Origin of the sequence: Stenotrophomonas sp. ASS1 (assembly GCF_004346925.1) — a bacterium.
GTDB classification, from domain to species: domain Bacteria; phylum Pseudomonadota; class Gammaproteobacteria; order Xanthomonadales; family Xanthomonadaceae; genus Stenotrophomonas; species Stenotrophomonas maltophilia_A.
Map to the genome: position 1 here is coordinate 1 of NZ_CP031167.1, position 56,913 is coordinate 56,913.

A 56,913-nucleotide genomic window follows, 5' to 3' on the forward strand; every position below is an offset into this window, starting at 1 on the left:
ATGGATGCTTGGTCCCGTAGTCTCGAGCGCCTCGAAGCGGAGTTCCCGCCGGAAGACGTTCATACCTGGTTGAAGCCGCTGCAGGCCGATCTGCGCGTGGACAGCCTGGTGCTGTATGCACCGAATGCCTTCATCGTCGACCAGGTCCGCGAGCTGTACCTGGCCCGGATCCGCGAACTGCTGGCCCATTTCGCCGGTTTCAGCGACGTTTTTCTTGAAATCGGCTCGCGCCCGCGTCCCGTGGAGGCGCAGAACGCGCCGGTTTCCACGCCGTCGGCGCATGTGTCCAGCGAACCGCAGGTGCCGTTTGCCGGCAACCTGGACAATCACTACACGTTCGCCAACTTCGTCGAAGGCCGCAGCAACCAGCTGGGCCTGGCCGCCGCCTTCCAGGCAGCGCAGAAGCCGGGCGACCGCGCGCACAACCCGCTGCTGCTGTACGGAGGCACCGGCCTGGGCAAGACCCACCTGATGTTCGCCGCCGGCAACGCCATGCGCCAGGCCAATCCGGGTGCGAAGGTGCTGTACCTGCGTTCGGAACAGTTCTTCAGCGCGATGATCCGGGCCCTGCAGGAAAAGACCATGGATCAGTTCAAGCGCCAGTTCCAGCAGGTGGACGCGCTGCTGATCGATGACATCCAGTTCTTCGCCGGCAAGGACCGCACCCAGGAAGAGTTCTTCCACACCTTCAACGCGTTGTTCGATGGCAAGCAGCAGATCATCCTGACCTGCGACCGCTATCCGCGCGAAGTCGAGGGCCTGGAAGCGCGCCTGAAATCGCGGCTTGCCTGGGGTCTGTCGGTCGCGATCGAACCGCCGGACTTCGAGACCCGCGCCGCGATCGTGCTGGCCAAGGCACGCGAACGCGGTGCCGAGATTCCCGATGATGTTGCGTTCCTGATCGCCAAGAAGATGCGCTCCAACGTGCGCGACCTCGAAGGTGCGCTCAATACCCTGACCGCCCGCGCCAATTTCACCGGCCGCGCGATCACCACCGAATTCGCCCAGGAAACCCTGCGCGACCTGCTGCGCGCCCAGCAGCAGGCGATCAGCATTCCCAACATCCAGAAAACCGTCGCCGACTACTACGGCCTGCAGATCAAGGATCTGCTGTCGAAGCGTCGGACCCGCTCGCTGGCCCGCCCGCGCCAGGTCGCCATGGCCCTGACCAAGGAACTGACCGAGCACAGCCTGCCCGAGATCGGCGATGCCTTTGCCGGTCGCGATCACACCACGGTGCTGCATGCCTGCCGCCAGATCCGGACCCTGATGGAAACCGACGGCAAGCTCCGCGAGGACTGGGACAAGCTGATCCGGAAGCTGAGCGAATGATGCACGGATGCCGATGAGGCGTCATCGCACAAAACGGTGCAGAATCCGGTAGCAAGCGCGGGACACGTTGTGGATAAAAATGGCGTTTGAAATGGCGCCAGATCTATCCACAGCTTTCCCCACCCCCTGGGGGTCGGTAATACAGAGGGTTTCGATGCCTGAAACTCTTTTATTTACAAAGACTTAGCATTGTTTTCCAGCGATTCTGTCTCTACCAGCACCACCAAGCTTTTGATTTATTCCACATTTTTTAAAGCATAGGGGCACGGAACCACATGCGTTTCACACTGCAGCGCGAAGCCTTTCTCAAGCCGTTGGCACAGGTCGTCAACGTGGTCGAACGCCGCCAGACCCTTCCGGTTCTGGCCAATTTCCTGGTCCAGGTGCAGAACGGCCAGCTGTCGCTGACCGGTACCGACCTGGAAGTGGAGATGGTGTCGCGGATCGCGGTTGAAGATGCCCAGGACGGCGAAACCACCATCCCCGCCCGCAAGCTGTTCGAGATCATCCGTGCTCTGCCCGACGGCAGCCGGATCACCGTCTCGCAGACCGGTGACAAGATCACCGTGCAGGCCGGCCGCAGCCGCTTCACCCTGGCCACCCTGCCCTCCAACGACTTCCCGTCGGTTGACGAAGTGGAAGCCACCGAGCGCGTGGCCATCGGCGAAGCGACCCTGAAGGAACTGATCGAGCGCACCGCGTTCGCGATGGCCCAGCAGGACGTGCGCTACTACCTCAACGGCCTGCTGTTCGATCTGCGCGGCGATGCGCTGCGTACCGTCGCCACCGACGGCCACCGCCTGGCGCTGTGTGAAACCGACCTGGCCAAGCCCAGTGGTTCCAAGCGCCAGATCATCGTGCCGCGCAAGGGCGTGACCGAACTGCAGCGCCTGCTGGAGAGCGGCGATCGCGAGATCGAGCTGGAAGTCGGCCGCAGCCACGTCCGCGTCAAGCGCGACGATGTCACCTTCACCTCGAAGCTGATCGACGGCCGTTTCCCGGATTACGAAGCGGTGATTCCGATCGGTGCCGACCGCGAAGTGAAGGTTGATCGCGAAGCACTGCGTGCCTCGCTGCAGCGTGCCGCAATCCTGTCCAACGAGAAGTACCGCGGCATCCGCGTGGAAGTCTCGCCGGGCAACCTGAAGATCAGCGCGCACAACCCGGAACAGGAAGAAGCCCAGGAAGAGATCGAAGCCGACACCACGGTCAGCGATCTGGCCATCGGCTTCAACGTGAACTACCTGCTGGACGCCCTTTCCGCCCTGCGCGACGAGGAAGTCATCATCCAGCTGCGCGACTCCAACTCCTCGGCGCTGGTGCGTGAATCCAGCAGCGAGAAGTCGCGCCATGTGGTGATGCCGCTGCGTCTCTGACAGCAGGCTGTTCCACGTGGAACCGAACGACGCCCGGGATCTTCCCGGGCGTTTTTTTTTGCAGGTTCCACGTGGAGCATCGCGATGGCCGGATCTCCTGGTATGGGTGAATGGCTTCCTTGAGATTGCTGGTTGCCGATTGATCCTGGCTGCCCTTCCGATGCAATCGGTGCTGAGCGATTGGAATCCAGGTTGTGAGCGTGAGCGCTGTCCAGCCGCTTTCGATCGAGTATGTCGTTCTGGGTCTTCAGACTGATGCACGTTCCCCGAACTTGCCGGAGGGGTGAAGCAGATCGTGGGTCGCAACGCTGCGGTTGCTTCATCTGCAGACGCCACTGTCCACAGGTCTCGTTGGGGTCGGATCTGGGCCGGCCTAGCTTCTAAATCTGGGTATAAATCTAAAGCATGGTGGTGATGGTAGGCCCAGATTTCGTGGAGAAATGCATTATCTATTTGATTTTGAAGAGATTTATGCACCTGAAACCCCCTGTATAGAGGCCCCTCAGGCTGGGGGGGAACCTGTGGATAGTTTCGCAGGTCGGGCAAAAGGGCTTTTTTATCCACAGTTTGCCCATACCTTGTGTATAAGTCATACAGACCTGCTGTGGACAGTGTGAAACGGCGGACTCGAATTCCTTGAAATCTGTGGAACCCTCCAGGGCATCGCATCGTAGATTTCAAGAAATCTGCGCGGTGTTCGCGCAAACCACCGTCGGGGCACCTGGCGATGCTCGCAGAATGAGGCTGAAATCGCTGAAATCTGAGGGCCGGTACCCTGTGCCGCCGCTCAGAATTCAAGGATTCCCGGGCGTATCCAGACCCAGGCGAGCCCACGTGAGGGAGCGCCACCACGTGGAACACGCGTAGGGTCGCCAGACGGAAGCTTCAGCACAGTGGCGATGTTTGGGGCGGCACGGCTGGCTTGACCGATGCAGTAAGCTGATGGATTCCCTGCCCCTCTACCGCCTTGTGCGGATGGTCTTTCGCGCCCCATGCAGATCCGCCGCCTCGCCTTGCATCAACTGCGTCGTTTCAGTGCGGTGGACCTGTCGCCCCAGCCGGGATTGAACCTGCTGACCGGCGACAACGGTGCTGGCAAGACCAGCGTGCTCGAAGCCCTGCACTTGATGGCCTATGGCCGCAGCTTCCGTGGCCGGGTGCGCGACGGTCTGGTACGCCAGGGCCAGGAAGCTCTGGAAATCTTCGTGGAATGGGACGAACAGCGTGCCCATCACCCGCCCCACCGCCGAAAAGCCGGCCTGCGCCACAGTGGTCAGGACTGGAAGGGGCGACTGGACGGCGAGGATGTCGCACAGCTGGGTAATCTCTGCGCAGCGCTGGCCGTGGTGACGTTCGAGCCCGGGAGCCATGCACTGGTCAGTGGTGGTGGTGAACCCCGCCGCCGCTTCCTCGATTGGGGCTTGTTCCACGTGGAACCGGATTTTCTGTCCCTGTGGCGTCGCTACTCCCGGGCGCTGAAGCAGCGCAATGCCCTGCTCAAGCAGGGCGGGCCGTCGCGGATGCTCGATACCTGGGATCACGAGCTGGCCGAGGCAGGAGAACCACTGACCAGCCGCCGCCAGCACTACCTGGAGCGTCTGCAGCAGCGCACGGTCGCCTTGGCCGCCAGCCTCGCTCCACAGCTCGGTATCCAGGGATTGGAGCTGAGCCCCGGTTGGCGGCGGCACGAGCTTCCCTTGGCCGATGCCCTGCTTCTGGCCCGGGAACGTGACCGGCAGGCCGGGTATACCTCGGTGGGCCCGCACCGCGCGGACTGGAGTGTGGATTTCCACAGCATTCCAGGTCGTGATGCGCTGTCCCGCGGCCAGGCCAAGCTGACGGCGTTGGCGTGCCTGTTGGCACAGGCGGAGGACTATGCGGAACAGCGAGGCGAATGGCCGGTGATCGCATTGGACGATCTGGCCTCGGAGCTGGATCGCACCCATCAGGCGCGGGTACTGGAGCGCCTGCTCAATGGGCCGGCACAGATCTTCATCACCGCCACCGAAACCCCGGCGGCGCTGCAGGAACTGACCCACATCGCCCGGTTCCACGTGGAACATGCACAGATCGTGGCTGTGCCATAGTGGGCACACCAGGGCCGCTCGACCCCGGCTGGTATAATTCGGGTTGGAATCCTTTCATTCTCGGCGCATCGCCCCAAGCGGTGCCCGACCTGCGGAGCCTACGGCAAGCGCAATGAGCGACGAACAGAACACCCCGGCAAACAACGGCAATTACGACGCCAACAGCATTACCGCCCTGGAAGGCCTGGAGGCTGTCCGCAAGCGTCCCGGCATGTACATCGGCGACGTGCATGACGGCACCGGTCTGCACCACATGGTGTTCGAGGTCGTCGACAACTCGATCGACGAAGCGTTGGCCGGCCACGCCGACCACGTTGCAGTGACGATCCACGCCGACGGCTCGGTCTCGGTGTCCGACAACGGCCGTGGTATTCCGACCGGCAAGCACGAGCAGATGAGCGCCAAGCTCGGTCGCGAAGTGTCTGCGGCCGAAGTGGTCATGACCGTCCTGCACGCAGGCGGCAAGTTCGACGACAACAGCTACAAGGTTTCGGGCGGCCTGCACGGCGTCGGCGTCAGCGTGGTCAACGCGCTGTCGCAGAAGCTGCTGGTGGACGTGTTCCAGAATGGCTCCCACTACCAGCAGGAATTCAGCAACGGCGCAGCCGTGACTGCGCTGGCCAAGCTGGAAGCCACCACCAAGCGCGGTACCACCGTGCGCTTCTGGCCGTCGACCGTCGCCTTCCACGACAACGTGGAATTCCACTACGACATCCTGGCCCGCCGCCTGCGCGAGCTGTCGTTCCTGAACTCCGGCGTCAAGATCGTCCTTGCCGACGAGCGTGGCGATGGCCGTCGCGATGACTTCCACTACGAAGGCGGCATCCGCAGCTTCGTGGAGCATCTGGCCCAGCTGAAGACCCCGCTGCACCCGAACGTCATTTCAGTCACCGGCGAGCACAACGGCATCGTCGTGGACGTGGCGCTGCAGTGGACCGACTCCTACCAGGAGACGATGTACTGCTTCACCAACAACATTCCGCAGAAGGACGGCGGTACCCACCTGGCCGGTTTCCGCGGTGCGCTGACCCGTGTGCTCAACAACTACATCGAGCAGAACGGCATCGCCAAGCAGGCCAAGATCAACCTGACCGGCGATGACATGCGCGAAGGCATGATCGCAGTGCTGTCGGTGAAGGTGCCGGACCCGAGCTTCTCCAGCCAGACCAAGGAAAAGCTGGTCAGCTCCGACGTGCGCCCGGCGGTGGAAAATGCCTTCGGTGCGCGCCTGGAAGAGTTCCTGCAGGAAAACCCGAACGAAGCCAAGGCGATCGCCGGCAAGATCGTCGATGCCGCACGTGCACGTGAAGCCGCGCGCAAGGCCCGCGACCTGACCCGCCGCAAGGGCGCGCTGGACATCGCGGGCCTGCCGGGCAAGCTGGCCGACTGCCAGGAAAAGGATCCGGCGCTGTCCGAACTGTTCATCGTCGAGGGTGACTCGGCAGGTGGTTCGGCCAAGCAGGGCCGCAACCGCAAGAACCAGGCGGTGCTGCCGCTGCGCGGCAAGATCCTCAACGTGGAACGCGCGCGTTTCGATCGCATGCTGTCCTCCGACCAGGTGGGTACGCTGATCACCGCGCTGGGCACCGGCATCGGCCGTGACGAGTACAACCCGGACAAGCTGCGTTACCACAAGATCATCATCATGACCGACGCCGACGTCGACGGCGCCCACATCCGCACCCTGCTGCTGACGTTCTTCTACCGTCAGATGCCGGAGCTGATCGAGCGCGGTTACGTCTACATCGGCCTGCCGCCGCTGTACAAGATCAAGCAGGGCAAGCAGGAGCTGTACCTGAAGGACGACCCGGCGCTGGACAGCTACCTGGCCAGCAGCGCAGTGGAAAACGCTGCACTGGTGCCGGCCACCGGCGAGCCCGGCATCGAAGGCCTGGCGCTGGAGAAGCTGCTGCTGGCCTACGCGGCGGCGCTGGATTCGATCGAGCGCAACGCACACCGCTACGACCGCAACCTGCTTGAAGCGCTGGTCGACTTCGTCCCGATGGACCTGGAAAGCCTGCGCGCTGCCGGCGAAGGCGAGGGCCTGGATGCACTGGCCAAGCGTCTCAACCAGGGCAGCCTGGGCAGCCCGCGTTTCACGCTGGAACTGCAGGACGCCAACGATGAGCGCCCGGCCGCTGTGCTGGTGACCCGTCGCCACATGGGCGAACAGCACATCCAGGTGCTGCCGATGTCGGCCTTCGAAAGCGGAGAACTGCGCGCGATCCACCAGGCATCGAAGCTGCTGCACGGTCTGGTCCGCGAAGGCGCGACCATTTCCCGCGGTGCCAAGTCGATCGAAGTCGACAGCTTTGCCAAGGCACAGAACTGGCTGCTCGAGGAGGCCAAGCGCGGCCGCCAGATCCAGCGATTCAAGGGTCTGGGTGAAATGAATCCGGAGCAGTTGTGGGACACTACGGTGAATCCGGAAACCCGTCGACTGCTGCAGGTGCGCATCGAAGATGCTGTCGCTGCCGACCAGATTTTCAGCACGCTGATGGGCGATGTCGTCGAACCGCGTCGCGACTTCATCGAAGACAACGCGCTGAAGGTCGCAAACCTGGATATCTGACACAATCGGGACACGGCCGGTGCGCGGGGAGGCGCGCCGGCCTTCGACTCTTGAACGCAGGTACCTGATGTCCGCATCCGCCCCGGTTTCCGCTCCGCCCCCGGTTCCGCCGGCTTCTGCCGCGCCGCGTGCCGTTTCGCCGTTGGCGGGGTTTTTCATCGACCTGGGTATCGCCGCTGTCACCCTGTTCGGCCTGAGCCTGATCAGCGGCCTGCTATGGGGCCTGTACCGTGGCGTGGTGGTTGGTTACGCGAACGCGCAGGCCGGCGCTGGCGCCCCCGACCCCAGTTCGGTAGCGGCATCACTGGGCCAGCCGGGCGCGCTTGCGCAGATTCTCATGGCGCTGTTTGCCACCGGCGGCGCCGCGCTGCTGCTGTACTTCTGGCGACGGCCGGCCAATGCCGCCGAGCGCCACGCGTCGCGCCAGGCGCTGCGCCGTCCCTCCACCTGGGGCTGGACCCTGCTGGTGGCGACCCTGATCGTGCTCGGCAGCAATGGCATCGCCTTCCTGGCCAAGCAGTTCGGCATCGAGCCGGTTCCCACCAATCTGGCGCTGATGCAGAGCGCGATCGCGCGCTTCCCGTTGTTCCTGGTGCTGTTCGCGGTGGTACTGGCACCGGCCTACGAGGAGCTGCTGTTCCGCCGCGTGCTGTTTGGCCGCCTGTGGAAGGCCGGGCGCCCGTGGCTGGGCGTGGTACTGAGCAGCCTTGCTTTCGCCCTGATCCATGAAATCCCTGGCACCAGTGCCAACGGCCCGGCCGAGATCGCGCAGCTGTGGCTGGTCTATGGCGGCATGGGTGCCGCGTTCTGCTGGTTGTACCAGCGCACCGGCACGCTCTGGGCCGCGATCACCGCGCACGCGCTGAACAACGGCGTGGCGCTTGCCGCGCTTGTGTTCTTCGGGGCAACGTAGCGCCGTGTCCGCTTGACGAAAGATTAAGCCGCTACGCTACACACTGCGCATATGAACACGGGGGTGGATCCATGAAACAACTGCTGCTGGCCCTTGTCATCACCACCCTGGTCAGCGCCTGCGCGACCACGACCTCTCCTACCGGCCGTCGGCAGATGGTGGGCGGGGTGTCGCAGGCGCAGCTGGACCAGCTCGGCGCACAGGCGTTCGCCGAAACCAAGCAGAAGGAAAAGATCAGCACCGACGGCCGCCAGAACGGTTACGTGCAGTGCGTGGTCAACGCCCTGGTCGCGCAGCTGCCGCCTCAATACCGTGGCGTACGGTGGGAGACGGCCGTGTTCGTCGACAAGGAGCCCAACGCCTTCGCCCTGCCCGGTGGCAAGGTCGGCGTGAACACCGGCATCTTCACCGTCGCCAAGAACCAGGATCAGCTGGCTGCCGTAATCGGCCATGAAATCGGCCACGTCATCGCCCGCCACCACGAAGAGCGCATCACCCGGCAGATGGGTGCGCAGACCGGGCTGGCCGTGCTCGGTGCGCTGGCCGGCGCGGCCTACGGAGAAGGCGCTGCCAGCACCGTCAACCAGCTCGGGGGCATGGGCGCGCAGACCGCCTTCCTGCTGCCCGGTTCACGGACCCAGGAAAGCGAGGCCGACGTGATCGGCCAGCGACTGATGGCCCAGGCCGGTTTCAACCCGGCGCAGGCGGTCGACCTGTGGCAGAACATGATGGCCGCCAGTGGCGGCCGCAGCCCGCAATGGCTGTCCACCCACCCCGATCCAGCCAACCGTATCCAGGAACTGCGACGCGATGCACCGGGACTGACGCCGGTCTATCAGCAGGCGCAGGCGGCCGGGCTGCGGCCAAAGTGCGGATGAGTGCGCAGTTCTATGCTGTATTGCAGCACATAAAACGATTTCTCACGCCATCTGTTTCTGATACGTTTGGCGGCTCAGATTTTTCTGACAGTCCGACTTTGCCGCTATCCGGCGGTTCGATCGAGGTGAACGATGATTTTCCGTAACCACAAAGCTGTGCTTTCCGTCCTCGTCGCGACCGCCCTGACCGGCGCCGTGGTCACCGATGCCTTCGCGCAGTCCTCGCGTTCCTCCGAGCGTGGCAACCGCGGCGGCAAGCAGGCCAAGGCCGAAGCGCTGTACCCGAACGCGACCCGCGAGGAGCCGACCGTCAAGGCATCGGCCAAGCTGGGCAGCAAGCTGCAGAAGATGATCGACAGCTACAACAAGGAAAAGTTCCCGGAGACGCGCACGCAGGCCGACGCGATCCTGGCTGACAGCGCCGCGAACGAGTACGACAAGTCGCTGGCCGCGCAGCTGGCCTCGCAGGCCGCCTACCAGACCGACGACACCCCGGCTGCCGTGGCCTACCTGAAGCAGGTCCTGCAGTTCAACGGCCTGGACAACAACGGGCACTTCCAGTCGATGCTGATGCTGGGCCAGCTGCAGCTGCAGGAAGACCAGACCGCCGAAGGCCTGGCGACCCTGGACAAGTACTTCGCCGAGAGCAAGTCGACCAAGCCGGAAGAGCTGATCGCCAAGGGCCAGGCGCTGTACCAGCTGGAGCGCTACCAGGAAGCGATCCCGGTGCTGAAGCAGGCCATCGCCGGCGCCACCGAACCGAAGGACAACTGGAACCAGCTGCTGATGGCGGCCCTCTCCGAAGCCGGCCAGTCCGGTGAAGCGGTGAAGGAAGCCGAGGCACTGGCCGCCAAGAACCCGAATGACAAGAAGGCCCAGCTGAACCTGGCCAGCATGTACATGCAGGCCGACCAGATGGACAAGGCGGCTGCGGTGATGGACAAGCTGCGCAGCAGCGGCCAGCTCACCGAAGAGCGCGAGTACAAGCAGCTGTACTCGATCTATGCCAACACCGAACACAAGGAAAAGGACGTCATCGCGGTCATCAACGAAGGGTTGCAGAAGGGCATCCTGAAGCCGGATTACCAGGTCTACCTGGCGCTGGCCCAGTCCTACTACTACTCCGACCAGGTGCCGCAGGCGATCGATGCGTGGCAGAAGGCTGCCCCGCTGTCCAAGGACGGTGAGACCTACCTGAACCTGGCACGCGTCCTGCATGCCGAAGGTCGCATCCCGGAGGCCAAGCAGGCCGCCCAGCAGGCGCTGGCGAAGGGTGTGAAGAACCAGGCTGATGCAAAAAAAATCATCAACCTGAAGTAAGTAGGAATAACGCCTGAATGCCTGCTCAGTTGATGCGCAGGCGCTCAGGATTGGTATAAGCTTGGAGGTTCCTGCGGTGTCATGCACCGCTGATCAGGGATTCCGCCCCCGGCATCCCGGCCCCACTATTGAGCTCTTGGCGCATGACGGAACAACTAGTCGTTCACCGGTACGAACAACCCGATGACAAGGGGCTGAGCTGGCCTCGCATCGTCGGCATCGCGTTTGTAATTGCCCTGCATCTGGCCGCGTTCATGATGCTCCTGATCCCCGCCGTGGCTCCCAAGGCCGTGGCTGAGAAGGAGCGCAACGTCATGGTGACCATCGTCGACGCGCCGCCGCCGCCCCCACCGCCGCCGCCGCCGCCGCCGCCGCAGGATACTCCGCCACCGCCGGTGAAGAATCTGTCGCCGCCGAAGCCGTCGCCGGTCCCGCCGCCGCCGCAGGCGCCGGTCGTGGACGTGCCGGAACCGCGTCCGAACGATATCGTCACCCCGCCGTCGCCGCCCGCGCCGCCGGCTCCGCCGACCTCGATCGAGGCCAGCGTGGATATCTCCTCGAAGGCCATGAATCCGCCGCGTTACCCGCCGGCAGCCTTCCGCGCGGGTATCCAGGGCGAAGTGATCCTGATCATTGATGTCGATGCCAACGGCAACGTCACCAATGTCACGGTGGAAAAGTCCAGCCGTAACCGCGACCTGGACCGTGCTGCGATGGAAGCAGCTCGCAAGTGGCGCTTCAACGCCGCTGAATCTGGCGGTAAGAAGGCGGCAGGTCGCGTTCGCGTCCCGGTCAACTTTGCGCTGAACTGATGCGTCCGGGTGGCCACCTGGCCACCCCCGCTCCCAGTTCGATTGTTTAGCTTAGCTACACCCTTTATCACCACACACAACAAAGGTAAGCGTCATGCTGCAGGAAATTTTCATCGCCGCTGCTGCCGGGGGCAATCCGTCCAACGCCCTGTCGCAGATGGGCTTCGAGCACCTGATCCACGAAATGACCACCAAGCCGGGTGATTTCGCGGTTTCCTGGGTCGTGCTGCTGACCCTGGTCATCATGTCGGCCATGTCCTGGTACTGGACCGTCATCAACATCTTCCGCGCCACCCGCCTGAAGAGCGCCGCTGATCGCGTCGTCAGCCTGTTCTGGGACACCCCGAACGCGCAGGACGCCATCCGTGCGATGGAAGAACAGCCGGCTTCCGAGCCGTTCTCGAAGATCGCCCTGGACGCTGCCCAGGCAGCTGCCCACCACCAGCGCGCTGAAGGCGGTGCTACCGGCGGCGTCGGTGAGAACCTGAGCCGTTCGGAGTTCGTCGACCGCGCTCTGCGTCAGGCGGTCACCCGCGAAAGCAACAAGCTGCAGTCGGGCATGACCCTGCTGGCCACCGTCGGTGCAACTGCTCCGTTCGTCGGTCTGCTGGGTACCGTGTGGGGCATCTACGGCGCGCTGATCAAGATCGGTGCCACCGGCTCCGCTTCGATCGACGCCGTTGCCGGCCCGGTGGGTGAAGCGCTGATCATGACCGCGATCGGTCTGTTCGTCGCGATCCCGGCCGTGTTCGCCTTCAACTTCTTCAGCAAGATCAACAGCGCGACCATCAGCAAGTTCGATACCTTCGCGCACGACCTGCACGACTTCTTCGCCACCGGCTCGCGCGTCCGCTAATTGCGGCGCGCGTCACCCAGCGACGAACGTAAGTAGTCACCAAGATCTAGACGGAGCCCGTTATGGCTTTCAGTAGTGGTAACAGCGGCGGCCCCATGGCCGACATCAACGTTACGCCCCTCGTGGACGTGATGCTGGTGCTGCTGATCATCTTCATCATCACGGCGCCCCTGATGTCCCACAAGGTCAAGGTGGATCTGCCGGAAGCCAACCTGATCCAGAAGCCGGAAGATGCTGAAAAGCGTTCCGGACCGATCACCCTGGCAGTCAAGGAAGACGGCTCGATCTACTGGAACGACGAAGAAATCAACAAGCAGACTCTCGAGTCGCGCTTGGCGACCGCCGCCCAGCAGACCCCGCAGCCGCCGCTGAACCTGCGTGGTGACCGCACCACCAAGATGCGCGTCATCAACGACCTGACCAAGGTCGCGCAGGAGCAGGGCATGCTGGACGTCGGCTTCGTCGCGACCAAAGAAAAGGGGCAATAAGCCATGGCATTCAGTAGTGGTGGTGGCAAGGGCCCCATGGCAGACATCAACGTCACGCCCCTCGTGGACGTGATGCTGGTTCTGCTGATCATCTTCATCGTGACCGCGCCGATCATGACGTACCCGATCGCCGTGGACCTGCCGCAGCGCGTGCTCAACCCACCGCCGCAGCTGGTCGAACCGCCGCCGCCGATCGAACTGAAGATCGACGCCAGCAACCAGGTCTCGTGGAACAACAGCCCGATCAATACCAGCGAGCTGCAGCAGCGGATGGAGCAGGAGGTCCAGCGTGACCCGACCAACCAGCCGGAGCTGCGCATCGACGCCAGCCCGGATTCCGAGTACGACGTGATGGCCAAGGTTCTGGCCGCCGCGAAGAATGCTCAGATGAAGAAGATCGGTTTTGTGCAGCAGTAAACGCTACACCGCAACACAACAGTCATGACGCGACTGCAGACGCCCCTGGAAACAGGGGCGTCTTTTTTTGTGCCTGCGGGGCCCGTCGGGGTCAGATCCCTTTCCCGCAGGAAAGGGATCTGACCCCATCAGGGAGCACGCGCCCGCTATGATCGGCGGATGCTCGCCCTCTTCGACTCCCTGCGCCATTGGCTCGACGGCATCGCCCACCTTGGCACGATCCTGGCGGTCGCCTATCTGCTGTACCTGTTCGCGCTGGCGGGCTGGATCATGCTGCAGAAGCGCGAGCCAGTGGCCACGCTGAGCTGGATCCTGTCACTGGCGCTGCTGCCCTATCTGGGCCTGTTCATCTACTACCTGCTGGGCCCGCAGAAGGTGAAGCGGCAGCGCCTGCGTCGTGGGCGTGCGCGCTCGGGCATGGAGCATTACAGCGACGTCTGCCCGCCCGATGCCGACTGCACTGAGCTGGCCAAGATCGCCCAGGCCACCACCGGGCTGGCGCCGAGCAGCGCCACCGAAGTCACCTGGCTGGTAGACGGCGCGGCAACCTACGCGGCCCTGCTGGACGCCATCGCGCAGAGCCGCGATCACGTCCACCTGGAGTACTACATCTTCAACCCCGACCACGCCGGCACCGCCCTGCGCGACGCGTTGGTGGAACGTGCGCGGGCCGGCGTGCAGGTGCGCCTGCTGCTCGACGCGGTAGGTTCGTCGGCCCTGCCCCGGCGCTTCCTGCAGCCGCTGCTCGACGCCGGTGGCGAAGCGATCTGGTTCCACCCACGGCAGCTGCTGAAGCCGTTCAAGCGCCCGTGGTTGAACCTGCGCACGCATCGCAAGCTGGTGATCATCGATGGCCGCCTCGCCTTCACCGGTGGCATCAACATCACCGACGACGAGGATGAAAGCCGCAGGGCGGATGCCTACCGCGACCTGCACATGCGCATCCGCGGCCACGTCGTGCGCAGCCTGCAGCTGGTGTTCGCCGAGGACTGGCTCTACGCCAGTGGACAGGATCCCTCGCGGATGGACATCGCGCGTCTGTGGCCAGCCGACATGCCGCTGCGCGGCGATGGTGCGATCAACGCCCAGGTGCTGGTCTCCGGCCCGGACTCGGGCTGGGAAACGATCCATCGCCTGCATGTGGCGGCGATCCAGGAAGCGCACGAGCGCGTCTGGCTGGTCACGCCCTACTTCGTGCCGGGCGAAGCGGCGCGGATGGCACTGACCTCGGCCGCGCTGGGCGGGCTGGACGTGCGCCTGCTGGTGCCGAAGATGAGCGATTCCTGGTTCGTCACCCAGGCCGCCCGCTCCTACTTCGACGAGCTGCTGCATGCCGGAGTGAAGATCTACGAGTACGGCCCGCGCATGCTGCATACCAAGGCCTTCATCGCCGATGACGACGTCTGCATTGTCGGCAGTGCCAACTTCGATCACCGCAGCTTCCGGCTGAACTTCGAGCTGTCGATGATGATCAGCGACCGTGACCGGGTGGCTGCGCTGGCCGAACTGCTGCAGGGCGAATTCGACCGTTCCACGCGGGTGCACGACCAGGCCGGTCGTTCGCTGTGGCTGCACCGCCTGCCCGAGGCCTTCGCCCGGCTGGCCTCGCCGCTGCTCTGACGCAGCGCTACACTGCGCCGATCATCCGGGGAGCCCGACTATGTACTGGTTGTACCTGCTGCTGGCGCTGGGCTGTTTCGCCTTCGCGCTGAAGACCCCCAGCCCCGGGCTGATGACCCTGTGCCTGCTGGCCGCCCTCGCCTTCCTGCTGGCCTGGGTACGCGGCCGCTATGTGGCCCGTTTCGGTGATCCACAGCGCGATCCGTCCACACTGGTCGATGCCGAAGAACTGCGCCGCCTGCGCGAACAGGCCCAGGCCCGCCGGGGTGATGACCCCAACGATCACGATCCATCCCCTCTTTCCAAGTAGTTTCGTTCCATGACCCAGCTCAGCGTCAACGTCAACAAGATCGCCGTCCTGCGCAATTCGCGCGGCGGTGCCGAACCGGACGTGGTACGCGCCGCCCAGGCCTGCCTGGATGCCGGCGCGCATGGCATCACCGTGCATCCGCGACCGGACCGCCGTCATATCACCGCCGAGGACGTGCTGGCCCTGTCCACGCTGACCCGTGCCCGTGGCGTCGAATTCAACATCGAAGGCAACCCGTTTGCACCGCCCCGCGAGGGCTACCCCGGCCTGCTGCCCTTGTGCGCGCAGACCCGCCCGGCGCAGGCCACCCTGGTACCGGATGGCGATGGGCAGATCACGTCCGACCACGGTTTCGACTTCGAGCGCGATGCCGAGCGGTTGCGCCCATTGATCACCGAACTGAAAGCGATGGGTTGCCGGGTCAGCCTGTTCGTCGATGCCGGCAACCCGTTGCTGGAGCAGGCGGCCGAAGTGGGTGCGGACCGCATCGAGCTGTATACCGGGCCCTATGCGGAGGCGCATGCGGCTGGTGATGCTGACGCGATGCTGGCGCTGTTCGCCACTGCCGCACGCCGTGCACAGGCCGTTGGCCTGGGCGTGAACGCCGGCCACGATCTGTCGCAGGACAACCTGCGCGATTTCCTGGCCAACGTGCCGGACGTGCTGGAGGTATCGATCGGCCACGCGCTGATCGGTGAGGCGCTGTACGACGGCCTGGATGCCACCGTGCGCGGGTACCTGGCGTTGCTCTGACCGCTCTCCTGTAGCGTTGAGCCATGCTCGACGCAGCACCGCGCTGAACCCTTCAGGCAGCCGTCGCAGCCATTGAGACGGCTGCGGCGTAACCTGCCGCAATGGGTATCGCGATCAAGGGCCGAGGTTCCACGTCCCACCTTGCCGGGCGCTTTGAAAGCACCGTCAGCGAGGCGGTGGACGACGGCTGGGCGGTCGATGAGAGCGAGGAATTCCTCGCCCCACGTCTGCGCACTGAAGTACGTGCCGAGACCGCACGCAGCATCATCAGCCGCAACACCTCACCGGACGTCGGCTTCAGCCAATCGGTGAATCCGTACCGCGGTTGTGAGCATGGCTGCTCCTACTGCTTCGCGCGCCCCTCGCACGCCTATCTGAACCTGTCGCCAGGCCTGGACTTCGAGACCAAGCTGTTCGCCAAGACCAATGCGCCGCAACTGCTGCGCAGGGAGCTGTCGAAGCCGGGCTACGTGCCGCAGCCGATCGCGCTGGGCATCAACACCGACGCGTATCAGCCGATCGAGCGCAAGTTCAAGCTGACCCGCCAACTGATCGAAGTGATGCTGGAGACCAAGCATCCTTTCTCGCTGATCACCAAGAACGCACTGGTCGAGCGCGATATCGACCTGCTTGCACCGCTGGCGGCGGAGAACCTGGTCAGCGTGCATTTCTCGGTTACCTCGCTGGACCCGCACCTCTCCGCGAAGCTGGAACCGCGCGCATCGGCGCCGCACGCACGGCTGCGCGCGATGAAGCGCCTGCATGACGCCGGCATTCCGGTGGGCGTGATGGTGGCGCCGGTGATTCCGTGGATCAACGACAGCGAACTGGAAGCGGTGCTGGAGGCCGCACACGACGCAGGTGCGAGCACCGCCGGTTATGTGCTGCTGCGCCTGCCTCTGGAAGTGGCGCCGCTGTTCCGCGAGTGGCTGGACACCCATCATCCAGATCGCGCCGCACATGTGATGAGTACCATCCAGCAGTTGCGCGGCGGCAAGGACTACGACAGCCAGTTCGGCACGCGCATGCGGGGCCAGGGCGTGTATGCCGATCTGTTGAACAACCGCTTCAAGCTGGCGCGAAAGCGTCTCGGCTTCAATGCGCAGAACAGCCATTGGCCGAAGCTGGATTGCAGCCGGTTCCAGAAGCCGCTGCCGCCGAAGAAGGATTCGCCACAGGGTTCGTTGTTCTGAGTAGAGTCGAGCTTGCTCGACTGGAGACGTAAAGGCAGTCGAGCAAGCTCGACTCTACCCCCCAAACAACTTCTGCGCACTCTGGAACAGGATCCAGCTGGTCGCGATGAACTTGTCCCCACCCTGCGGCCGATTGCCACGATGGGTGTGGGTGAACGCCGTCGGCGCAATCAGCAGGCTGCCGGTGCGCGGCGCGATCTTCCGCCCCTGGAACAGGAACTCGGTTTCGCCCTCTTCGAAGTCGTCGTTGAGGTACAGCGTCCACAGCACATGCCGGTGCAGGGTCTCGGCCTGCGCATCCTTCGGGTACAACTCGCAGTGCCAGTACGGGTAGCCGCCCTCGCCTGCCGCATACCACTGCAGGTTGATCGCGCCCGGGCGCAGGCAGGTGCGGGCCAGATCGGCCAGCTGCTGCTGCGGCATGTCGGGGAAGTCCTCGGCAGACAGGCGTCGCGGTTGGCCGTTGCTGTCCTGGACCTGCAACATCAGCGGCGCGATCAACGCCTGTGGATAACGGCGTAGATAAGTCAGCAGGCCATTGAATACCGCGATCTGCAGCTGCTGTTCGACATCCTGCCAGCCGTCCAGGCCACTGATGCGCAGATCCTTGCTGTGCTTGAGTTCCGGGAACACGCCACTGCCCACCGCACCGGGCTGCAGGCCACGCGTAGCGCGCAGGCGCTCAACGATGGCCGCGCAGACCTCGCTGGGGACGGCATTGTGGATGACTTCGATGAAATCGACCGGGCCCTGCTCGTGCATGCGTGCATTCCTTAGGCGGCAACGGCTTGATGGTGCCGTTTGCCGCCCTCGGTGTCACCCCACGGTCATGTCATCGAACTGCCATGACCGCTGTCAGGCGATAGGCCGTCAGCCCTGCGCGTCGTCGTGCGCGTGATGGTAGCGCACGGCTTCAGCCACTTCCTCGCGCGAACCCAGGAACACCGGCACGCGCTGGTGCAGCTGGTCGGGCTGGATGTCGAGGATGCGCTCGCGGCCGGTCCAGGCAGCGCCACCGGCCTGTTCGACCAGTAGGCCCATCGGGTTGGCTTCGTACATCAGGCGCAGCTTGCCGGCCTTGGACGGATCCTTCTTGTCCCACGGGTAGATGAAGATGCCGCCGCGGGTCAGGATGCGATGCACGTCGGCGACCATGCTGGCGATCCATCGCATGTTGAAGTTCTTGCCGCGCGCGCCTTCCTTGCCCGCCAGCAGATCACCGACATAGGCCTGCATCGGCGCTTCCCAGTGACGCTGGTTGGACATGTTGATGGCGAATTCCTGGGTGGCCGCCGGAATCTGCATGTTCTCGGTGGTCAGCACGAACTCGCCCTTCTCGCGGTCCAGGGTGAAGGCATGGGTACCGTGGCCGACGGTCAGCACCAGCTGGGTGCTGGGCCCGTAGATGCAGTAGCCGGCGGCAATCTGCTTGCTGCCCGGCTGCAGGAAGGCGTCATCGCCCGGCAGTTCGACGTTGGTCGGGCAGCGCAGCACCGAGAAGATGGTGCCAACGGAGACGTTGACGTCGATGTTGGAGCTGCCATCGAGGGGATCGAACAGCAGCAGGAAATCGCCGCGCGGATAGATATCCGGCACCGGCTGGCTGTGGTCCATTTCCTCCGAGGCGCAGGCGGCGAGGTGGCCGCCCCAGGCGTTGGCTTCGAGCAGGATCTCGTTGCTGATCACATCCAGCTTCTTCTGCGCTTCCCCCTGCACGTTGCCGGTACCGGCGTCGCCGAGCACGCCACCGAGGGCGCCCTTGCTGACGGCGATGGAGATGCTGGTGCAGGCGCGGGCGACGACCGCGATCAGCTGGCGCAGGTCGGCATTGATGCGGCCGGCGTGCTGTTCCTGGATCAGGAAGCGGGTCAACGAAGTACGGGACATGGTCGGGCAGGTCTCGGCAGCGGGAAAACGCCTATTGTCGCCCGTATGGCGGGGCCGTGCGTGAGCGCGGGAAGGCGTAATCGTTTCCAGATGCGTTGCGCTGTCGGCGCACTCCTTCATGGAGGCGCAGGGCGAGGCACACCGTGACCAGGACACGCCGTAAACCCCCCTCCGGGGTCCGGCCCAGCCGCTGGCGGCAGGCCGTTCGGGCGCTTGCGAAGAAGTGCTTCGCAGGCAAAGCGCCCTCACCCATGGGGGCTCGATCGGCGCATCTATGCGCCTCACGGTCCTGGCCACGGTGTGCGTCGCCGCGCGCTTCAGGGTTCGCCGCGAGCGCGGTGGGATGGCAAGAGCAAGAGCAAAAAACAAAGGCGCCTTTCGGCGCCTTTGTCTTCAAACCACTGGAGCGTTGTTTCAGCCCTTGGCGACGGTGGCCACGGCCTTGGCGACGTATTCCAGGTTGTTCTGGTTCAGCGCGGCCACGCAGATGCGGCCGGTGCCGACGGCGTAGATGCCGAACTCGTCGCGCAGGCGCTCGACCTGCTCACGGCTCAGGCCGGAGTAGGAGAACATGCCGGCCTGCTCGTTGATGAAACCGAACTGCGGCGCGCCAGCGGCAGCCAGCTTCTCCACCAGGCCCTGGCGCAGGGCGTGGATGCGCTCGCGCATCTCGGTCAGCTCCTGCTCCCACATCGCACGCAGTTCCGGGTTGGTCAGCACGCCGGCCACCAGCGCGGCACCGTGGGTGGACGGGCTGGAGTAGATGGTGCGGATCACGCGCTTGACCTGCGATTGCACGGCCTTGGCGTCAGCGGCGGTCGGCGCCACCATCGACAGCGCACCCACGCGTTCGCCGTATAGCGAGAACGACTTGGAGTACGAGTTGGCGACGATGAAGCTGTCGATGCCGGCTTCGGCGATGATGCGCACGGCGGCGCCGTCCTGCTCGATGCCCTTGTCGAAGCCCTGGTAGGCCATGTCGATGAAGGGGAACAGCTGCTTGTCCTTCAGCAGCTGCGCGACCTGCTTCCACTGGGTGACCGTGAGGTCGGCACCGGTGGGGTTGTGGCAGCAGGCGTGCAGCAGCACCACGGTGCCGGCGTCCAGCTTGCCCAGGTCGGCCAGCATGCCGTCGAAATCGACGCCATGGGTGGCCGGGTCGAAGTAGGTGTAATCCAGCACGTCGAAACCGGCGGCGCTGAACACCGCACGGTGGTTTTCCCAGCTCGGGTTGCTCAGCGCAACGGTGGCGTGCGGCAGCAGCTTCTTCAGCACATCGGCGCCGACACGCAGCGCACCGCTGCCACCGACGGTCTGTGCGGTGGTGACGCGGCCGGCGGCCAGCAGCGGCGAGTCCTTGCCGAACACCAGCTCACGCGTCGCCTGCGTGTACGCCGGCAGGCCATCGATCGGCAGGTAGCCGCGCGGTTTGGCCTCGTTGGCGAGCTGCTGCTCGATCTGCTTGACGGCGCGCAGCAGCGGAATGCGGCCGCTCTCGTCGTAGTAGATGCCCACACCCAGGTTGACCTTGGTCGGGCGGCTGTCGGCGTTGTACGCCTCGGTCAGGCCCAGGATCGGGTCGCCTGGGACCAGTTCCACGTTTGCAAAGAAGGACACGGCGGTACTCGTTCGGTAGACGGAAAGGGGGAGGAATTGCGCCACGCGGTCTGCGGCTTTTCGGCCGGAAACAGCCCATCGTAACAAAGCCTGCCGGGGCTGGCCGCCGCCATCGTCATCCGCAGCCCCGTACCATGGCGTGCGTTGCCGCCCGATCCATCAACCTGAATCATGAATCCCGCCGCACGACGCCACTGCCTGCCGTTGTCCGCCCTGCTGCTGTCGCCACTGGCGGCCATGGCCGAGCCTGCGCCCACCGCCCTGCCTGCCGTGCAGGTGCAGGCGGCGCGGGTGCCGGGCATCGACCCGTTCGCGCTGCCGGCCAGCCAGGACACGGTCTGGATCGACGCCGGCCGGGCCGGCAACAGCGTGCAGTTGTCCGAGGCACTGGCCGGGGTGCCGGGACTGCTGGCGCGCGATCGGCAGAACTTCGCCCAGGATACGCAGCTGTCGATCCGTGGCTTCGGCGCGCGCTCGACCTTTGGGGTGCGCGGGGTGCGGGTGTTGATCGACGGGGTGCCGGCGACCATGCCTGATGGCCAGGGCCAGCTGTCGCATGCCAGCCTGTTGGGCGCCGAACGTATCGAGGTGCTGCGCGGGCCATTCTCGGCGCTGTACGGCAATTCCTCCGGCGGCGTGCTGCAGGTCTGGAGCGCGCAGGGCCAGGCCGGCGACCCGTGGCGGCTGCGCGTGAGCGCCGGCGCCGACAGCACGCTCAGTGTCGGCGCGCAGCTGAAGGGTGCCGGCCAAGCGCTGGACTACAACATCGCCGCCAATCACTTCCGCACCGAAGGATGGCGGGACCATAGCCGGGCGCGCCGTGAATCGCTCAACGCACGCATTGGTGGTGATCTGGGCGATGGACGGCTCGAGCTGCTGCTCAACGCGCTCGATGCCCCCGATGCGCAGGATCCGCTGGGCCTGAGCCGTTCCCAGGTGGCGGCCGATCCGCGCCAGGCCACGGCAGTGGCTCACCAGTACAACACCCGCAAATCGGTGCGCCAGCAGCAGGCTGGGTTGCGTTGGACCCGGGAAACGGGAGCGCAGCGCTGGCAATTGATGGGCTATGCCGGCCAGCGCGCGGTACGCCAGTACCTGCCGATTCCGCCGGCACCCCAGACCAACAGCCCGCTGCATGCCGGCGGCGTGATCGATCTGCAGGGCGGCTATGGCGGGCTGGACGCGCGCTGGGGCTGGCACGGTGATCTGGCCGGGCGACCGCTGGACCTGGTAGCCGGGCTCAGCGCCGACCGTCAGCGCCAGCACCGCACCGGCTACGAGAACTTCATCGGCAGCGCCCTGGGCGTGCGTGGGCGGCTGCGTCGTGACCAGATCGACGTCGTGCAGAACGTGGATCAGTTCGCCCAGGCCTGGTGGCAATGGAGCCCGCGTTGGTCGCTGCTGGCCGGGCTGCGCCACAGCGCCGTGCGATTCGAATCGAATGACCGCTACATCACCGGGCGCAATCCGGACGACAGCGGCCACCGTCGCTATCAGGCAACCACGCCGGTGGCAGGTGTCAGCTTCGAGGCCAGCCCGCAGTGGCGGCTGCACGCCGCCGTGGGCCGGGGCTTTGAGACGCCTACCTTCAATGAGCTGGGGTATCGCGCCGACGGCCAGGCGGGATTGGCACTGGATCTGGCGGCCGCGCGCAGCCGCAATCTGGAGATAGGCAGCAAATGGCACGCACAGGACGGAACCCAGCTTGATATCAGCCTGTTCCGCGCAGATGCCAACGATGAGCTGGCAGTTGCGAGCAACTCTGGTGGGCGCAGCACCTATCGCAACATCGGCCGCACCCGCCGCCAGGGTGTGGAACTGCAGTACCGACAGCCGCTGGCCGAGCAGTTGGAACTGCAGCTGGCATGGACATGGCTGCAGGCGCAGGTGCGCTCGCCGTACCTGACCTCGAACAGCGTGGTCGCCGCGGGCAGCCGCCTGCCTGGTGTGCCGCAGCAGCAGGCCTTCGCCAGGCTGCAGTGGACCCCTGCCGACTGGCAGTGGGCGCTGGAGGCCTCCGCCAGCAGCGATACCGTGGTCAACGACGTGGCCACCGAGCGTGCGCCCGGCTTTGCCCTGCTGCATCTGGAAGCCGGCCGTCGCTGGACGCTGCTGGGTGGCGAGCTGCGCGCCTTCGCCCGGCTGGAGAATGTGCTGGACCAGGCCTACATCGGCTCGGTGATCGTCAACGATGGCAATGGCCGCTTCTACGAGCCGGGACCGGGACGGCGGGCCAACATCGGCCTGCAATGGTCGTGGCGTTGAAGGGGTAGTGCCGGCCGCTGGCCGGCATCGCGCCGTGCAGGACGTCAGGAGGTTGCCGGCCAGCGGCCGGCACTACCGGTCAGTCGGGGGCCCTGGCCAGAATCGCGCTGTGCAGGACGTCAGGGGGTTGCCGGCCAGCGGCCGGCACTACCGTCAGTCGGGGGCCTTGGCCGGTACGAACGGCGAGGTCGGGTCGCTGGCCGGGAAGGTCTCCTCCAGCGCCTCATCCTGGTTGTCGCTGGCGCGCTGCTTGCGCTCACGCCGCTTGAGCGGGCTTTCCTGGCCGCCACGATGGCGGTCGCCGCCGTCCTTGCGGTCCAGCGCGGCCTGTTCAGACTCGTGCTTCACCGGCAGGTGGTCGTCACCGTGCTCGGCGTCGAAGAACGGTGCGCCGGTGCCGCGGTAGTCGGCGTTGTCGGCATCGCGCTTGCCGCGCTGCTCGCCGGGAATGGGCGGGTGGTTTTCCCGCAGCGGGTCTCGTGAGGTCTCTCGGCTCATGGTCTGGTACCTGCACTCGGGGGCTCCCACTACACCGCCCTGCAGGTAAAGCCGCTGCGAACCTGGCGTCATGAACATCTCGCTCACCCCCCGGTAACGGGACCGCGCGTATTCCTGCCCACCCGCCCCCGCTGCAGGAGCCGGCCATGCCCCGTCTTGAACGACCCGCACCGTCCGTGTTCAACGCCCTGCTTGATCCGCTCGGCCAGCGCACCGCGCAGCGCCGCACGCGTCGCCACGAGGATCCGCAGGCGGTGGCGCAGGACTACCTGCAGTACATGCTGAGCGATTACGAAGAGCGCCGTGGCCACAGCCACCGCAACTGGCGCGACCTCTGCCCGGTCTACGCCTTCGCGCTGACCACGCATGCCGCCGACTGGCCGCGCGGTGATGCCGCCGATACCTGCGAGGAACTGGCCGAGCATTGGGAGCAGATGCGCGGGCAGTCGCGGTTGAGCTGGTCGCAGGCGAGGCCGGTGGTGGAGGACGCCTGGCGCGCACTGGACCATATTCCGGCGGCGGCGGTGAAGCCGTTGCTGCAGTAGTGCCGGCCGCTGGCCGGCAACCCCAGGAAACTTCAGGCCGCGAGCTCTGCCGGCCAGCAGCCGGCACTACCGCATCTGCGTAGAACCCACGTGCACGGTATCGACACGGGTGGTTTACACCGCCCATCCGAAGCTGGATGCCCTGCCCCGCCAAAGGTACGCCCATGGCCCGCCCGATCTGGACCGGCACGCTGTCGTTTGGCCTGCTCAACGTGCCGGTGTCGCTGATGTCCGGCGAACGCAAGGTCGACCTGCAGTTCCGCATGCTCGACTCCCGCGACCGCAAGCCGATCCGTTTCGAACGGGTCAACGCCGACACCGGCGAGGAGGTGCCCTGGAAGGACATCGTCAAAGCCTATGAGTACGACAAGGGCAGTTATGTCGTGCTGGAGGAAGGTGATATCCGTTCGGCGGCGCCGGAAAGCCACGAAGCGGTGGAGGTGGAATCGTTCGTGGATGCGGCGCAGATCGACCCACGCTACTACGAGAAACCGTATCTGCTGGTGCCTGGCAAGAAGGCCGAAAAGGGCTATGTGCTGTTGCGCGAAACGCTGCGCAGTACCGGCAAGGTGGGCATCGCGCGGGTGGTGGTGCGCACGCGCGAATACCTGTGCGCGGTGATGCCGCATGAGGACGCGCTGGTGTTGATGATCCTGCGCTATCCGCAGGAGCTGGTGGATCCCGAGGACTACAAGCTGCCCACCGGAAAACTGTCCGACTATCGCATCACCAGCAAGGAAACGGCGATGGCCGAACAGCTGATCGAGTCGATGGCCGGCGACTGGGATCCGTCGCAGTACCACGATGAATTCCGCGAGCGCCTGCAGCAGGTGTTGAACAAGCGCATCAAATCCAAGGGCGGCACCACCCGGGTGGACGATGAGCCGGCACCGCGCGAGGACGCCAGTACCAATGTGGTCGACTTCATGGCGCTGCTGCAGAAGAGCCTGGATGCGAACAAGCGAACGCCAGCGAAGAAGGCCGCAACGCGCAAAGCAGCCGCCAAGTCGCCAGTGAAGAAGGCCGCCAAAAAGGCCGTAAAGAAGACCACGCGGCGCAAGGCAGGTTGAACCATGTCGCTGCACCAGTACCGGCGCAAGCGCAGACTGGGTGGTGGCGCCGGGCAGACGCCGGAGCCTGACGACACGCCCGCACGCGGCGATCCGAAGCGGCGGCCGACCTTCGTCATCCAGCTGCATCACGCAAGCTCGCGTCACTATGACTTCCGCCTGGAAATGGACGGCGTACTGAAGAGCTGGGCCGTGCCCAAGGGGCCTTCGCTGCGCGTCGGTGAGAAGCGGCTGGCCGTGGAGGTGGAAGATCACCCGTTGTCCTACGCCGGTTTCGAAGGAGACATTCCTGAAGGCCACTATGGCGCTGGCCACGTGGATGTCTTCGATCACGGCACCTGGGCCTGTGAAGGTGATCCACTGCAGGCGCTGGCGGCTGGAAAGATCGACTTCGTGCTGCACGGGCAACGCCTGGCCGGTGGCTGGAAGCTGGTGCGTACGGCAATGAAAGGGCGTCAGGTGCAGTGGCTGCTGATCAAGCGCGACGACGGCGAAGCGCGCGACGCGGAGGCGGATGACCTGCTGACGGCACCCACGCCGAAACGAGCATCTGCGGCGAAGAAGCGTTCCACAGCGAAGGCGGCGCGTGCTGCACCCGTCGCACGCACGACCACGCGCAAGGCCGATGCGCGTTGGCATGCACGCGCGCTGCAACTGCACGGCGCACGTGATACGCCCTATCCCCTTGGGTTCAAACCGCAGTTGACCGATCATCGCGACAGTGCCCCCGACGGCGAGCGCTGGCTGCACGAGATCAAGTGGGACGGCTATCGTCTGCTGGCCGATCTGCACAATGGCGAGGTGAAACTCCGCTCGCGCAACGGCCTGGACTGGACGGCCGATTTTCCCGAGGTCGCGCAGGCCGTGCTGGCGCTGCCGGTGCGCGATGCGCGCCTGGATGGCGAGCTGGTGGTTCTGGACAAGGAAGGACGCAGCGATTTCGCAGCACTGCAGCGCGTGATCGATGGAAGCTCGAAGCAACCATTGCGTTACATCGTGTTCGATCTTCCGGATGTGGCCGGCGTGGACATCAGTCGTGCGCCGTTGCTGGAACGCAAGGCGCTGCTGAAGGATCTCATCGGGCCGGCGCCCGGCACACTGGCCTTCAGCGAACACGTGGTCGACCATGGGCCGCAGGTGTTCGATGCCAGCGGCGAGGCGGGCTTCGAAGGCATCGTGAGCAAGCAGGTGGATGCGCCGTACGTAAACACCCGCGCGCGCAGCTGGGTGAAGGTGAAGCACGAAGACACCGACGAGTTCGTGATCGTCGGCTATACGGCACCCAAGGGTTCCCGGGTGGGATTCGGCTCGCTGCTTCTGGCCGCGCCGGACAAGGCCGGGCTGCGCTATGTGGGCCGCGTGGGTACCGGCTTCGACGACGAGCGCCTGCGCGCGCTGCTCAAGGCACTGCAGCCTTTGGCAGTGAAGACGTCGGTGCTGCAGCTGCCGGCGCATGTGCCGTTCCGCGCCGCCAGCGTAAGCTGGGTGAAACCGGTGACGGTCGCGGAGGTGGCGTTCCGTGGCTGGGGCAAGGAAGGCCTGCTGCGCCAGGCCAGTTTCAAGCGGTTGCGCAGCGACAAGCAGAAGGAGGACCTGGGAATGAGCACCGCAGATGCCGAAGCCGGAGGTGAGGTCCAGATCACCCATCCTGAGCGGGTGGTGTTTCCAAAGCAGAAACTGAGCAAGGGCGACGTGGCCGACTACTACCAGCGCATGGCGCGCTGGATCCTGCCTGAAATCACCGGGCGTCCGCTGTCACTGCTGCGCTGCCCGGACGGCGTCGGCAAGGCCTGCTTCTTCCAGAAGCACCATGGCCCCGGCCTGGGCGATGCGGTACATGCGGTGCCCCTGCAGCAGAAAAGCGGCCGCGAGGACTACGTTTACATCGACGATGCAAGAGGACTGCTGCAGCTGGTGCAGATGAACACCCTGGAACTGCATCCCTGGGGGGCGACCGTGGCTGACCCCGAGCATCCGGATCGACTGGTGTTCGATCTCGACCCTGGTGACGGCGTCAGCTGGGCACAGGTGAAAGCCGGTGCACGCGATGTGCGTGACCGCCTGCAGCAGGTGGGTCTGGAGAGCTTCGTACGCCTGTCTGGCGGCAAGGGGGTGCACGTGGTGGTGCCACTGCAGCCCAAGGCTGGCTGGGACGAAGCCAAGGCATTCTGCGAGGCGTTCGCACAGGCGATGGCGGAGCAGGCGCCGGACCGCTACGTGGCGACGATGAGCAAGGCGAAGCGCAATGGCGTCATCTTCATCGACTGGCTGCGCAACACCCGAGGCGCCACCAGCGTGTGCTCGTGGTCGCTGCGTGCACGCGATTCTGGCGGCGTGGCGGTGCCGCTGCGCTGGGAAGAACTGGCGCGGGTGAGCGCGGCCGACGCGTTTCCGATGGCCAAGGCGCTGGCGCGTGCCAAGCGGCTGAAGGGTGACCCATGGCAAGGCATCGCGCGATTGAAGCAGACGCTGCCGTCGCTGAAGCGGTAGTGCCGGCCGCTGGCCGGCACCTGTAGGATGGGCGAGGTTGCCGGCCAGCGGCCGGCACTACCTGGATGCGCTCAGCGCGGATCGCGCGACGCGCGGCGGCCGAACCACCAGCCGGCCAGCAGCTGCAACGGCAGCGATGCCAGCAGCGAAATGACGAACCAGAGCGGGAAATCCGCGCCTGCGGTCCACATCGCGTAACCGCATCCGAGTGCGATCAACGACCAGATCGAAAAACCATGCGAACGCGGCCACCACGGTGCGTAGTAGGTGGCGAAGGAAATGCCAGCGACGCCGCCGAGCACGCTGAAGGCCAGGTCCCACCCCAGCTGCACGCTGTTGTTGTCCGGCGACATGCCCAGCAACGGGGGCAGCCAGCTGGCGACGCTGCTGACCAGCGCAAGCGACAGCACGCCGCCGATCAGGGCGACGAGGGACAGGAACAGGGTCTTGAGCAGGCCGGGCATGCGCGCATTGTACGGCTGTCACAGAGTGCCCGGGTTGCCGGCCAGCGGGCGGCACTACCGAACCGACTGGGGTTTGCCGGCCAACGGCCGGCACTACCGGGGATAGGCATGGCCGCCGCGTCCGTGGGAGAGGGGGACGGAGCGACGGCGGCCATGCACAGGCGGTCAGGCGGCGAAGTCGAGCACCACGCGGCCTTCGATGGTGCCCGCGTGCATGCGCGCGAACACGTCGTTGATGTTTTCCAGGCGGTCGGTGCTGACCGTGGCCGCGACCTTGCCTTCGGCGGCGAACTGCAGCGACTCCTGCAGGTCCAGCCGGGTGCCGACGATCGAGCCACGCACGGTGATGCCGTTGAGCACCATGCCGAAGATGTCCAGCGGGAAATTGCCGGGTGGCAGGCCATTGAGCGAGACGGTGCCGCCACGGCGGACCATGCCCAGTGCCTGCTCGAACGCCTTCGGCGAAACCGCGGTGACCAGCGCACCGTGCGCGCCACCGATTTCCTTCTTCAGGAAGGCGGCGGGGTCGGTGGTGAGCGCGTTGACAGTGATCTGCGCGCCGAGCTGCCGGGCCAATGCCAGCTTGCTGTCGTCCACATCCACCGCAGCCACGTTCAGGCCCATCGCGCGGGCGTACTGCACCGCCATGTGGCCCAGGCCACCGATGCCGGAAATCGCCACCCAGTCACCGGGCTTGGTGTCGGTGACTTTCAGGCCCTTGTAGACGGTCACGCCGGCGCACAGCACCGGCGCGATCTCGACGAAGCCCACGTCCTTCGGAAGCAGGCCGACATAGTTGGCATCAGCCACTGCGTACTCGGCGAAGCCGCCGTTGACCGAGTAACCGGTGTTGCGCTGTGTCTCGCACAGCGTTTCCCAGCCACCCAGGCAGTGTTCGCAATGGCCACACGCCGAGTACAACCAGGGGATGCCGACCCTGTCGCCTTCCTTGACGTGCCCTACCCCGCCTCCCACGGCCACGATGTGCCCCACGCCCTCGTGGCCGGGGATGAACGGCGGGTTCGGTTTCACCGGCCAGTCGCCCTCGGCGGCGTGCAGGTCGGTGTGGCAGACGCCACAGGCCTCGATCTTGACCAGTACTTCGCCCGCCCCCGGGCGCGGTACCTGGACTTCCTCGATCACCAGTGGCTTGCCGAACTCACGCACCACGGCGGCCTTCATGGTCGAATTCATGTTCGGATCTCCGTAGTGCGCTTGCCCACAGAATGACGCCGGCTCGAGGCCGGCGCTTTGATCACGATCAAACCTTTGACGATTCGTGCAGCGGTTCAGCCGGCCAGTACCGAGGCCTCGCGGGCCAGACGCTCGATCGCATCCCAGTCGCGGGTCTGCAGCAGCGCCGGGGTGGTCAGCCACGAGCCGCCCACGCACAGCACGTTGGGCAGGTGCAGGAACTGCGGCGCGGTCTGCGCGCTGATGCCGCCGGTCGGGCAGAAGCGCACATCGGCGAACGGGCCGTGCCAGGCCGCCAGCAGCGCAGCGCCACCGGCCTGCACCGCCGGGAAGAACTTGAAGGTGTCGTGGCCGTGCTCCAGGCCCAGGATCAGGTCGGAGGCAGTGGCGGCACCGGGCAGGTATGGCAGGTCGGCATCACGCGCGGCGGCATACAGCGTCGGGGTGGCACCGGGGGACACCGCGAAACGCGCACCGGCCTGCTTGGCTGCCTGCATCTGCGCGGCGTTGAGCACGGTGCCGGCACCGATTACCGCATCGGGCACGGCCTCGACCATCGCCTTGATCGCATCCAGCGCCTGCGGCGTGCGCAGCGTCACTTCGATCACCGGCAGGCCACCGCGGAACAGCGCCTGGGCCACTTCGACCGCTTCATTCACATCTTCGGGGGTGTACACCGGAATCACCGGTGCCAGCTTCAACAGCGCGCGCAGGCGCGGATCAGCGCTGGACATCGTCTTGCTCCTTGCCCGACCGGGCATCGCGGATCGCCGCCGGGTCCGGCAGCGCAGCGGCGCATGATGCCACGTGGCTCACGACGGTGCTGGTGGTGCCCCGCCCTGCCCCCGGCTCAGGCCGGGTCGGCCTGCAATGCCTGGATGCGGCGTTGGTACCAGTCACCACCGAGCGGATCGAACACCGCAGAGCGCTCCATCTGCGCCTCGTACACGTGTACCGAGATCGCCAGCGCTTCGTTGCTGGCGTTGCGCAGGGTGTGGTACTCGTGCGGCGGAATCAGGCTGCCGGCACTGCCGCAGCCCCCGCGCAGCACGGCGTGGCGGCGGAAGCGGCAGCGCTCACCGTTGCGCTCCAGCAGTTCATAGCGGGTGATCTCCAGCTCGCCTGACCACACTCCCTCCACACACCACATGGCATCGTGGTCGTGCAGCGGCGTGCCCTGCCCTGGGCCCCAGCTCATGGCAATCACGCTGTAGCCGTGTTCGCGGCTGTGGTACAGCGGGCGTCGCGCGTAATGATCACTGACCGGACGGTGTACGCACTCGGGCAATTCGATGCGGCTGTCCGCGATGGCTTCCTGCAGCGCCAGCTGCAGGTCGGCAGTGATGCGCTCGGCATCACCGGAGGTCATCGCCGCGTCGACCGCAGCGATCAACCTGTCGCGGCCACGGAACACCGGAAACGGAGAAGTCTGCAGGTCCATGCCCCGACTGTAGCGGAGCCTGGTTAAGGGAATGTTGGCGTTCGCGCGCGTCGCGCCCGCATTCAAGGTGAACACGCGCGGAAGAACGGTTCAGATGGACATCAAGTAGAGCGATCACAATGGAACCTCGCGCAGCAGAAGCGGTCGAACACGACGCGATCCATCTTCGCTGCGACATTCCGCAACTTCGCGCCCCACGGGCGCAAGGCTAGAATTCTCCGACTTACCTGGTTCTATACATGTCAGTGCGAATTATTAGCGATGCCGCGTTGCCGGCATCCAAGGGCAAGGCTGCCACGATCAACGACATCGCACGACTGTCGGGAGTTTCCAAGAAAACGGTTTCAAGAATCATCAACAACTCGCCGCTGGTGCGCAAAGACACCCGCGACAAGGTCGAGGCGTTGATGCGCGAGGTCGGTTACGTGCCCGACCCCCTGGCGCGCGGCCTCGCGTTCCGCCGCTCCTTCCTGATCGGCCTGGTGTATGACGACCCGGGCGCCCAATGCATCGTCGACCTGCAGCACGGCGCGTTGGAAGCGCTGCGCGGCACCGGCTATGAACTGGTCGTGCATCCCTGCGACAGCCTGGCTCCGGACTGTGCGTACGGCGTGCGGCGCTTCGTGCAGCAGCAGAAGCTGCATGGCGTGATCCTGGGCCCGCGTGCCTCCGAGTCAGCTGCGTTGACGGAGATGCTCGACGGCATTGAATGCCGCTACGTCCGCATCAACGCGCATGTGTCGGATGACGAGGCACAGGCCGTGGTCACCCATGATCGCGACGGTGCAGCCGCGGCAGCGGGCTACCTGCTCTCGCTCGGCCACCGCGATATCGCGGTGATTGCCGGTCCGGGTGACCGCCGTACCGCACGCGAGCGCACTCATGGCTTCCTCGACCGGCTGGCGCAGGTGGGCCTGACCCTGCCGGGTGAACGCGTGCTGGAAGCGGGCGATACGTTCGAGTCGGGCGTGCATGCCGCCGAACGGCTGCTGATGGGCGGACAGCGGCCCAGTGCGATCTTTGCCGGCAACGACGAAATGGCTGCCGGCGTGTACCAGGTGGCGTTGCGTGCGGGCATCGCGGTGCCGCAGCAGTTGTCGATCGTCAGCTACGACGACAGCCCGCTGGCGTCGCGGCTGTGGCCGCCGCTGACCTCGGTGCGCCGCCATGTGTCCGACATCGGGCGCATGGCGGCGGCGATGCTGGTGCAGGCCGACGTGCCGGATGCGCCGACCGCAACCAGCGTGCACCCGCAGCTGATGGTGCGCGGTTCCTGCCGGGCCGTGGACGCCTGATCGCCCTGCCCTCGCCTGCACTGCCGTGACGGTGCAGGCAGGCAGCAACGAAAACGGCGCATCCAGGTGCGCCGTTTTCAGTACGAAGCGGTGTGTGCCGTTCGCCTACACGTCGCCGCCGTCGGCCCAGCCTTCGCCGGTGCCCTTCTGGAACACGCGGTCATCGCCCTGCACATCGCCCGCCGGCAGATGCGCCTGATCAGACAGCGCCGCGTAGATCGGGGTGAAGTCCGGCGAGGTCGCCTGCATCAGCTGTTCGAAACTGTCGATGACGAAGTAGGTCTTCTGGAAGGTGTCGATGCGGTACTTGGTACGCATGATCCGCTGCAGGTCGAAGCCGATGCGGTTGGGCGCAGCCGACTCCAGCGAGTACAGCGATTCGCCCTTCGACGACACGATGCCGGCGCCGTAGATGCGCAGGCCGTCGGGCGTATCGATCAGGCCGAACTCCACCGTGTACCAGTACAGGCGGGTCAGGTTCTGCAGTGCATCCGGGCCGATCGCGTGGGCTTTGACGCCGCCACGGCCGTACGCCTCCATGTAGTCGGCGAACACCGGGTTCATCAGCAGCGGCACATGGCCGAACAGATCGTGGAACAGGTCCGGTTCGGCGATGTAATCGATCTGGTCCGGGCGACGGATCCACCAGGTCACCGGGAAACGGCGGTTGGCCAGGTGGTCGAAGAAATCCAGTTCCGGCAGCAGGCCTTCCACGCCGACCAGGGTCCAGCCGGTGGCCGCGCCCAGTACTTCGTTGAGCTGGGCGAAGCGCGGAATCATGTGCGCGTTCATGCCCATCTCGTCCTGTGCATCCAGGAATTCCTGGCAGGCGCGGCCGACCAGCAGTTCGCGCTGGCGCTGGTACAGCGTGCTCCAGGTGGCGTGGTCGTCGGCGCTGTAGGTGTCCCACGGCTGCTCGACGAGCGCGGTGGTATACACCGGCACGTAGCCCTTGTCGGTCTGCTGGTGTTCGACGCGGCGGGGCTGGGCGAGGTCCATGGGGCACTCCTTGACGGGATACCCACGATGCTAGGGCAGGGCGCGCGCAACAGGGTTGCAAAAGTTGCGCCGATTGGCCTTGTTGGCGCAATATCCTTGCGTACTCACCATGTTGCGGGGCAACAATGGCCGGAGAAGTCCAGTTCGATCGCACGGATATACGTCTGCTGGCTGAAATCCAGCGGGATGGGCGCGCCACCAACGCCGAGCTGGCGACACGGGTGAACCTCTCGCCCTCGGCCTGCCTGCGTCGCCTGCAGCGGTTGGAAAGCGAGGGCGTGATCGTCGGCTATGGCGCGCGGCTGGAACCGCGCCAGCTGCGCCTGGGCCTTCAGGCCTTCGTGCGCGTGCAGCTGGAAAAGCACGACCAGGCCGCCATCGGCCACTTCGTGGACAGCGTGCAGGGCTGGGATGAAGTGGTGGCCTGCCATGCACTGACCGGCGACATGGACTACCTGCTGCACGTCTACGTGCGCGACCTGGAGCACTTCTCGCACTTCCTGCTGGACCGGCTGCTCAATGCCGGCGGCGTGGCCGATGCCAATTCCAGCTTCGTGCTGCGCACGGTGAAGGGCTTCCAGGCATTGCCGCTTTCGCAGCTGGAATAAACGCGCCGCCGCGATTTGACGGCGCCGGGCGGGTAGCCGAGCATCTCCGCCCTGCGCGCGTCGCAGCGTTCCTTTCCGGTTCCACGCATGCCCGAACTCCAGCACCCGGTGCTTACCGCCACGTTCCTGCCGCTGCAGCGCAAGTCGCTGGCGCGCTACGTTGCCCATGGCACGCCACCGCAGACCGCAGTGGAGCAGGCCGGGCTGATGGCCGCGCAGCTATGCCGGACGCGCCTGCATCCGGCGGCCGAGATCGAGCGCCTGCTGCACGATGCCTGCGCGTTGTTTGCCGGCAACGAAGGCGCGGCTGCACAGCTGGCCGGGCCCGGTGGCGGTGGCCAACCGGAACTGGATGCCTGGCTGAGCGCATTGGCCGGCCACGGCGTGCTGCTGGCACCGGCGGAGATCCTGCAGGACGTCATCGCGCAGTCGCCACGGGAGTACCCGGGTCTGGCCCTGCAGCAGGCCTGTCAGGAAACCCTGGTCGAACATGAGATCCGCTTTCCCGCCACCTTTTCCAGTGACGATGACGAGGCCACGCAGGATGAGGTTGTCGCCGAGGATGCACGGTCGGTCGAACACCATGGCCTGTACACCTCCGAGCAGGCCCGCGTGCTGCGCGCCATCGCCGCCAACCCCGATGAGCTGATCGACCTCGATGGCTATGCCGGCACCGGCAAGGGCCACCTGGTGCTGGCGCTGATGGAGGCGCGGCCGGGCCGCTACACCTACGTGGCGCCCTCGCGTGGGCAGGTGGAAGCCTTCCGCGCCCGCGTGCCGACCAGCACTGCGGTGCGCCTGCTGACCCAGATCGAGTTCGCCAACCGCGTGGCCCAGCACGCCGCGCGCAGCGGCCAGACCGGTGGCTTCGTTGCCAGCTACCGGCGCAGCACCCGTACGCCGCGCGAGATTGCCGGCCGCATCGGCCTGCAGGGCATCGGTGGGCGCAGCCCGGAGCAGGTGCTGCTGACCGCGTTCGAGGCCATCAACCGCTGGTGCGCGTCGTCGGCCCCGGGCTTGGCGTTCCAGCATTTCGACCGTTCGGTGCCCGCTGCGATGCTCGATGTGTCGCCGTACATGGCGGCCGCCGAGCACGTCTGGCGCTGCATGTTCGACGCCGAGCTGCAGCGGGGCACGCTGCTGAGCCTCAGCCCGGCGCACATCGGCAAGTGGCTGGCGCTGCGCGGCGTCACCCCGCCGCAGGACATGGGCATGCTGCTGGTGGACGAGGCGCATGACCTGAGCCCGTCGTGGAAGCAGTTGCTGGCCGGCCATGCGCCTGGCGTGGTCAGCCTGGGTGACCCGCACCAGTGCCTGACCGGTACGTTGCCGCGCTGGGCCGCGTCGAAGGTGCTGGAAATGCACCAGTCGGTGCGCCAGGGCAACCAGGTCGAGGGCCTGGTCAACCAGACCCTGGCACTGGATGGACTGGGCCAGGAAAGTGGGCCGTTCGTCGGTGCCACCGACCGCGCCACCGGTGTGCTGCATTACCGCGACTGGGCGCAGGTGCCGAGCGAGGGCCTGCGCATCCATGGCAGCGTCGCCGATCTGGCCCTGGACGCGGCACAGCTGCACGCACTCGGGCTGCGGCCCTACCTGCATCCGGCATCGCTGCGTGCGCTGCGCGGCGTGCTGCAACGGCCACTGGATGCGTGGCGCCGGCGCCGCGACAGCGCATCGGACCAGGAATGGGAGCGCTTCCTGGCCACGCAGGCCGACGAAGGGCAGGGCGCGCTGGTCGAACTGTTTGCGTCTGCCGATCGGGTGCAGTCACTGCTGCAAGCGCTCGATGACCAGGACACGGCCGCTGAAGGGCGGGTGGCGCTGTGCCTGGCCGAACACGCGAAGAACCTGCAGTTCGACGTGGTCTCGCTGTCGCCCGGTTGCTTCAGTGCGGGGCAGGGCGGGCGCATCTGGCACAACCCGGTGCGCGCGGTCTATCTGGCGCTGACCCGTGCGCGACGCCAGCTGCACGTACCGGCCGATGGCATGGAACAGCTGCAGCACACGGCGACACTGCAGGAGCAGGCCCGCCAGATGCGCAGGCGCGAGCGGCAGCAGGCCAGCGGTTACCGGCCCGCGCGCTAGCACACGCGTCGCTGTCTGGCAGCGACACGCTGGCTCAGGTCAGCACTTGTCCTTGCGGCCCATCAGCTTGCCCAGGCGCGAGGCTTCCTCGCACTTCGGCGCGGCCACCGGTGCCGGTGCGGCTGCGGCGGCACGTGCGCGCTGCAGCTGCTGGATCTTCGCGCGGATCTGCGGCATGGCTGCCATCGCGGCCTTCTCGCCTTCCAGGATGGCGGTGCCACGCTGGCTGAAGTCGGCGGCGCCGATGTCCAGCACCTTCGGGCGGATGACGATGTCGGCGCGCGCCAGTTCCTGCTCGCCCAGGCGCTGGCCCATGATCGAGATGGACTGGTTGACGATGCCCAGCATGTCGGTCGGCGCCTTGCCGCTGGCCTTGCTGGAGATGTCCACGGCGATCACGAAGTCGGCGCCGAGCTGGCGCGCGGCATCCACCGGCACCGGGCTGACCACGCCGCCATCGATGTAGTTGCGACCGCCGATCTTCACCGGTTCGAACACGCCGGGAATGCTGCTGGACGCGCGCACCGCCTGGCCGACGTTGCCGCGCACGAAGATCGAGCGCTCGCCGGTCTCGAGCTGGGTGGCGACGGCGGCGAACGGCTTCTTCAGGCGCTCGGCAGGACGGTTGGCAACCTGCTCGTTGACGTAGTCCTGCAGCTTCTGGCCCTGCACCAGGCCGCCGGAGAACAGGCGCACGTCGCGGATGCTGGCTTCGTCCAGCGCGACCGCCTTGCTCTGCATCTGGAACGCGTCCATGCCGCTGGCGTACAGCGCACCGACCACGCTGCCGGCGCTGGTGCCGGACACCACGGCCGGTTCGAAGCCGTTGGCCTCCAGCATCTTGATCACGCCGATGTGCGCGAAGCCCTTGGCTGCGCCGCCACCGAGGGCGATGCCGATCTTCACCGGCTTGGCCTGCGGCACCACGGTGGGTGCCGGCGGCGGCGTGGGACGGACCGGATCGCCACCGCAGCCGGCCAGCAGGCCGATCAGGGCGACGGACAGCAGCATGCGGGGGCGGAACAGGCTCATCGGCAGTGCGCTCGCGGCGCCGGATTCAGGAAAGGGCGCCAGCATACCGAAGCCGTGGCGGGGCGGGCAGGGTAGGAAACATCGCCCATTCATAAAGGTAGTGCCGGCCCCTGGCCGGCAATCATTGGGAACCTGGCAACGGTTCATGAGGCTGCCGGCCAGCGGCCGGCACTCCCGGGACGCTCGTCAAGGTCCATGAGGCTGCCGGCCAGCGGCCGGCACTACCGGGATGCGCGCCAAGGTCCATGAGGCTGCCGGCCAGCGGCCGGCACGACCGGGGGCGGTCAGAACCGGTTGTCGCCGTCCAGCATCCGGCCCAGGCCGCCCAGCACCGAGCCTTCGCCGCGGTTCTGGCCACCGCCCTGCGGCGCGGCCATCCACATGCGGCCGGCCAGACGCGAGAACGGCAGCGACTGCAGCCAGACCTTGCCCGGACCGGTCAGCGTGGCCAGGAACACGCCTTCGCCGCCGAACAGCATGCTCTTGATGCCGGCCACCCGGCGCACGTCCATGTCTACGGTCGGGTGGTAGGCCACCACGCAGCCGGTATCCACATCCAGCCGCTCGCCCGCGGCCAGCTCGCGCTCCACCACGCAACCGCCGGCATGGATGAACACCCAGCCGTCGCCTTCCAGCTTCTGCATGATGAAACCTTCGCCGCCGAACAGGCCGGTCATGATCTTGCGCTGGAACTGCACGCCGATCTGCACGCCGCGCGCGCCGGCCAGGAAGCTGTCCTTCTGGCAGATCAGGCGGCCGCCATGCTGGTCCAGCTTCATTGCCAGCACGGTACCGGGGTAGGGCGCGGCGAAGGCGACCTTGCCCTTGCCGTGGCCGCTCTGGGTGTAGACGGTGGCGAACAGGCTCTCGCCGGTCAGCACGCGCTTGCCGGCGGCCATCACCTTGCCCATGAAGCCGCCGCCCTGGTCGCCGTTGGCGGCGCCGAACACCGTGTCCATCTGCACGGTGGCATCCTTGAACATCAATGCGCCGGCCTCGGCAATGGCGCTCTCGCCGGGGTCGAGCTCGATCTCCACGAACTGCATTTCATGGCCGACGATGCGGAATTCGATGTCGTCGGCGCGGCCGCTGGCCGCGGCGGGGACCGGCGGCGGGGTGTTCGGCATGCCCGGGGCCGCGGACTGCAGTTCGGGCACCTCGGCAATCGAGGTCCACCCGCTCATGCCCTGGCACCAGGCCAGGGCGCGCGGGTTGGCCTGCGCATAACGGCGCGCGGCCTCGTCATCAAGCGGGCCGATACGCTCGGCCTGGGCGGAGGCATGGAAGTACCACTGGGTCATCGCGGCGGCTCTGCAGGGCTGGAAAACCCCGAGTCTAGCGAGGGCGTGGGGGCCGGGGCGACGCGGCCATGAACGGCAGGCATTTGCGGGGCAGGTGCTGTATTGCAACAATTATCTGGTAGCGCCGTTTTACCACCCCTCCAAACACAGCCTACCGCCATGTCTCCGACCCGCACTTCCCGTGGCCGCCTTCCGGTCGCGCGCCCCCTCGTTGCCGCTCTTTCCGCCCTGTTGCCGCTGGTAGCAGCCGCCCAGGAAACTCCCGCTGCCAAGGATCCGGTTGCCCTTGATGCCCTGCAGGTGACCGCGCAGCGCCGCGTCGAGAACGCCAAGGACGTGCCGGTCGCGATCAGCGCGATCCAGGGCGAGAAGCTCGATGTGCTGGGTTCGGCGGGCGATGACATCCGCTTCCTGGCCGCGCGCGTGCCCAGCCTCAACATCGAGTCGTCCTACGGCCGTGCCTTCCCGCGCTTCTACATCCGTGGCCTGGGCAACACCGACTTCGACCTCAATGCGTCGCAGCCGGTGTCGCTGGTGTACGACGACGTGGTGCAGGAAAGCCCGCTGCTGAAGGGCTTCCCGCTGTTCGACCTGGCCAATGTGGAAGTGCTGCGCGGTCCGCAGGGCACGCTGTTCGGCCGCAACACCCCGGCCGGCGTGGTCAAGTTCGACTCGGCACGTCCGTCGCAGGATGCCGATGGTTACATCCGCGTCGGCTACGGCAGCTACAACAGCTGGAATGTGCAGGGCGCCTACGGCGGTCCGCTGACCGACCGCTGGTCGGCACGTGTCTCGGCCATCTACCAGCGCCGCGACGACTGGGTCGACAACACCCGCGCCGGTGCGCCCAACAGCGGTTTCGAAGGTTATGACGAAGCCGCCGGCCGCGTGCAGTTCCTGTACGAAGGCGACGACTTCGAAGCGCTGTTCAACCTGCACAAGCGCAAGCTCAACGGCACCGCCCGCCTGTTCCGTGCCAACATCATCCAGAAGGGTGGCAACGGCCTGGTCGAGAACTTCGATCGCGACAAGGTGGCCAACGATGGCGTCAACTTCTCCGACCTGGAAACCTGGGGCGGCAGCGCGCGCCTGCAGTGGAACCTCGGCTCGGTGACCCTGCACTCGATCACCGGTTATGAAACCGCCGAATCGCTCAATCGTGGTGACATCGACGGTGGCTACGGCGACGCATCGCTGGGCGCTGGCAACTATGGGCCGGGCTTCATCCCGTTCTCGTCGGAGTCGGCCGACGGCCTGCCGCACCATCGCCAGTGGACGCAGGAGTTCCGCGTCGAATCCAACGAATGGGGCCGCTTCGACTGGCAGGCCGGCGTCTTCTATTTCGACGAAGACGTGACCATCAACAACTTCAACTACAACTCGTTGAAGCCGGGCAACCCGCAGACCGGCCATGTGGTGCAGAACCAGCGCAACAAGGCATGGGCGGTGTTCGCCTCGGGTGACTTCGATGTCACCGACCGCTTCAAGCTGCGCGCCGGCGTGCGCTACACCCAGGACAAGAAGGACTTCAACGCCAGCGTGCTGCAGGCCGTCCTTCCGTTCGGCACCCCGGTCAGTGGCCCGTACCTGGCCAACACCGACGTCAACGACGTCAGCTGGGATGTCAGCGGCGTGTACAAGCTGACCGACAACGTGAATGCCTACGCCCGCGTGGCCAAGGGCTTCCGTGCGCCGTCGATCCAGGGCCGCCTGGCCTTCGCGCCGGGCCTGTCGCAGGCCGATTCGGAGAAGGTGATCTCGTACGAAGCCGGCATCAAGGCCGACCTGTTCGAGCGCCGTGCGCGCCTGGGCCTGAGCGTGTTCCGCTACAACGTTGACGGCCAGCAGTTGATCGCGGTGGGCGGCACCAACAACACCGCCACCCTGCTCAACGCTGACAAGACCATCGGCCAGGGCGTGGAGCTGGACCTGGAAGCCTATCTGGCCGACAACGTGCTGCTGACCTTCGGCAGCAGCTACAACGACACCGAGATCAAGGACAAGGATCTGGCGGTAGCGATCTGCGGCGGTGGCTGCACCATCAACGACCCGACCACCGTCATCAACGGTGGCACCTATGCGCTGGTGAATGGCAACCCGCTGCCGCAGGCGCCGAAGTGGATCCACAACGCGACCCTGCGCGTGGGCTTCCCGCTCAGCGATGGCAGCGAGCTGTATGCCTACACCGACTGGGCCTACCGCAGCGCGGTGAACTTCTTCATCTACGAGTCGCCGGAATTCCGCGGCCGTAGTTCGCTGGAAGGCGGCCTGCGCCTGGGCTACAACTGGGATTACGGCCAGTACGACGTGGCCGTGTTCGGCCGCAACCTGACCAACCAGACCCGCGTGGTCGGCGCGATCGACTTCAACAACCTGACCGGCTTCCTCAACGAGCCGCGTACCTGGGGCGTGGAGTTCACCGCGAAGTTCTGATGCGGTTGCTGCGTTGATGGAATGAAGAAGGGCCGGCGCAATGCCGGCCCTTCTGCTTTACACCCATCGGTAGTGCCGGCCGCTGGCCGGCAACAATTGAACCGCCAGGCGCTTACAGCGCGCTCTGCGGGCGCACCTTCAGCACCGCTTCCTCGGCCGCGCAGTCGCGGCTGGAGTGCAGGCCGGCCTTGCGCGCGGCAGCGATCTCCTTGCGTGCGGCCAGCAGGTCCTTGTTGAACGCGGCGTTGTCATGCAGGCGGGCCACGGCGGCGGCGCCCATGAAGCGGCCTTCCAGGATGTCGCTCTGCCAGTGCACGTTGCACACCAGGCGGCTCTCGCCGTAGTTGCGGCCGCGGGCCTGGATGGCATCGGCGCGATCCGGTGCGATCTCCGACAGGATCAGGGCCCAGGCCCAGCCGATCGAGGTGTGGCCGGACGGGTACGAGCCGTTCTTGCGCAGGCCTTCTTCGTCCTTCGGCGAGCAGGTCGGTTCACCATTGACCATGAACGGGCGCGGGCGCTGGTAGTGGTTCTTGGCGGCCTTGGTGGCGGCGCTGGCGTCGATCCGGCTGCGCTCCAGCAGGCGGTACAGCGCCGGGGTCTTCACCGCATCGACGTCGATGTCGGCGGCGCAGGAGAAGTGGTTGGCGCCTTCGGGGAAGCCGAGTTCCGCATCGACACCGGCCTGGGCGAAGCGCGGGCTGCCACGCAGCGCGCGGGCTTCACGGCTGACCTGTTCGTCGAGGGCGAGGGCGGCCGAACCGGCCACCGGCGGTGCTGGCACCAGGTCGAGGCTGGCCGGTACCGCGCTCTTGTCCAGATAGCCCACCGCCTTGGTGGTGATGTTGGCTTCGACGGCGGTCGGCTTGGCGGCGGTGGCGGCACAACCGGCCAGGGCCGCGATGACGGCAAGGCCGAGCAGCGGGCGGGCAGGGTGGGAAATCAGCGACATGGACAGGCTCCGGAGGAAAAACATCGCGCCATGATCGCAGCCCGTATACGACACCGCAGTGGCCATCGGTCATACGGCCAGATCCGGCATGGTCATCCCGGCGATATGAAAAGCGTCATCGAGTGACGTCAGTCTCCTGAATCCGGGCGCAGCGCACGGACTTTCACGCGGCCGCGCCGCGAGCATCGGCACAACGGCAAGCACCAGGGGCCGTCCAGTTCCAGCCGGGTCGGGGGGATCCGTTGACAGAGGGAGAGAAGCGATGCGTAGCACCGCAACAGGAAGTACCGTCCTGGCCCTGCTCCTCGGGCTGGCAGCCGCGCCGGCACAGGCGGCCGACGTGGTCGGCGTGGCCTTCGTGCATGGCACCGGCGCACAGACCAACGCCACCCAGGACTACTGGCAGCCGGCGATCATCGACACCGTGCGCCAAGGCCTGCCGAACAGCAGCAACTACGTCGTCATCAACTGTGACTTCACCCAGTACATGTGGAAGCCGGAAGCGGCCGGCTGCCTGGCCAATCAGCTGACCGGCTTCATCGACAGCCGTGGCATCACCCAGCTGGTGGTGATCACCCACTCCAACGGCGGCAACGTGATGCGCTGGATCCTGTCCAACCCGACCTATGACAGCCGCTATCCGAAGATCATCCGCACGGTGCGCAAGGTCAACGCGCTGGCACCGTCTTCGGCCGGTACGCCGTTGGCCGATGCGGTGCTCAACGGCAACACCTTTGAAACCTCGCTGGGCTGGCTGCTGGGCTACAAGAACGACGCCGTGCGCCAGCAGCAGGTGGCGAGCATGGCCACCTACAACGCGCAGAACCTCTACGGCACCGCTGGCCGCCCGGCGCTGCCCAAACCGTTCCGTGCGGTGGTGGGCAGCGATGTGGAATCGGCGGTATGGGACAGCAACAGCTACTGTGGTGGCTATGCCGCCAACGTCGGCCTGGAGTTCACCCAGAACTGGCTGTCGTCCTGCTCCGATGGCTTCCTGGAGTGCAGCAGCCAGAAGGCCGCCGGCACCACCTGGTTCACCGACAAGGCGCGTACCCAGGGTGCAGAACCGCTCAGCCACAACCAGAGCCGCCGCGAGTGCTTCGGCCTCGGCACCCTGCTGCGCAACGACCTGACCCAGTGAGGGAGACGACCATGACGACTCAATCCACCCTGCTGGCCGGCGCCACCCTGGTAGTGCTGTCCCTTTCCGCAGCGCAGGCCGCGCAGCCGCTGCAGGCCGCCCGTGCGGGCGATCAGGTGCCTGCCGCCCTGGTAGCCGCGCCGCTTCCCGCCGATGAGAGCGAACACGCGCCACTGGCCTTTGCCTGGGCGCTGGACCCCGCACAACCGCTGCAGGCGGCTACGCCGTATGCCTCGGTCAGCCGCAGCTACTGGCAGCAGGTTGATGGCACGCAGCTGCAACGCGGCCTGGACCTGCCACTGACGGCGCCGGATGCGGTGATCCAGCTGAGCCCGGCCGCAGGTGCCCGCGCGCTGCCGGCCAACACTTTGCAGGTGCGCGACCCGGCCGGCCGCAGCAGCGTGGCGCGCAGTGTCGATGCGCGCGCGCTGCAGGATGCCGGCATGCCGGTGAGCGATGGCAGCAGCATGCTGCGTACCGGCGCGACCAGTGCGGTCGGTGCGTACACGCTGCAGAGCGCGCAGGCCCAGGGTCGCTACGTGGTGCAGGTGCTGGAGCCGAACAGCCCGCTGCGCCTTGAGGTGCAGGCCAACCAGGCGCAGGTGCTGGCCGGCGGCAACGTGCAGCTGCAGGCACGCCTGCTGGAAGACGGCACCACCACCGCGCAGCTGGCATCGCGTCGTGGTGGGCTGGGCGGTGAAGCCCTGCTGGTCGCACCGGATGGCCGCAGCTGGCCGCAGCGGTTGCTGCGCACCACCGATGGCAGCCTGCGCGCGCAGGTGCGGATCCCGGCCGATGTCGGCAGCGTGCAGGGGCTGTGGGAATTGCAGGTGTTCGCCCAGGCCGACGGTGTGCTGCGCGATGGCAAGGTCGCCTTTGCGGTGGCACGGCCGACTGCCCGCTTCAGTGGACAGGCGGCACCGGATCCGGCCAGCCGCCAGGTGGCGCTGCCGCTGCAGGTGGCAGCGGCCGGACGCTATGAGGCGCGGGGCACGCTGTATGCCACCGCCCGCGATGGCCAGTTGAAGCCGGTCGCACAGGCACATGCGGCGGCGTGGTTCGATGGCCCGGGCGCAGGCCAGCTGGTGCTGCCGTTCGACCAGGCCGCATTGCCAGCCGGCTTCGGCGCACCGTACGAGCTGCGCGACCTGCAGCTGCAGGACCAGAGCCGGATGGCACCGATCGAGTCGCGCGCACTGGCGTTGCGGTTCTGAGCAAAGCGGTGGCGGGCCGGAACATCCGGCCCGCTGCCCCGCCTTCTGTAGAGCCGAGCCATGCTCGGCTGCTTCTGCTCGCGGCGAACGGCAGTCGAGCATGGCTCGACTCTACAGACGGTTACGGAGAGCGATGCATCTGTCTATCCCGCGTACGCGGTCAGCCGGCCTTCCTGCTCGACCACCGTGATCGCGCCGCCGAACACTGCCGACAACGGTTCGTTGCGCAGCAGTTCGGCACGTGTGCCGTCGGCCAGTACGCGGCCGTCGCGCAGCAGCACCACCCGTTCGATCTCGGGAATGATCTCTTCGATGTGGTGGGTCACCAGCACCAGGGTGATGCCCTGCTGCGCCAGCACCCGCATGGTCGCCACCAGCTGCTCGCGGGCGACCAGATCCAAGCCGGTGGAGGGCTCATCCAGCAGCAGTGCCTGCGGCCGGTTGACCAGCGCGCGGGCGATCAGCACGCGGCGGGTCTCGCCGGCGGACAGCTCGGCGTAGGCGCGCTCACGCAGCGACAGCGCGCCGGTCATCGCCAGTGTCTCGCCGACGCGTGCACGCATGTCGGCGGTCACCTCGCGAAAGGCCGGCACCACGTAGCTGGCGAAGAAGCCGGACAGCACCGCCTGTTCCACGGTCAGCCCCGGCATGTCGGCCAGGTTGCTGCTGAGGTCGCCGGTGACGATGCCCAGCTGCGAGCGCAGGCGATCCACCTGCCAGCGGTTCTGGCCCAGCACCTTCACCGCCACCGCGCCGTCGCCCTGGGCCAGCGGGTACAGCTCGCGGGTGATCAGCTTGATGAAGGTGGACTTGCCGCAGCCGTTGGGGCCGAGCAGTGCGGTGTGCTGGCCCTGCGCGATGCGCAGGCTGAGCCCGTGCAGCACCTTCACCTGGCCGCGTACCACGGTGGCGCGGTCCAGTTCGATCAAGGGGGGCTGCTCCGCCAGGGGCGGGGCGGCGGTCATGGCGCTGGCGCGTGGATCAAGGCTCGACAACTCAGGTCCCCAACTGTGAACGGTGCCTCGGATGGCGATGCAGAGCATCGCCGCAGGGATGCAGTTTGCAACGCAAGCGCCCATGATGTCTGCCATCCCCGCGTCGACCCGGAGAGCCGTCATGCCAGATGCCCTGATGTCCCTGTTGACCGGTGGTGTGCTCGGCCTGGGCTGGTGGGCCATGCTGGCGGTGCTGCTGGTCTTCACCCAGATCACCATCTTCTCGGTGACCCTGTACCTGCACCGCAGCCAGGCCCATCGTGGGGTCGATTTCCACCCGGCGCTGGCCCATGTGTTCCGCTTCTGGCTGTGGCTGACCACCTCGATGATCACCCGCGAGTGGGTGGCCATCCACCGCAAGCACCACGCCAAGGTGGAGACCGAGGACGACCCGCACAGCCCGGTCACCCGTGGCATCGGCAAGGTGTTCTGGCACGGCGTGGAGCTGTACCGCGAAGCGCGTGGCATGCGCGCGGACATCGAGCAGTACGGGCGCGGCACCCCGGATGATGCGATCGAGCGCCGCCTGTATACCCCGCATGCCACGTTGGGGCCGGTGCTGCTGTTCGCGATCAATACCGTGTTGTTTGGCCTGCCGGGCGTGGCCCTGTGGGCGATCCAGATGGCATGGATCCCGTTCTGGGCCGCGGGCGTGGTCAACGGCCTGGGGCACTGGTGGGGCTACCGCAACTACGAGTCCGCCGACACCTCCACCAATCTCACGCCGTGGGGGTTCTGGATCGGTGGCGAGGAGCTGCACAACAACCATCATGCCTTCCCCAGTTCGGCGCGCTTCGCGATGCGGCGCTGGGAGTTCGATATCGGCTGGAGTGCGATCCGCCTGCTGCAGGCGCTGCGCCTGGCCAAGGTGCTGCGGGTGGCGCCGGCCATGGACGTGCGCCCGAACATCGCGGTGCCCGATGCCGAAACCCTGAAGGCGCTGCTGTCGCACCGCTTCCAGGCGATGACCGATTACCAGCGCAATGTGTTCATGCCGGCCCTGCGCGAGGAAGCCGTGCAGGCCGGGGCCAAGCTGCGCCGCCTGCTGCCGCGCCGGCTGCGCCGTGGCCTGGTCAACGATGGCCGCTGGCTGAAGCCGGACAGTCGTGCCCAGCTCAGCGAATGGGTGGCGCAGCGCCCGCGCATCCGCACCCTGGTCGAGTACCGCGCGCGGCTGGCGGCGCTGCTCGAGGCCCGCGGCCACGATGCCGCCGAGCGCCTGCATCAGTTGCAGGCGTGGTGCCGTGAGGCCGAGGAAAGCGGGATCGCCGCGCTGCAGGCCTATGCCGCACGGTTGAAGGGCTACAGCCTGGTGGGCGCGTGAGGGCTGGGTACGGGGTTCTGCTGGCGGTGCTGCTGCCGGGCGTGGCGCTGGCCCAGGTCACCGACACCACCAGCTACCTGCAGCGGATGGACAGCGATGGCGACGGCAGGGTCAGCGAGGCCGAGTACGTGCAGTGGATGCTGTATGCCTTCGATCGCATGGACCGCAATGGCGATGGCGTGCTGAGCGCAGACGAGCTGCCCGGCGGCAAGGGCAGGGCGATCAGCCGCGAGCAGCAGCGGCAGGTGATCGTGCAGCGTTTCCACAAGCAGGATGCCAACGGTGATGGCGTCCTGGATGCCCGTGAACTGGCGGCACCGCCACGCTGAGCGGGCGTAGAATCGGTTCATGCCTGAACTGCCCGAAGTCGAAACCACCCGCCGCGGCCTGGCGCCGCACCTGCAGGGCCGCCGCGTGCACGGCGTGATCCTGCGCCGCGCCGACCTGCGCTGGCCGATTCCACCGGAGGTGGCCGAGCTGCTGCCGGGGCAGCGCATCGAGGACATCCGTCGGCGCGCCAAGTACCTGCTGCTGGACACCGCCATCGGCAGCGCGGTGCTGCACCTGGGCATGTCCGGCAGCCTGCGTGTGCTGCCCGGTGATACGCCGGTACGCGCCCACGACCACGTCGACATCAGCCTGGACAACGGCCGCCTGCTGCGCTTCAACGACCCGCGCCGCTTCGGCAGCCTGCTCTGGCAGCCCGCCGGTGAGGTCCATCCGCTGCTGCAGGGGCTGGGCCCGGAGCCGCTGGACGACGCGTTCGACGGCGACTACCTGTTCGCCCGCAGCCGTGGCCGCAGCGCGCCGGTGAAGACCTTCCTGATGGACCAGGCGGTGGTGGTGGGCGTGGGCAACATCTACGCCGCCGAGAGCCTGTTCAAGGCCGGCATCAGCCCGCTGCGCGAGGCCGGCAAGATCTCGCGCGGGCGCTATCAGCGGCTGGCCGACGCGGTGAAGGAAATCCTCGGCTACGCCATCACCCGTGGCGGCACCACGCTGCGCGATTTCATCAGCCCTGACGGCGCACCGGGCTATTTCGAACAGGAACTGCTGGTGTACGGCCGCGACGGGCTGCCCTGCCCGAACTGTGGTCGCGCGCTGAAGCACGCCACCATCGGCCAGCGCGCCAGCGTCTGGTGCAGCCATTGCCAGCGCTGAACCGGGCGGCCAGCGGCAGCTGAACGGGCAGGGTACGTCTCCGCTGCCCGTTAACGTTTGTCTGCCTATGATGGCCGACCTTCCCTCTGTGCCTGACGCGCCTGCATGCAACGACGCGACTTCATCCGCAATGCCTCCCTCGCCCTGGCTGCATTCGGCCTGCCGTCCCTGCCCGCGTGCGCGGCCAGCAAGAGCGGCCAGATGGGCCTGCGCCGCCTCGGCCAGCCGCAGCCGTTCGACTTCGCCACCCTGAAGGGCCAGGCGCGCGCGCTGGCACAGGCACCCTACAAGAGCCACAAGCGGGTGCTGCCGGGCCGCCTGGAAGGCCTGGACTGGGACCAGTACCAGTCGATCGGCTACCGCCAGGACCATGCGCTGTGGGCTGACCAGCCGGGCAAGTTCCAGGCCAAGTTCTTCCACCTGGGCCTGTACTTCCACTCGCCGGTGCGCATGTTCGACGTGGTCGACGGCAAGGCGCAGGAGCTGGCCTATGACGGCGCGGCGTTCAACTACGGCAAGAGCGGCATCAAGGACGGCGAGCTGCCGGCCGATCTGGGCTTCGCCGGCTTCCGCCTGAACACCCGCAAGGACACCGACCGCGACTTCGCGGCCTTCCTCGGCGCCAGCTACTTCCGCGCGGTCGGCAAGGAAGGCCAGTACGGCCAGTCCGCGCGCGGCCTGGCGATCGACACCGGCATGGGCAAGCCGGAGGAATTCCCGGACTTCATCGCCTACTACCTGGAGCAGCCGTCGGCCGATTCGGAGACGATCGTGGTCTACGGCCTGCTGGATTCGCCCAGCGTGGCCGGTGCCTACCGCTTCGCCATCACCAATGGTGATGTGCTGCTGATGGACATCGACAGCGCGCTGTACCCGCGCAAGGCGATCGAGCGGCTGGGCATCGCCCCGTGCACCAGCATGTACCAGGTGGGCGAGAACGACCGCCGCATGGCATGGGACTGGCGCCCGGAGATCCACGACACCGATGGCCTGTCGCTGTGGACCGGTGCCGGCGAATGGATCTGGCGACCGCTGCTGAATCCGCGCAACCTGCGCTTCAACATGTTCGTCGACCGCAACCCGCGTGGTTTCGGCCTGCTGCAGCGCGACCGCAACTTCGACCACTACCAGGACGACGGCGTGTTCTACGAGAAGCGCCCCTGCCTGTGGGTGGAGCCGAAGGGCGAATGGGGCGAGGGCTCGGTGCAGCTGGTGGAGATTCCCACCGTGGACGAGACCTTCGACAACATCGTGGCGTTCTGGAACCCGAAGGAAAAGCCGCAGCCGGGCCAGGAGCTGCTGGTCGGCTACCGCCTGTACTGGGGCGCCGAGCCGCCGGCACGGCCGCCGCTGGCGCACTGCGTGGCCAGCCGCACCGGCCTGGGTGGCGTGGTCGGCAAGAAGCGCGAGTATTTCAGCTGGCGCTTCGCGGTGGACTTCGAAGGCGGCGAACTGGCCAGGCTGATCGACAAGGGCGAGGTCGAGGCCGTGGTGGAAGCCAGCCGTGGCCGGGTCGAGATCGTGTCGGCGCGCCCGCTGCGCGAGATCAACGGCTACCGCGCGATGTTCGACCTGGTGCCGCCGGAAGGCAGCACCGAGCAGATCGACATCCGTCTGTTCCTGCGCAGTGGCGGCAAGACCCTCACCGAGACCTGGCTGTACCAGTACACCCCGCCGCCGGCAGGTGCGCCGGAGCGCACGCTGTACTGAATGGATGCGGCCCGGTGCCGGCTACATGCCGGCACCGTTGTTTCAAGGCTTGCTGTCGGTGGCGTGCGACTGGGTTGGCACACCCACTTCCACCGTGCCCCGGCGGATCTTCATCCAGGTTTCGTCCTGCCAGCGTTCGTACTGCTTCGGGTCCCAGTACTTCGGGTCGTAGAGGCGATCGGCCTTGATGGTGCGGGAGATTCCGCCGTCCATGTACACGATGTCGACGTTGTTGGACATCGAGCCGACGCGGCTGCCGGTCATCTCGCGGCGCCCCTTTCTGAGCACTTCGGCCATGCGTGGGCGCGCGACTTCGTCACCATACTCGGCGCGCAGCGCGCTTGCCTGCGCGCGCGCCGCATCATGCTGCTCCAGCGGCAGCGTGGCCCAGTACTCGTTGCGCAGCTCGACGAACAACGGATAGCCACGTTCGGCCGCCACCTCCATCCAGGCATAGGCCATGACCGGATTGCGCGGCTGCTCTACCCCGTACCAGTACATCTCGCCGAGGTAGCCCTGGGCAGGCTTGTCCGCATACCGCGCGGCCAGCCGGAAGTTGTCCATCGCGCCGTTGACATCGTTGCGACGCAGCGCGTTGACGCCCCATTGCCGGTACATCATGTCCGGGTGGCTGTCCATGAAACCGGCGCCGATCACCGCCGCATCGTCTTCACCTGACGGGCGCTCGGCCGCGGTGGCCAGCAGGGGCAGCAACAGCAGCGGCAGCAGCAGGAGGGCAGAGCGCATGTCGGACGTCCAGTTCGGCAGCAGGGGAGCCGCAGCCTAGGCGCGACAGCGCGTGCTTGTAAACCGCTGGAGGTCATGGCGCACCGGCGCGCCTGCTACAGCGGCAGCGGCGCCTGCGCCGGATCGATCCGCCCTTCACCGCGGGTGATCTTCTTGAACTCGGCGCGGCTGACCGACACGTAGCGGTCGTTGCCGCCGATCTCCACCTGCGGGCCGTCCTGCACCGCGTGGCCATGCTCGTCCACACGCACCGTCATCGTCGCCTTCTTGCCGCTGTGGCAGATGGTCTTGATCTCCTGCATCTCATCGGCCCAGGCCAGCAGGTACTGGCTGCCTTCGAACAGCTCGCCGCGGAAGTCGGTGCGCAGGCCGTAGCACAGCACCGGAATGCGCAGCTGGTCGACCACTTCGCTGAGCTGCCAGACCTGGGCGCGGGTCAGGAACTGCGCCTCGTCCACCAGCACGCAGCCCATCGGGCCGTTGGCTGCCAGATCCTGCTCGACCCAGCGCTGCAGGTCGGTATCGCGGTCGAAGGCCATGCCGTCCGCACGCAGGCCGATCCGCGAGGCGACCACGCCGGCGCCGGCACGATCGTCCAGGCGCGGGGTCAGGATCGCCACCCGCATGCCGCGCTCGCGGTAGTTGTGGGCGCTCTGCAGCAGGGTGGTGGTCTTGCCGGCGTTCATCGCCGAATAGTAGAAGTAGAGCTTGGCCATCGACGGATTGTACGCCGCAGCCCCGCTTCGCCGAAGCCGTTCAGCAACCCCACCGGCGGCCCGCTGTGGTCGTCACCCGGCCCCGCTACAATCCCCATCCCATGCACGGTCTCAATCCCCCCCAAGCCGCCGCCGTCCTGCACATCGAAGGTCCATTGCTGGTGCTCGCCGGCGCGGGCAGCGGCAAGACGCGTGTGATCGTGGAAAAGATCGCCCACCTGATCGGTTGCGGCCGCTATCCGGCGCGCCGCATCGCGGCGATCACCTTCACCAACAAGTCGGCCAAGGAAATGCGCGAGCGCGTGGCCAAGCGCCTGCGCGAGCAGGACGCCGACGAGGTGACCATCTGCACCTTCCATGCGCTGGGCCTGAAGTTCCTGCAGATCGAGCACGCGGCCGTTGGCCTGAAGCGGGGCTTCTCGATCTTCGATGCCGACGATGCCGCTGCGCAGATCAAGGACCTGATGTACGGGGCCAAGCCTGATGACATCGAGGACATGAAGAACCTGGTGTCGCGCGCGAAGAACGCCGGCCTGTCGCCCGAACAGGCGATGGCCGCCGCGCGCAGCAATCGCGAGAAGGAAGCGGCCAGCGTCTACGAGCGCTACCAGCTGCGCCTGACCGCGTTCAATGCGGTCGACTTCGATGATCTGATCCGTCTGCCGGTGCAGATCCTGGAAGAAAATCCGGAGATCGCGCTGGCCTGGCGCGAGCGCATCGGCTACCTGCTGGTGGACGAATGCCAGGACACCAACGACGCGCAGTACCGGCTGCTCAAGCAACTGGCCGGTGACAAGGGCAACTTCACCTGCGTGGGTGACGATGACCAGTCGATCTATGCCTGGCGCGGCGCCAATCCGGAAAACCTGCAGCAGATGGGGCGCGACTACCCTGCGCTGGAAATCATCAAGCTGGAGCAGAACTACCGCTGCTCCAACCGCGTGCTGCGCGCCGCCAATGCGCTGATCGCCAACAACCCGCATGAGCACCTGAAGAAGCTGTGGAGCGATCAGGCGGACGGTGAACGCATCCGCGTATGGGAATGCCGCAACAGCGAGCACGAAGCGGAAAAGGTCGCGGCCGAGATCGCCTTCGTGGCGCAGTCGCGCAACGTGCCGTGGAGTGATTTCTGCATCCTGTTCCGCGGCAACTTCCAGTCACGGCCGCTGGAAAAGGCGATGCAGCTGCTGCGCATCCCTTACCACCTGACCGGCGGCACCATGTTCCTGGAGCGCCAGGAAGTGAAGGACACCCTGGCCTGGTTGCGGCTGCTGGTGAATCCGGACGACGACACCGCGTTCATGCGTGCGGTGCAGTCGCCCAAGCGCGACGTCGGTGCCGGCACGCTGGCCAGGCTGGCCGAGCTGGCGCAGGAAAAGGACATGCCGATGGCACAGGCTGCCGAGGCGATCGGCGCCCTGCAGCAGCTGCCGCCTCGCGCCGCCAACAGCCTGGCCCGCTTCACCGACATCCTGCGCGACCTGCGCGCGCAGATGCGCCAGGTCACCTCGGGCGACATGATCCGCAAGGTCGCCAAGGAATCGGGCCTGCTCAGCGAACTGCGCCAGCAGGCCAAGGAAGAGGCAAGTTACCAGCGCCGTGCCAACAACATCGAGGAACTGGCGCAGTGGTTCGAGGGGGGCCCGCGCGGTGCCACTGCCGCCGACCTGGCCGGCCAGCTGGCGCTGCTGTCGCGCAGCGACAAGGACGAGGGCGGCAACCAGGTGCGCATGATGACCATGCACGCCTCCAAGGGCCTGGAATTCCCGTACGTGTTCATCGTGGGCTGCGAGGATGGCGTGCTGCCGCACCAGGTCAGCCTGGACGAGGGCAACCTGCAGGAAGAGCGGCGCCTGCTGTACGTGGGCATCACCCGCGCCAAGATCCAGTTGTGGATGAGTTACAGCAAGCTGACCCGCAAGTTCGGTGAGCACGTGCGGTTGAAGCCGAGCCGGTTCTTCGAGGAGATTCCGGCGGAGGAGATCCAGCGCGATGGTGCTGATCCGGTGGCCGATGCGGTGCGCAAGAAGGAACGGGCGAGTGCGGGGTTGGCGGCGATCGAGGCGTTGTTCGATTGATCGGCGAACGGCGCAGCCCCTCGTGGTTGGCGCCGTTCGCAATGCATTCGTGGGGGCCGGGCGGGTGGGCCGGTCGCGACACGCCGTAAACCCATCCATGGGGGCTCGGCCGCGGCTTGCTCGTGTGCGCTGTCCTGCGCACACGGCAAGACCGGGGTTGGGCGTCCTGCCCAACCCGCCCGAGGCATGCCTCGGGCCCATGCCGCGGACGGTCCCGCCCAGCCCACCCGCCCGGCCTCTGACAGTTTCCGTGCGCGCCAGCCACGGAAAAGAAAAAGAAAATCAAAAGCAACCGCCGGGGGTGAGGCAGAATCGGGGTTTCGGCTGGAGGTCTGCGCGTGCATCCAATTGAAAGTGAACGCCTGCGCCTGCGTGCGATTGAACCTGATCGCGATGCGGCGCCGATGCTGGCGCTGTTGAATGATCCGGGCTTCGTGCGCTTCATTGGTGACCGCAATGTGCGCAGTGAAGAGCAGGCGCGTGAGTACATCGCGCTGCGGGTGCTGCACAGCTATGCGTTGAATGGGTTCGGCATGTATGCCATCGAGCGGTTGTCCGATGGGGCGTGGCTGGGCAATGCCGGGCTGGTGCGCCGCGATGGCCTGCCGGGGCCGGACATCGGCTACGCGGTGCTGTCTGAATTCGCCGGGCAGGGTTATGCCGGTGAGGCGGCGCGGGCGGTGTTCGCGCATGCGCGCGCTGAGCTGGGCCTGCAGGATCTGTACGGCATCACCGATCTGGACAACGTGGTGTCCGGGAAGATCCTGCTGGGCCTGGGCATGCAGGAGCGCGGGGTGATCCAGTTGCCGGGCATCGAAACGCCCAGCCGGCTGTACGCCACCTTGGGTGCGGCTGACGTCGGGTAGTGCCGGCCGCTGGCCGGCACAGTAGCAGCTGACGGTGGATGCCGACCGTTGGTCGGCACGATTCAGATGCAGTGCCGACCAACGGTCGGCACCCACGGCGCTGTTTCAACCGCGCAGTTCGGCCAGCTGCGCCTGCAGCTCGGCCACGGCCGCTTCCAGCTGGGCCACGCGCTCGGCCAGGGCCGGATCGGCCGCGTCGCTGCCACCGCCGCTGCTGGCGTACCTGGCCGCAAGCGCCGCGCCATCCACTTCGCCGCACAGCAGGTGCATGTAGCGGTCTTCGCGCTGGCCGCTGGCGCGCGGCAACACCACCAGCAGCGCGCGCTGCTGCAGGCGCTCGATGGCGTGGCGGGCTTCGTTGGCGTCGGCAAAGCGGTGCAGGCGCTCGCTGCGCGTGACCAGTTCGCCCAGGGTCTGCGGCCCACGCAGCAGCAGCATCGCCAGCAGCACGGTCTGCTGCCGGGTCAGGTCCAGCGCGGCCTGCAGGCGGTGCTCGTAGCGGTCTGCGCGCGAGGAGAAGTGCTGGCGGGCCAGGCCCAGTGTCTCCAGTTGGCGCAGCGCGTGCTGCACGCTCCCGGCGTCGACGTTCATCACCGGCTCGCGGGCGGTCTTCTGGTTGGCGGCCGACTGGGCGGCGTTGACCGTCAGCGGGTAGGTGTCCGGGGTGGTCGCCTCCTTCTCCACCAGGCAGCCCAGCAGGCGGGCCTGCACGGCGTCGAGCAGGGGGACGTCGGGGGTCTGGGTGGAATCGGTCATGGCGGCCTCCGGAAGGGCAACGGGTCAACCGCCAAGCATAGCCGTCCCCGGGCCGGCTTTGCCGGTAAAATGCGCCGGTATATCTGATTGCCGGTGAATCCATGCGTCGTCCTGTTTCCCTGTCCCTGACCCTGCTCGCCACCGCGGCGCTGGGCCTGTCCGCCTGCAAGCGCGTGGATGCGCCTGCCGCCGAAGCCACTGCGCCGGAGGCCCCGGCCGCCGCTGCCAAGGCCGATGGCGCGCTCGATGCCACTGCCAACGACAACCTCAATGCGGTGCTGTGGATGCAGCGTGCGCAGGAGTACAAGGCGATCACCGAGCAGACCTACCGTGCCGCCGCCGACCACCTGGATGCCGCGCTGAAGGAAGCCCACTGGGATGCGCTGGTGCCGGAAGAACGCGGCAACGAGGCCAAGGGCCTGAAGCCGGCCGTGGTGCTGGACGTGGATGAGACCGTGCTGGACAACTCGCCCTACCAGGCGCGCCTGGTCCGCGACGGCAAGGAATACGACGAGCTGACCTGGGACCAGTGGGTGGCCGAAAAGAAGGCCAAGGCCATTCCGGGCGTGGTTGATTTCGCCAAGGCCGCCAACGCCAAGGGCGTGACCCTGCTGTACATCTCCAACCGTGCCGTGCACCTGAAGGACGCGACCCTGGCCAACCTGCGCGAGCAGGGCCTGCCGGTGGCCGATGACAGCGTGTTCCTGGGCCTGGGTACCGTGGTCGAAGGCTGCGAGCAGGCCGGCAGCGAGAAGAACTGCCGCCGCCGCCTGGCCGGGCAGAAGTACCGCGTGCTGATGCAGTTCGGCGACCAGCTGGGCGATTTCGTCGAAGTGACCGCCAACACCAACGACGGTCGTGACGCGCTGCTGCAGCAGTACCACGACTGGTTCGGCGAGCGCTGGTGGATGCTGCCGAACCCGACCTACGGCGGCTTCGAGCCGGCGCAGTTCAACAACGACTACAGCCAGTCGCGCCAGGCCCGTCACGACGCCAAGCGCGCTGCGCTGGACTACGCACCGTGAGCCGCGCGCCACTGCCGCTGCGCGATGACGAGCGCCTGATCTTCGCGCTGGACGTGCCTGACCGCGTGCAGGCGCTGGAGTGGGTCGACCGCCTCGGCGACAGCGTGGCGTTCTACAAGATCGGCATGGAACTGCTCGCCTCCGGCGAGTACTTCCAGGTGCTGGACGAGCTGGCCCGCCGCGACAAGCGCGTGTTCGTCGACCTGAAGTTCTTCGACATCCCGGCCACCGCCGCGGCGGTGATCAAGCGCCTGTCGCAGTGGCCGGTCAGCTACGCCACCATCCACGGCTGGCACCCGGCGATGATGGAAGCCTGCGCCGCCGCCAACAGCAGCGACATGCGCCTGCTGGCGGTGACCGTGCTGACCTCGATGGGCCGCCCGGACCTGGCGCAGATGGGCATCGACCGTGAGCCGGTGGACGTGGTGGTCGAGCGCGCGCTGGCCGCGCAGGCGGCCGGTATCGATGGCGTGATCGCCTCGGGCCAGGAAGCCGGCCCGATCCGCGCCGCTACCGGCGCCGGGTTCTCGATCGTCTGTCCGGGCATCCGCCCCGGCGGCCCGGTCGGCGATGACCAGAAGCGTACCGTTGGCGTGGCCCAGGCCTTTGCCGATGGCGCCGATGCCATCGTGGTCGGTCGCCCGATCCGCCTGGCCGCCGATCCGCAGGCCGCGGCCCGGGCCATCCAGCAGGAAATCGCGTCGGCGTTGGCTGCACGCTGAGATTCCGCTGTGCAGTCTGCAGGCCCGAACGCCATCCCGACCCGCGCGGGATGGCGTTTTTGCATCCGCCGAAGGACCGGTTGTGCCCGAATCGCCGCAAAACCTGCCGTAGATTTCATGGCCCCGGCGCAAGGCATCAGGCTACTCAATAAAATCAATGATTTATATGACACTACGTGAAGTGTTGCCTTAACTTGAGCGGCAGCGTAGGATCGCCGCCATCCGGTCCTCGGACCGGACATGTGCCACAACACTGTCCACCGGCCCTGCGCCGGCTTGAAGAGCCTGTGATCCTCGTGATCCCGGCTCTTTTTTTATTCCGATCAGTGACTTGCACAAGCAACTGCGGAAACCGTGACGTCCCGGCTTGCCGCTGTCACCTCGCAGGCCGCAAGATGCGGACCGGTCCGGGGAGTCCGAGTGCATGAGCGTGGCAGTGCGAGGAGGGTCTGCGCGTGGATGGGGGCTGGCAGTCATGCTGCTGGCCGTGGCCGCGTGCCGTGAACCGGCCAACGATCCGGCCAGGCCGGCAGCCGAACCAGTTGCGGCGGTGCAGGCGATGGCCCTGCGCCTGGCCGAGGACGATCTGGTCGGCTATGCAAAGCTGTCGGTTCCCCCCAGCCAGTACCAGCGCCTGCAGCAGGCCTGGGCCGAGGGCCATAGCCAGTGGCCGCTGACTGAACTGCCACTGGGCGACCAGCTGCTGCCGATGCTGGCCGCACTGCGCAAGCCCAATGCCGGTGCCGAACTGCAGCGCAGCTTCGATCGCCAGCTGGCTGGCCAGGCCAGCGCCGTACGCCAGGCCGCGCAGTCGATGGGCAACTTCGGCGTGCAGTACCTGCGCCACCAGAAGGGCTATACGCCCGGCCAGCAGGCCCATTACATCGCCCTGGTCGAAACCCTCGCCAGCTGGGCGCAGGGCGCGCCGATCAGTGACCGTGCGCGTGCACGCAGCACGATCGCCGCGCTGGTGGGCGCCGCCGGCAAGGTCGGCTTCGATGACGAGGCCGGCCTGCAGGCCGCGGGCATGGAAGGCAGCCTGCAGCAGCTGGCGCCGTTCATCCACACCCTCAAGGCGGTGCTGGGCAGCTACGGGTTGGGCGTGGATGACGCGCTGCGCAGCGTGCGCGGTGAACTGCTCTCGGTGGAAGGCGACAACGCGCTGGTGCGCCTGCACTACGACCTGGCGGGGCGTGAGATGACCCTGCAGCTGCCGCTGAGCCGCCGCGAGGGCCACTGGTACCTGACCCGCACCCTGGCTGACACCGACGCGCTGCTGCGCAAGGCCGACGCGGCCCGCGCCGCTGCGTCGCCGTCACCGGCTGAAGCCCCCGCCGAGGGTGGGGAAGCGG

The 56,913-nt window shown here is 66.6% G+C and carries 50 protein-coding genes (1 of these 50 only partly in view); 34 read left to right on the forward strand and 16 right to left on the reverse strand.

Going from position 1 to position 56,913, the window contains the following annotated elements; genetic code table 11:
• The 15 genes from dnaA (at position 1) to MG068_RS00075 (ending at position 16,927) form a co-directional block, all read left to right on the forward strand.
• Positions 1-1,332 carry a chromosomal replication initiator protein DnaA gene (dnaA, locus tag MG068_RS00005; RefSeq protein WP_005411730.1) on the forward strand — a complete coding sequence of 444 codons (1,332 nt, stop codon included), beginning with the start codon at positions 1-3 and terminating at the stop codon, positions 1,330-1,332.
• A gap of 275 nt (positions 1,333-1,607) precedes the next feature.
• Positions 1,608-2,708, forward strand: a complete 1,101-nt coding sequence (gene dnaN, locus MG068_RS00010; protein WP_005411731.1) for a DNA polymerase III subunit beta — start codon at positions 1,608-1,610, stop codon at positions 2,706-2,708.
• 992 nt (positions 2,709-3,700) lie between these two features.
• On the forward strand, positions 3,701-4,795 hold the full coding sequence (gene recF / locus MG068_RS00015) for a DNA replication/repair protein RecF (protein ID WP_032128507.1): 1,095 nt from the start codon (positions 3,701-3,703) through the stop codon (positions 4,793-4,795).
• A gap of 112 nt (positions 4,796-4,907) precedes the next feature.
• Entirely contained in the window at positions 4,908-7,367 is a 2,460-nt protein-coding gene (gene gyrB / locus MG068_RS00020; RefSeq protein WP_032128508.1) for a DNA topoisomerase (ATP-hydrolyzing) subunit B, read from the forward strand.
• Positions 7,368-7,434: 67 nt separating this feature from the next.
• Positions 7,435-8,280: a CPBP family intramembrane glutamic endopeptidase gene (locus MG068_RS00025; protein WP_107432540.1), complete on the forward strand. Its 846-nt coding sequence runs from the start codon at positions 7,435-7,437 to the stop codon at positions 8,278-8,280.
• Between the two features lie 71 nt (positions 8,281-8,351).
• The gene (locus MG068_RS00030) at positions 8,352-9,158 is read left to right on the forward strand and encodes a M48 family metallopeptidase (RefSeq protein ID WP_032128510.1); all 807 of its coding nucleotides are present in this window, start codon (positions 8,352-8,354) and stop codon (positions 9,156-9,158) included.
• A gap of 132 nt (positions 9,159-9,290) precedes the next feature.
• Positions 9,291-10,478, forward strand: coding sequence for a tetratricopeptide repeat protein (locus MG068_RS00035; protein ID WP_049420918.1), 1,188 nt, complete (start codon positions 9,291-9,293; stop codon positions 10,476-10,478).
• Positions 10,479-10,621: 143 nt separating this feature from the next.
• A complete protein-coding gene (locus MG068_RS00040) occupies positions 10,622-11,290 on the forward strand; it encodes an energy transducer TonB (RefSeq protein WP_049420917.1) in 669 nt (222 codons plus the stop codon).
• A gap of 94 nt (positions 11,291-11,384) precedes the next feature.
• Positions 11,385-12,146, forward strand: a complete 762-nt coding sequence (gene exbB / locus MG068_RS00045; protein WP_049420916.1) for a TonB-system energizer ExbB — start codon at positions 11,385-11,387, stop codon at positions 12,144-12,146.
• A 62-nt stretch (positions 12,147-12,208) separates the two neighbouring features.
• Positions 12,209-12,634 (forward strand): ExbD/TolR family protein, encoded by a 426-nt coding sequence (locus MG068_RS00050; RefSeq protein WP_005411739.1) that lies wholly within the window; start codon positions 12,209-12,211, stop codon positions 12,632-12,634.
• A gap of 3 nt (positions 12,635-12,637) precedes the next feature.
• Positions 12,638-13,051 (forward strand): ExbD/TolR family protein, encoded by a 414-nt coding sequence (locus MG068_RS00055; protein ID WP_005411740.1) that lies wholly within the window; start codon positions 12,638-12,640, stop codon positions 13,049-13,051.
• 159 nt (positions 13,052-13,210) lie between these two features.
• Complete coding sequence (gene cls, locus MG068_RS00060) at positions 13,211-14,671, forward strand: cardiolipin synthase (protein WP_049420915.1); 1,461 nt, start codon at positions 13,211-13,213, stop codon at positions 14,669-14,671.
• Between the two features lie 40 nt (positions 14,672-14,711).
• Entirely contained in the window at positions 14,712-14,981 is a 270-nt protein-coding gene (locus tag MG068_RS00065; protein ID WP_032129280.1) for a hypothetical protein, read from the forward strand.
• Between the two features lie 9 nt (positions 14,982-14,990).
• Complete coding sequence (locus MG068_RS00070) at positions 14,991-15,734, forward strand: pyridoxine 5'-phosphate synthase (protein ID WP_032129279.1); 744 nt, start codon at positions 14,991-14,993, stop codon at positions 15,732-15,734.
• Positions 15,735-15,835: 101 nt separating this feature from the next.
• Complete coding sequence (locus tag MG068_RS00075) at positions 15,836-16,927, forward strand: PA0069 family radical SAM protein (RefSeq protein WP_132808663.1); 1,092 nt, start codon at positions 15,836-15,838, stop codon at positions 16,925-16,927.
• Positions 16,928-16,981: 54 nt separating this feature from the next.
• On the opposite strand, the gene MG068_RS00080 is transcribed toward MG068_RS00075, so the two are convergent.
• From MG068_RS00080 to MG068_RS00090, 3 genes are all read right to left on the reverse strand, one after another.
• Positions 16,982-17,689, reverse strand: a complete 708-nt coding sequence (locus tag MG068_RS00080) for a 2OG-Fe(II) oxygenase (RefSeq protein ID WP_132808665.1) — start codon at positions 17,687-17,689, stop codon at positions 16,982-16,984.
• A gap of 108 nt (positions 17,690-17,797) precedes the next feature.
• The gene (locus MG068_RS00085) at positions 17,798-18,814 is read right to left on the reverse strand and encodes a class 1 fructose-bisphosphatase (RefSeq protein ID WP_014035428.1); all 1,017 of its coding nucleotides are present in this window, start codon (positions 18,812-18,814) and stop codon (positions 17,798-17,800) included.
• Positions 18,815-19,228: 414 nt separating this feature from the next.
• Positions 19,229-20,431 carry an amino acid aminotransferase gene (locus tag MG068_RS00090; protein WP_071228662.1) on the reverse strand — a complete coding sequence of 401 codons (1,203 nt, stop codon included), beginning with the start codon at positions 20,429-20,431 and terminating at the stop codon, positions 19,229-19,231.
• 171 nt (positions 20,432-20,602) lie between these two features.
• On the opposite strand from MG068_RS00090, the gene MG068_RS00095 reads away from it, so the two are divergent.
• Positions 20,603-22,696, forward strand: coding sequence for a TonB-dependent receptor family protein (locus MG068_RS00095; protein WP_132808667.1), 2,094 nt, complete (start codon positions 20,603-20,605; stop codon positions 22,694-22,696).
• Positions 22,697-22,849: 153 nt separating this feature from the next.
• Here MG068_RS00095 and MG068_RS00100 read toward each other — a convergent pair whose 3' ends face one another.
• Positions 22,850-23,194, reverse strand: coding sequence for a hypothetical protein (locus MG068_RS00100; protein WP_107432544.1), 345 nt, complete (start codon positions 23,192-23,194; stop codon positions 22,850-22,852).
• Between the two features lie 146 nt (positions 23,195-23,340).
• On the opposite strand from MG068_RS00100, the gene MG068_RS00105 reads away from it, so the two are divergent.
• From MG068_RS00105 to ligD, 3 genes are all read left to right on the forward strand, one after another.
• Positions 23,341-23,739 (forward strand): hypothetical protein, encoded by a 399-nt coding sequence (locus tag MG068_RS00105; protein WP_107432545.1) that lies wholly within the window; start codon positions 23,341-23,343, stop codon positions 23,737-23,739.
• 164 nt (positions 23,740-23,903) lie between these two features.
• Entirely contained in the window at positions 23,904-24,809 is a 906-nt protein-coding gene (gene ku, locus MG068_RS00110) for a non-homologous end joining protein Ku (protein WP_100467672.1), read from the forward strand.
• 3 nt (positions 24,810-24,812) lie between these two features.
• The gene (gene ligD / locus MG068_RS00115) at positions 24,813-27,299 is read left to right on the forward strand and encodes a DNA ligase D (protein ID WP_132808669.1); all 2,487 of its coding nucleotides are present in this window, start codon (positions 24,813-24,815) and stop codon (positions 27,297-27,299) included.
• Between the two features lie 71 nt (positions 27,300-27,370).
• Here the strand turns inward: ligD and MG068_RS00120 are convergent, their stop codons facing one another.
• The 4 genes from MG068_RS00120 to MG068_RS00135 form a co-directional block, all read right to left on the reverse strand.
• A complete protein-coding gene (locus MG068_RS00120) occupies positions 27,371-27,763 on the reverse strand; it encodes a hypothetical protein (protein WP_132808670.1) in 393 nt (130 codons plus the stop codon).
• Between the two features lie 165 nt (positions 27,764-27,928).
• Positions 27,929-28,957, reverse strand: a complete 1,029-nt coding sequence (gene adhP / locus MG068_RS00125; RefSeq protein ID WP_132808672.1) for an alcohol dehydrogenase AdhP — start codon at positions 28,955-28,957, stop codon at positions 27,929-27,931.
• Positions 28,958-29,052: 95 nt separating this feature from the next.
• On the reverse strand, positions 29,053-29,691 hold the full coding sequence (gene eda / locus MG068_RS00130) for a bifunctional 4-hydroxy-2-oxoglutarate aldolase/2-dehydro-3-deoxy-phosphogluconate aldolase (RefSeq protein WP_132808674.1): 639 nt from the start codon (positions 29,689-29,691) through the stop codon (positions 29,053-29,055).
• A gap of 116 nt (positions 29,692-29,807) precedes the next feature.
• Positions 29,808-30,398: a cysteine dioxygenase family protein gene (locus MG068_RS00135; protein WP_049399007.1), complete on the reverse strand. Its 591-nt coding sequence runs from the start codon at positions 30,396-30,398 to the stop codon at positions 29,808-29,810.
• Positions 30,399-30,637: 239 nt separating this feature from the next.
• Here MG068_RS00135 and MG068_RS00140 point away from each other — a divergent pair, with 239 nt between their 5' ends.
• Entirely contained in the window at positions 30,638-31,693 is a 1,056-nt protein-coding gene (locus MG068_RS00140; protein WP_032129266.1) for a LacI family DNA-binding transcriptional regulator, read from the forward strand.
• Between the two features lie 105 nt (positions 31,694-31,798).
• Here MG068_RS00140 and phhA read toward each other — a convergent pair whose 3' ends face one another.
• Positions 31,799-32,692, reverse strand: coding sequence for a phenylalanine 4-monooxygenase (gene phhA, locus MG068_RS00145; RefSeq protein WP_132808676.1), 894 nt, complete (start codon positions 32,690-32,692; stop codon positions 31,799-31,801).
• A 125-nt stretch (positions 32,693-32,817) separates the two neighbouring features.
• On the opposite strand from phhA, the gene MG068_RS00150 reads away from it, so the two are divergent.
• Both MG068_RS00150 and MG068_RS00155 read left to right on the forward strand, forming a co-directional pair.
• Entirely contained in the window at positions 32,818-33,300 is a 483-nt protein-coding gene (locus MG068_RS00150; protein WP_004153377.1) for an Lrp/AsnC family transcriptional regulator, read from the forward strand.
• A gap of 87 nt (positions 33,301-33,387) precedes the next feature.
• The gene (locus MG068_RS00155; protein ID WP_132808678.1) at positions 33,388-35,388 is read left to right on the forward strand and encodes a hypothetical protein; all 2,001 of its coding nucleotides are present in this window, start codon (positions 33,388-33,390) and stop codon (positions 35,386-35,388) included.
• A gap of 39 nt (positions 35,389-35,427) precedes the next feature.
• On the opposite strand, the gene MG068_RS00160 is transcribed toward MG068_RS00155, so the two are convergent.
• On the reverse strand, positions 35,428-36,420 hold the full coding sequence (locus MG068_RS00160; protein WP_049399033.1) for a patatin-like phospholipase family protein: 993 nt from the start codon (positions 36,418-36,420) through the stop codon (positions 35,428-35,430).
• A 284-nt stretch (positions 36,421-36,704) separates the two neighbouring features.
• A complete protein-coding gene (locus MG068_RS00165; RefSeq protein ID WP_032129262.1) occupies positions 36,705-37,721 on the reverse strand; it encodes a TIGR00266 family protein in 1,017 nt (338 codons plus the stop codon).
• Positions 37,722-37,880: 159 nt separating this feature from the next.
• Here MG068_RS00165 and MG068_RS00170 point away from each other — a divergent pair, with 159 nt between their 5' ends.
• Complete coding sequence (locus MG068_RS00170; protein WP_132808680.1) at positions 37,881-40,154, forward strand: TonB-dependent receptor; 2,274 nt, start codon at positions 37,881-37,883, stop codon at positions 40,152-40,154.
• Positions 40,155-40,266: 112 nt separating this feature from the next.
• On the opposite strand, the gene MG068_RS00175 is transcribed toward MG068_RS00170, so the two are convergent.
• The gene (locus MG068_RS00175) at positions 40,267-41,106 is read right to left on the reverse strand and encodes an acid phosphatase (protein WP_049399001.1); all 840 of its coding nucleotides are present in this window, start codon (positions 41,104-41,106) and stop codon (positions 40,267-40,269) included.
• Positions 41,107-41,368: 262 nt separating this feature from the next.
• Here MG068_RS00175 and MG068_RS00180 point away from each other — a divergent pair, with 262 nt between their 5' ends.
• Complete coding sequence (locus MG068_RS00180; RefSeq protein ID WP_049399000.1) at positions 41,369-42,247, forward strand: hypothetical protein; 879 nt, start codon at positions 41,369-41,371, stop codon at positions 42,245-42,247.
• An 11-nt stretch (positions 42,248-42,258) separates the two neighbouring features.
• Positions 42,259-43,461 carry a DUF4785 domain-containing protein gene (locus MG068_RS00185; RefSeq protein WP_132808682.1) on the forward strand — a complete coding sequence of 401 codons (1,203 nt, stop codon included), beginning with the start codon at positions 42,259-42,261 and terminating at the stop codon, positions 43,459-43,461.
• 143 nt (positions 43,462-43,604) lie between these two features.
• Here the strand turns inward: MG068_RS00185 and MG068_RS00190 are convergent, their stop codons facing one another.
• On the reverse strand, positions 43,605-44,426 hold the full coding sequence (locus tag MG068_RS00190; RefSeq protein WP_032128676.1) for an ABC transporter ATP-binding protein: 822 nt from the start codon (positions 44,424-44,426) through the stop codon (positions 43,605-43,607).
• Positions 44,427-44,577: 151 nt separating this feature from the next.
• Between MG068_RS00190 and MG068_RS00195 the strand changes: the two genes are divergently transcribed.
• The 4 genes from MG068_RS00195 to MG068_RS00210 all read left to right on the forward strand — a co-directional run bounded on the left by MG068_RS00195 (position 44,578) and on the right by MG068_RS00210 (position 48,651).
• Complete coding sequence (locus tag MG068_RS00195; protein WP_032128677.1) at positions 44,578-45,780, forward strand: DesA family fatty acid desaturase; 1,203 nt, start codon at positions 44,578-44,580, stop codon at positions 45,778-45,780.
• Complete coding sequence (locus tag MG068_RS00200; protein WP_032128678.1) at positions 45,777-46,109, forward strand: EF-hand domain-containing protein; 333 nt, start codon at positions 45,777-45,779, stop codon at positions 46,107-46,109. Before MG068_RS00195 ends, MG068_RS00200 begins: the two co-directional genes overlap by 4 nt.
• A gap of 19 nt (positions 46,110-46,128) precedes the next feature.
• Positions 46,129-46,941 (forward strand): bifunctional DNA-formamidopyrimidine glycosylase/DNA-(apurinic or apyrimidinic site) lyase, encoded by an 813-nt coding sequence (gene mutM / locus MG068_RS00205; protein ID WP_132808684.1) that lies wholly within the window; start codon positions 46,129-46,131, stop codon positions 46,939-46,941.
• Positions 46,942-47,046: 105 nt separating this feature from the next.
• The gene (locus tag MG068_RS00210; RefSeq protein ID WP_012509627.1) at positions 47,047-48,651 is read left to right on the forward strand and encodes an OpgD/OpgG family glucan biosynthesis protein; all 1,605 of its coding nucleotides are present in this window, start codon (positions 47,047-47,049) and stop codon (positions 48,649-48,651) included.
• Positions 48,652-48,693: 42 nt separating this feature from the next.
• On the opposite strand, the gene MG068_RS00215 is transcribed toward MG068_RS00210, so the two are convergent.
• Both MG068_RS00215 and MG068_RS00220 read right to left on the reverse strand, forming a co-directional pair.
• Positions 48,694-49,398, reverse strand: coding sequence for an SEL1-like repeat protein (locus MG068_RS00215; protein WP_032128680.1), 705 nt, complete (start codon positions 49,396-49,398; stop codon positions 48,694-48,696).
• A 95-nt stretch (positions 49,399-49,493) separates the two neighbouring features.
• Positions 49,494-50,114, reverse strand: coding sequence for a thymidine kinase (locus MG068_RS00220; protein WP_008264720.1), 621 nt, complete (start codon positions 50,112-50,114; stop codon positions 49,494-49,496).
• A 101-nt stretch (positions 50,115-50,215) separates the two neighbouring features.
• Between MG068_RS00220 and MG068_RS00225 the strand changes: the two genes are divergently transcribed.
• Together MG068_RS00225 and MG068_RS00230 are read left to right on the forward strand one after the other, a co-directional pair.
• Positions 50,216-52,192 (forward strand): UvrD-helicase domain-containing protein, encoded by a 1,977-nt coding sequence (locus MG068_RS00225; protein ID WP_132808686.1) that lies wholly within the window; start codon positions 50,216-50,218, stop codon positions 52,190-52,192.
• 338 nt (positions 52,193-52,530) lie between these two features.
• Positions 52,531-53,058: a GNAT family N-acetyltransferase gene (locus MG068_RS00230; RefSeq protein ID WP_049422378.1), complete on the forward strand. Its 528-nt coding sequence runs from the start codon at positions 52,531-52,533 to the stop codon at positions 53,056-53,058.
• Positions 53,059-53,163: 105 nt separating this feature from the next.
• Here the strand turns inward: MG068_RS00230 and MG068_RS00235 are convergent, their stop codons facing one another.
• A complete protein-coding gene (locus tag MG068_RS00235) occupies positions 53,164-53,814 on the reverse strand; it encodes a YceH family protein (protein ID WP_132808688.1) in 651 nt (216 codons plus the stop codon).
• A 101-nt stretch (positions 53,815-53,915) separates the two neighbouring features.
• Between MG068_RS00235 and MG068_RS00240 the strand changes: the two genes are divergently transcribed.
• The 3 genes from MG068_RS00240 to MG068_RS00250 all read left to right on the forward strand — a co-directional run.
• On the forward strand, positions 53,916-54,839 hold the full coding sequence (locus tag MG068_RS00240) for a 5'-nucleotidase, lipoprotein e(P4) family (protein ID WP_132808690.1): 924 nt from the start codon (positions 53,916-53,918) through the stop codon (positions 54,837-54,839).
• Entirely contained in the window at positions 54,836-55,561 is a 726-nt protein-coding gene (gene pyrF, locus MG068_RS00245) for an orotidine-5'-phosphate decarboxylase (protein WP_071228639.1), read from the forward strand. Before MG068_RS00240 ends, pyrF begins: the two co-directional genes overlap by 4 nt.
• 424 nt (positions 55,562-55,985) lie before the next feature.
• A protein-coding gene (locus MG068_RS00250) for a hypothetical protein (RefSeq protein WP_132808692.1) crosses the window boundary here: on the forward strand, positions 55,986-56,913 show its 5' portion. 23 nt of this gene lie beyond the right edge of the window; the window shows 928 of its 951 coding nt (coding positions 1-928); the start codon lies at positions 55,986-55,988; the stop codon falls past the right edge of the window.

Coding starts and splice junctions, on each gene's coding strand:
- dnaA (WP_005411730.1), top strand. CDS start 1: ATGGATGCTTGGTCCCGTAGTCTCGAGCGCCTCGAAGCGGAGTTCCCG.
- dnaN (WP_005411731.1), top strand. CDS start 1,608: ATGCGTTTCACACTGCAGCGCGAAGCCTTTCTCAAGCCGTTGGCACAG.
- recF (WP_032128507.1), top strand. CDS start 3,701: ATGCAGATCCGCCGCCTCGCCTTGCATCAACTGCGTCGTTTCAGTGCG.
- gyrB (WP_032128508.1), top strand. CDS start 4,908: ATGAGCGACGAACAGAACACCCCGGCAAACAACGGCAATTACGACGCC.
- MG068_RS00025 (WP_107432540.1), top strand. CDS start 7,435: ATGTCCGCATCCGCCCCGGTTTCCGCTCCGCCCCCGGTTCCGCCGGCT.
- MG068_RS00030 (WP_032128510.1), top strand. CDS start 8,352: ATGAAACAACTGCTGCTGGCCCTTGTCATCACCACCCTGGTCAGCGCC.
- MG068_RS00035 (WP_049420918.1), top strand. CDS start 9,291: ATGATTTTCCGTAACCACAAAGCTGTGCTTTCCGTCCTCGTCGCGACC.
- MG068_RS00040 (WP_049420917.1), top strand. CDS start 10,622: ATGACGGAACAACTAGTCGTTCACCGGTACGAACAACCCGATGACAAG.
- exbB (WP_049420916.1), top strand. CDS start 11,385: ATGCTGCAGGAAATTTTCATCGCCGCTGCTGCCGGGGGCAATCCGTCC.
- MG068_RS00050 (WP_005411739.1), top strand. CDS start 12,209: ATGGCTTTCAGTAGTGGTAACAGCGGCGGCCCCATGGCCGACATCAAC.
- MG068_RS00055 (WP_005411740.1), top strand. CDS start 12,638: ATGGCATTCAGTAGTGGTGGTGGCAAGGGCCCCATGGCAGACATCAAC.
- cls (WP_049420915.1), top strand. CDS start 13,211: ATGCTCGCCCTCTTCGACTCCCTGCGCCATTGGCTCGACGGCATCGCC.
- MG068_RS00065 (WP_032129280.1), top strand. CDS start 14,712: ATGTACTGGTTGTACCTGCTGCTGGCGCTGGGCTGTTTCGCCTTCGCG.
- MG068_RS00070 (WP_032129279.1), top strand. CDS start 14,991: ATGACCCAGCTCAGCGTCAACGTCAACAAGATCGCCGTCCTGCGCAAT.
- MG068_RS00075 (WP_132808663.1), top strand. CDS start 15,836: ATGGGTATCGCGATCAAGGGCCGAGGTTCCACGTCCCACCTTGCCGGG.
- MG068_RS00080 (WP_132808665.1), bottom strand. CDS start 17,689: ATGCACGAGCAGGGCCCGGTCGATTTCATCGAAGTCATCCACAATGCC.
- MG068_RS00085 (WP_014035428.1), bottom strand. CDS start 18,814: ATGTCCCGTACTTCGTTGACCCGCTTCCTGATCCAGGAACAGCACGCC.
- MG068_RS00095 (WP_132808667.1), top strand. CDS start 20,603: ATGAATCCCGCCGCACGACGCCACTGCCTGCCGTTGTCCGCCCTGCTG.
- MG068_RS00100 (WP_107432544.1), bottom strand. CDS start 23,194: ATGAGCCGAGAGACCTCACGAGACCCGCTGCGGGAAAACCACCCGCCC.
- MG068_RS00105 (WP_107432545.1), top strand. CDS start 23,341: ATGCCCCGTCTTGAACGACCCGCACCGTCCGTGTTCAACGCCCTGCTT.
- ku (WP_100467672.1), top strand. CDS start 23,904: ATGGCCCGCCCGATCTGGACCGGCACGCTGTCGTTTGGCCTGCTCAAC.
- ligD (WP_132808669.1), top strand. CDS start 24,813: ATGTCGCTGCACCAGTACCGGCGCAAGCGCAGACTGGGTGGTGGCGCC.
- MG068_RS00120 (WP_132808670.1), bottom strand. CDS start 27,763: ATGCCCGGCCTGCTCAAGACCCTGTTCCTGTCCCTCGTCGCCCTGATC.
- adhP (WP_132808672.1), bottom strand. CDS start 28,957: ATGAATTCGACCATGAAGGCCGCCGTGGTGCGTGAGTTCGGCAAGCCA.
- eda (WP_132808674.1), bottom strand. CDS start 29,691: ATGTCCAGCGCTGATCCGCGCCTGCGCGCGCTGTTGAAGCTGGCACCG.
- MG068_RS00135 (WP_049399007.1), bottom strand. CDS start 30,398: ATGGACCTGCAGACTTCTCCGTTTCCGGTGTTCCGTGGCCGCGACAGG.
- MG068_RS00140 (WP_032129266.1), top strand. CDS start 30,638: ATGTCAGTGCGAATTATTAGCGATGCCGCGTTGCCGGCATCCAAGGGC.
- phhA (WP_132808676.1), bottom strand. CDS start 32,692: ATGGACCTCGCCCAGCCCCGCCGCGTCGAACACCAGCAGACCGACAAG.
- MG068_RS00150 (WP_004153377.1), top strand. CDS start 32,818: ATGGCCGGAGAAGTCCAGTTCGATCGCACGGATATACGTCTGCTGGCT.
- MG068_RS00155 (WP_132808678.1), top strand. CDS start 33,388: ATGCCCGAACTCCAGCACCCGGTGCTTACCGCCACGTTCCTGCCGCTG.
- MG068_RS00160 (WP_049399033.1), bottom strand. CDS start 36,420: ATGAGCCTGTTCCGCCCCCGCATGCTGCTGTCCGTCGCCCTGATCGGC.
- MG068_RS00165 (WP_032129262.1), bottom strand. CDS start 37,721: ATGACCCAGTGGTACTTCCATGCCTCCGCCCAGGCCGAGCGTATCGGC.
- MG068_RS00170 (WP_132808680.1), top strand. CDS start 37,881: ATGTCTCCGACCCGCACTTCCCGTGGCCGCCTTCCGGTCGCGCGCCCC.
- MG068_RS00175 (WP_049399001.1), bottom strand. CDS start 41,106: ATGTCGCTGATTTCCCACCCTGCCCGCCCGCTGCTCGGCCTTGCCGTC.
- MG068_RS00180 (WP_049399000.1), top strand. CDS start 41,369: ATGCGTAGCACCGCAACAGGAAGTACCGTCCTGGCCCTGCTCCTCGGG.
- MG068_RS00185 (WP_132808682.1), top strand. CDS start 42,259: ATGACGACTCAATCCACCCTGCTGGCCGGCGCCACCCTGGTAGTGCTG.
- MG068_RS00190 (WP_032128676.1), bottom strand. CDS start 44,426: ATGACCGCCGCCCCGCCCCTGGCGGAGCAGCCCCCCTTGATCGAACTG.
- MG068_RS00195 (WP_032128677.1), top strand. CDS start 44,578: ATGCCAGATGCCCTGATGTCCCTGTTGACCGGTGGTGTGCTCGGCCTG.
- mutM (WP_132808684.1), top strand. CDS start 46,129: ATGCCTGAACTGCCCGAAGTCGAAACCACCCGCCGCGGCCTGGCGCCG.
- MG068_RS00210 (WP_012509627.1), top strand. CDS start 47,047: ATGCAACGACGCGACTTCATCCGCAATGCCTCCCTCGCCCTGGCTGCA.
- MG068_RS00215 (WP_032128680.1), bottom strand. CDS start 49,398: ATGCGCTCTGCCCTCCTGCTGCTGCCGCTGCTGTTGCTGCCCCTGCTG.
- MG068_RS00220 (WP_008264720.1), bottom strand. CDS start 50,114: ATGGCCAAGCTCTACTTCTACTATTCGGCGATGAACGCCGGCAAGACC.
- MG068_RS00225 (WP_132808686.1), top strand. CDS start 50,216: ATGCACGGTCTCAATCCCCCCCAAGCCGCCGCCGTCCTGCACATCGAA.
- MG068_RS00235 (WP_132808688.1), bottom strand. CDS start 53,814: ATGACCGATTCCACCCAGACCCCCGACGTCCCCCTGCTCGACGCCGTG.
- MG068_RS00240 (WP_132808690.1), top strand. CDS start 53,916: ATGCGTCGTCCTGTTTCCCTGTCCCTGACCCTGCTCGCCACCGCGGCG.